This is a genomic window from Proteus sp. G4380, assembly GCF_963885725.1.
In the GTDB taxonomy this organism is placed as follows: domain Bacteria; phylum Pseudomonadota; class Gammaproteobacteria; order Enterobacterales; family Enterobacteriaceae; genus Proteus; species Proteus mirabilis.
In genome coordinates this window covers 1-45,680 of sequence record NZ_CAWPAV010000099.1, presented here as the reverse complement: position 1 = coordinate 45,680, position 45,680 = coordinate 1, and the positions used below count along the sequence as shown (strand labels likewise).

38 protein-coding genes, 1 tRNA gene, 2 rRNA genes and 1 pseudogene are annotated in these 45,680 nt (G+C 39.9%); 20 read left to right on the top strand and 22 right to left on the bottom strand.

What is annotated here, in order from left to right; all coding sequences use genetic code 11:
* The 5 genes from AACU98_RS08960 to AACU98_RS08940 all read left to right on the top strand — a co-directional run.
* A 23S ribosomal RNA gene (locus AACU98_RS08960) occupies nucleotides 1–1,724 on the top strand; the annotation flags it as partial.
* 111 nt (nucleotides 1,725–1,835) lie between these two features.
* Nucleotides 1,836–1,951 (top strand): 5S ribosomal RNA (gene rrf / locus AACU98_RS08955).
* Nucleotides 1,952–2,289: 338 nt separating this feature from the next.
* Nucleotides 2,290–3,027, top strand: coding sequence for a (Fe-S)-binding protein (locus AACU98_RS08950; RefSeq protein ID WP_017628596.1), 738 nt, complete (start codon nucleotides 2,290–2,292; stop codon nucleotides 3,025–3,027).
* Entirely contained in the window at nucleotides 3,018–4,436 is a 1,419-nt protein-coding gene (locus AACU98_RS08945) for a LutB/LldF family L-lactate oxidation iron-sulfur protein (protein ID WP_004246616.1), read from the top strand. The genes AACU98_RS08950 and AACU98_RS08945 overlap by 10 nt, the downstream gene beginning before the upstream one ends.
* 3 nt (nucleotides 4,437–4,439) lie before the next feature.
* Nucleotides 4,440–5,132, top strand: coding sequence for a LutC/YkgG family protein (locus AACU98_RS08940; RefSeq protein WP_004249865.1), 693 nt, complete (start codon nucleotides 4,440–4,442; stop codon nucleotides 5,130–5,132).
* Nucleotides 5,133–5,150: 18 nt separating this feature from the next.
* Here AACU98_RS08940 and AACU98_RS08935 read toward each other — a convergent pair whose 3' ends face one another.
* The 4 genes from AACU98_RS08935 to acs all read right to left on the bottom strand — a co-directional run bounded on the left by AACU98_RS08935 (nucleotide 5,151) and on the right by acs (nucleotide 11,191).
* Entirely contained in the window at nucleotides 5,151–6,782 is a 1,632-nt protein-coding gene (locus AACU98_RS08935; protein ID WP_161735844.1) for a phosphoethanolamine transferase, read from the bottom strand.
* Nucleotides 6,783–7,104: 322 nt separating this feature from the next.
* Nucleotides 7,105–8,760 (bottom strand): cation acetate symporter, encoded by a 1,656-nt coding sequence (locus AACU98_RS08930; protein ID WP_004246620.1) that lies wholly within the window; start codon nucleotides 8,758–8,760, stop codon nucleotides 7,105–7,107.
* Entirely contained in the window at nucleotides 8,757–9,068 is a 312-nt protein-coding gene (locus tag AACU98_RS08925) for a DUF485 domain-containing protein (RefSeq protein ID WP_004246621.1), read from the bottom strand. Before AACU98_RS08925 ends, AACU98_RS08930 begins: the two co-directional genes overlap by 4 nt.
* Nucleotides 9,069–9,232: 164 nt before the next feature.
* Nucleotides 9,233–11,191 (bottom strand): acetate--CoA ligase, encoded by a 1,959-nt coding sequence (acs, locus tag AACU98_RS08920; RefSeq protein ID WP_004249862.1) that lies wholly within the window; start codon nucleotides 11,189–11,191, stop codon nucleotides 9,233–9,235.
* Nucleotides 11,192–11,558: 367 nt separating this feature from the next.
* Here acs and sodA point away from each other — a divergent pair, with 367 nt between their 5' ends.
* Nucleotides 11,559–12,182, top strand: a complete 624-nt coding sequence (sodA, locus tag AACU98_RS08915; protein WP_004249861.1) for a superoxide dismutase [Mn] — start codon at nucleotides 11,559–11,561, stop codon at nucleotides 12,180–12,182.
* A 117-nt stretch (nucleotides 12,183–12,299) separates the two neighbouring features.
* Complete coding sequence (gene yiiM, locus AACU98_RS08910) at nucleotides 12,300–12,974, top strand: 6-hydroxyaminopurine reductase (RefSeq protein ID WP_004246625.1); 675 nt, start codon at nucleotides 12,300–12,302, stop codon at nucleotides 12,972–12,974.
* A 40-nt stretch (nucleotides 12,975–13,014) separates the two neighbouring features.
* Here the strand turns inward: yiiM and trpS are convergent, their stop codons facing one another.
* From trpS to AACU98_RS08855, 11 genes are all read right to left on the bottom strand, one after another.
* Nucleotides 13,015–14,043: a tryptophan--tRNA ligase gene (trpS, locus tag AACU98_RS08905; RefSeq protein WP_004246627.1), complete on the bottom strand. Its 1,029-nt coding sequence runs from the start codon at nucleotides 14,041–14,043 to the stop codon at nucleotides 13,015–13,017.
* Nucleotide 14,044: 1 nt separating this feature from the next.
* Nucleotides 14,045–14,755, bottom strand: a complete 711-nt coding sequence (locus AACU98_RS08900; RefSeq protein ID WP_110706858.1) for a phosphoglycolate phosphatase — start codon at nucleotides 14,753–14,755, stop codon at nucleotides 14,045–14,047.
* Nucleotides 14,752–15,426, bottom strand: a complete 675-nt coding sequence (gene rpe, locus AACU98_RS08895; protein ID WP_004246629.1) for a ribulose-phosphate 3-epimerase — start codon at nucleotides 15,424–15,426, stop codon at nucleotides 14,752–14,754. The genes AACU98_RS08900 and rpe overlap by 4 nt, the downstream gene beginning before the upstream one ends.
* Nucleotides 15,427–15,470: 44 nt before the next feature.
* Nucleotides 15,471–16,286, bottom strand: a complete 816-nt coding sequence (gene dam, locus AACU98_RS08890; protein WP_004249858.1) for an adenine-specific DNA-methyltransferase — start codon at nucleotides 16,284–16,286, stop codon at nucleotides 15,471–15,473.
* Between the two features lie 81 nt (nucleotides 16,287–16,367).
* Entirely contained in the window at nucleotides 16,368–17,312 is a 945-nt protein-coding gene (locus AACU98_RS08885) for an SPOR domain-containing protein (protein ID WP_004246636.1), read from the bottom strand.
* A 154-nt stretch (nucleotides 17,313–17,466) separates the two neighbouring features.
* Nucleotides 17,467–18,561, bottom strand: coding sequence for a 3-dehydroquinate synthase (gene aroB / locus AACU98_RS08880; RefSeq protein ID WP_004249857.1), 1,095 nt, complete (start codon nucleotides 18,559–18,561; stop codon nucleotides 17,467–17,469).
* A 52-nt stretch (nucleotides 18,562–18,613) separates the two neighbouring features.
* On the bottom strand, nucleotides 18,614–19,135 hold the full coding sequence (gene aroK / locus AACU98_RS08875) for a shikimate kinase AroK (protein WP_012368596.1): 522 nt from the start codon (nucleotides 19,133–19,135) through the stop codon (nucleotides 18,614–18,616).
* A 580-nt stretch (nucleotides 19,136–19,715) separates the two neighbouring features.
* Nucleotides 19,716–20,831, bottom strand: coding sequence for a secretin N-terminal domain-containing protein (locus tag AACU98_RS08870; protein ID WP_004246639.1), 1,116 nt, complete (start codon nucleotides 20,829–20,831; stop codon nucleotides 19,716–19,718).
* A gap of 6 nt (nucleotides 20,832–20,837) precedes the next feature.
* Nucleotides 20,838–21,371: a hypothetical protein gene (locus AACU98_RS08865; RefSeq protein ID WP_004246640.1), complete on the bottom strand. Its 534-nt coding sequence runs from the start codon at nucleotides 21,369–21,371 to the stop codon at nucleotides 20,838–20,840.
* Nucleotides 21,355–21,954: a PilN domain-containing protein gene (locus tag AACU98_RS08860; RefSeq protein WP_049203841.1), complete on the bottom strand. Its 600-nt coding sequence runs from the start codon at nucleotides 21,952–21,954 to the stop codon at nucleotides 21,355–21,357. Before AACU98_RS08860 ends, AACU98_RS08865 begins: the two co-directional genes overlap by 17 nt.
* The gene (locus AACU98_RS08855; RefSeq protein WP_036970520.1) at nucleotides 21,942–22,766 is read right to left on the bottom strand and encodes a hypothetical protein; all 825 of its coding nucleotides are present in this window, start codon (nucleotides 22,764–22,766) and stop codon (nucleotides 21,942–21,944) included. Before AACU98_RS08855 ends, AACU98_RS08860 begins: the two co-directional genes overlap by 13 nt.
* A 116-nt stretch (nucleotides 22,767–22,882) precedes the next feature.
* Here AACU98_RS08855 and mrcA point away from each other — a divergent pair, with 116 nt between their 5' ends.
* Both mrcA and AACU98_RS08845 read left to right on the top strand, forming a co-directional pair.
* Nucleotides 22,883–25,417: a peptidoglycan glycosyltransferase/peptidoglycan DD-transpeptidase MrcA gene (gene mrcA, locus AACU98_RS08850; protein ID WP_049210494.1), complete on the top strand. Its 2,535-nt coding sequence runs from the start codon at nucleotides 22,883–22,885 to the stop codon at nucleotides 25,415–25,417.
* Nucleotides 25,418–25,750: 333 nt separating this feature from the next.
* Entirely contained in the window at nucleotides 25,751–26,554 is an 804-nt protein-coding gene (locus AACU98_RS08845; RefSeq protein WP_004249852.1) for a MetQ/NlpA family ABC transporter substrate-binding protein, read from the top strand.
* Nucleotides 26,555–26,643: 89 nt separating this feature from the next.
* Here AACU98_RS08845 and nudE read toward each other — a convergent pair whose 3' ends face one another.
* The gene (nudE, locus tag AACU98_RS08840) at nucleotides 26,644–27,201 is read right to left on the bottom strand and encodes an ADP compounds hydrolase NudE (RefSeq protein ID WP_004246647.1); all 558 of its coding nucleotides are present in this window, start codon (nucleotides 27,199–27,201) and stop codon (nucleotides 26,644–26,646) included.
* Between the two features lie 355 nt (nucleotides 27,202–27,556).
* Here nudE and umoB point away from each other — a divergent pair, with 355 nt between their 5' ends.
* The 4 genes from umoB (at nucleotide 27,557) to pckA (ending at nucleotide 32,888) form a co-directional block, all read left to right on the top strand.
* Nucleotides 27,557–29,665 carry a flagellar biogenesis regulator UmoB gene (gene umoB / locus AACU98_RS08835; protein ID WP_161735842.1) on the top strand — a complete coding sequence of 703 codons (2,109 nt, stop codon included), beginning with the start codon at nucleotides 27,557–27,559 and terminating at the stop codon, nucleotides 29,663–29,665.
* Between the two features lie 73 nt (nucleotides 29,666–29,738).
* Nucleotides 29,739–30,152: a ribosome-associated heat shock protein Hsp15 gene (hslR, locus tag AACU98_RS08830; protein WP_004246651.1), complete on the top strand. Its 414-nt coding sequence runs from the start codon at nucleotides 29,739–29,741 to the stop codon at nucleotides 30,150–30,152.
* A gap of 27 nt (nucleotides 30,153–30,179) precedes the next feature.
* On the top strand, nucleotides 30,180–31,064 hold the full coding sequence (gene hslO / locus AACU98_RS08825; protein ID WP_004246652.1) for an Hsp33 family molecular chaperone HslO: 885 nt from the start codon (nucleotides 30,180–30,182) through the stop codon (nucleotides 31,062–31,064).
* A 204-nt stretch (nucleotides 31,065–31,268) separates the two neighbouring features.
* On the top strand, nucleotides 31,269–32,888 hold the full coding sequence (pckA, locus tag AACU98_RS08820; RefSeq protein ID WP_004246655.1) for a phosphoenolpyruvate carboxykinase (ATP): 1,620 nt from the start codon (nucleotides 31,269–31,271) through the stop codon (nucleotides 32,886–32,888).
* Nucleotides 32,889–33,003: 115 nt separating this feature from the next.
* Here the strand turns inward: pckA and AACU98_RS08815 are convergent, their stop codons facing one another.
* Nucleotides 33,004–33,705 carry a pirin family protein gene (locus tag AACU98_RS08815; protein ID WP_004246656.1) on the bottom strand — a complete coding sequence of 234 codons (702 nt, stop codon included), beginning with the start codon at nucleotides 33,703–33,705 and terminating at the stop codon, nucleotides 33,004–33,006.
* A gap of 180 nt (nucleotides 33,706–33,885) precedes the next feature.
* On the opposite strand from AACU98_RS08815, the gene AACU98_RS08810 reads away from it, so the two are divergent.
* Nucleotides 33,886–34,107 (top strand): hypothetical protein, encoded by a 222-nt coding sequence (locus AACU98_RS08810; RefSeq protein WP_004249847.1) that lies wholly within the window; start codon nucleotides 33,886–33,888, stop codon nucleotides 34,105–34,107.
* A gap of 11 nt (nucleotides 34,108–34,118) precedes the next feature.
* Here AACU98_RS08810 and AACU98_RS08805 read toward each other — a convergent pair whose 3' ends face one another.
* The gene (locus AACU98_RS08805) at nucleotides 34,119–35,324 is read right to left on the bottom strand and encodes an aminoacetone oxidase family FAD-binding enzyme (protein WP_161735840.1); all 1,206 of its coding nucleotides are present in this window, start codon (nucleotides 35,322–35,324) and stop codon (nucleotides 34,119–34,121) included.
* Nucleotides 35,325–35,632: 308 nt separating this feature from the next.
* Between AACU98_RS08805 and pitA the strand changes: the two genes are divergently transcribed.
* Complete coding sequence (gene pitA / locus AACU98_RS08800) at nucleotides 35,633–37,132, top strand: inorganic phosphate transporter PitA (protein ID WP_004246659.1); 1,500 nt, start codon at nucleotides 35,633–35,635, stop codon at nucleotides 37,130–37,132.
* 71 nt (nucleotides 37,133–37,203) lie between these two features.
* Here the strand turns inward: pitA and uspB are convergent, their stop codons facing one another.
* Nucleotides 37,204–37,536 carry a universal stress protein UspB gene (uspB, locus tag AACU98_RS08795; RefSeq protein ID WP_004246660.1) on the bottom strand — a complete coding sequence of 111 codons (333 nt, stop codon included), beginning with the start codon at nucleotides 37,534–37,536 and terminating at the stop codon, nucleotides 37,204–37,206.
* A 413-nt stretch (nucleotides 37,537–37,949) separates the two neighbouring features.
* On the opposite strand from uspB, the gene uspA reads away from it, so the two are divergent.
* The 3 genes from uspA (at nucleotide 37,950) to AACU98_RS08780 (ending at nucleotide 40,856) form a co-directional block, all read left to right on the top strand.
* Nucleotides 37,950–38,384 carry a universal stress protein UspA gene (uspA, locus tag AACU98_RS08790; RefSeq protein WP_004246661.1) on the top strand — a complete coding sequence of 145 codons (435 nt, stop codon included), beginning with the start codon at nucleotides 37,950–37,952 and terminating at the stop codon, nucleotides 38,382–38,384.
* A 253-nt stretch (nucleotides 38,385–38,637) separates the two neighbouring features.
* Nucleotides 38,638–39,978 carry an NADP-specific glutamate dehydrogenase gene (gene gdhA, locus AACU98_RS08785; RefSeq protein ID WP_004246662.1) on the top strand — a complete coding sequence of 447 codons (1,341 nt, stop codon included), beginning with the start codon at nucleotides 38,638–38,640 and terminating at the stop codon, nucleotides 39,976–39,978.
* A 128-nt stretch (nucleotides 39,979–40,106) separates the two neighbouring features.
* The gene (locus tag AACU98_RS08780; protein ID WP_012368589.1) at nucleotides 40,107–40,856 is read left to right on the top strand and encodes an SDR family oxidoreductase; all 750 of its coding nucleotides are present in this window, start codon (nucleotides 40,107–40,109) and stop codon (nucleotides 40,854–40,856) included.
* Between the two features lie 70 nt (nucleotides 40,857–40,926).
* Here the strand turns inward: AACU98_RS08780 and rsmJ are convergent, their stop codons facing one another.
* The gene (gene rsmJ, locus AACU98_RS08775) at nucleotides 40,927–41,673 is read right to left on the bottom strand and encodes a 16S rRNA (guanine(1516)-N(2))-methyltransferase RsmJ (protein WP_012368588.1); all 747 of its coding nucleotides are present in this window, start codon (nucleotides 41,671–41,673) and stop codon (nucleotides 40,927–40,929) included.
* Between the two features lie 3 nt (nucleotides 41,674–41,676).
* On the bottom strand, nucleotides 41,677–43,719 hold the full coding sequence (prlC, locus tag AACU98_RS08770; RefSeq protein WP_012368587.1) for an oligopeptidase A: 2,043 nt from the start codon (nucleotides 43,717–43,719) through the stop codon (nucleotides 41,677–41,679).
* Between the two features lie 239 nt (nucleotides 43,720–43,958).
* Here prlC and AACU98_RS08765 point away from each other — a divergent pair.
* Together AACU98_RS08765 and AACU98_RS08755 are read left to right on the top strand one after the other, a co-directional pair.
* Nucleotides 43,959–44,053 (top strand) — tRNA-Sec (locus AACU98_RS08765).
* A 386-nt stretch (nucleotides 44,054–44,439) separates the two neighbouring features.
* Complete coding sequence (locus tag AACU98_RS08755; protein ID WP_004249996.1) at nucleotides 44,440–45,465, top strand: virulence RhuM family protein; 1,026 nt, start codon at nucleotides 44,440–44,442, stop codon at nucleotides 45,463–45,465.
* Between the two features lie 124 nt (nucleotides 45,466–45,589).
* Here the strand turns inward: AACU98_RS08755 and AACU98_RS18440 are convergent.
* Nucleotides 45,590–45,680 (bottom strand): annotated as a pseudogene (locus tag AACU98_RS18440) (IS481 family transposase); the annotation flags it as partial.

Below are 45,680 nucleotides of genomic sequence, written 5' to 3'. Positions count from 1 at the left end.
GTTGGGTAGGGGAGCGTTCTGTAAGCCTGCGAAGGTGTACTGTGAGGTATGCTGGAGGTATCAGAAGTGCGAATGCTGACATAAGTAACGATAATGCGGGTGAAAAACCCGCACGCCGGAAGACCAAGGGTTCCTGTCCAACGTTAATCGGGGCAGGGTGAGTCGACCCCTAAGGCGAGGCTGAAAAGCGTAGTCGATGGGAAACGGGTTAATATTCCCGTACTGGTGGTAACTGCGATGGGGGAACGGAGAAGGCTAGGTTGTCCGGGCGACGGTCGTCCCGGTTCAAGCAGGTAGGCAGAGTGATTAGGCAAATCCGGTCACTTAATGCTGAGATGTGATGACGAACCACCAAGGTGGTGAAGCAATTGATGCCCCGCTTCCAGGAAAAGCCTCTAAGCTTCAGGTTACCAACAATCGTACCCCAAACCGACACAGGTGGTCAGGTAGAGAATACTCAGGCGCTTGAGAGAACTCGGGTGAAGGAACTAGGCAAAATGGTGCCGTAACTTCGGGAGAAGGCACGCTGGCGGTAGGTAAAGTCCCTCGCGGACGGCGCTGAAGCCAGTCGAAGATACCAGCTGGCTGCAACTGTTTATTAAAAACACAGCACTGTGCAAACACGAAAGTGGACGTATACGGTGTGACGCCTGCCCGGTGCTGGAAGGTTAATTGATGGGGTCAGCCGTAAGGCGAAGCTCCTGATCGAAGCCCCAGTAAACGGCGGCCGTAACTATAACGGTCCTAAGGTAGCGAAATTCCTTGTCGGGTAAGTTCCGACCTGCACGAATGGCGTAATGATGGCCAGGCTGTCTCCACCCGAGACTCAGTGAAATTGAACTCGCTGTGAAGATGCAGTGTACCCGCGGCAAGACGGAAAGACCCCGTGAACCTTTACTATAGCTTGACACTGAACATTGAGCCTTGATGTGTAGGATAGGTGGGAGGCTTTGAAGTGTGGACGCCAGTCTGCATGGAGCCAACCTTGAAATACCACCCTTTAACGTTTGATGTTCTAACCTAGGCCCATAAACTGGGTCGGGGACCGTGTCTGGTGGGTAGTTTGACTGGGGCGGTCTCCTCCTAAAGAGTAACGGAGGAGCACGAAGGTTGGCTAAGCATGGTCGGACATCATGCGGTTAGTGCAAAGGCATAAGCCAGCTTGACTGCGAGAGTGACGGCTCGAGCAGGTACGAAAGTAGGTCTTAGTGATCCGGTGGTTCTGAATGGAAGGGCCATCGCTCAACGGATAAAAGGTACTCCGGGGATAACAGGCTGATACCGCCCAAGAGTTCATATCGACGGCGGTGTTTGGCACCTCGATGTCGGCTCATCACATCCTGGGGCTGAAGTAGGTCCCAAGGGTATGGCTGTTCGCCATTTAAAGTGGTACGCGAGCTGGGTTTAGAACGTCGTGAGACAGTTCGGTCCCTATCTGCCGTGGGCGTTGGAAGATTGAGAGGGGTTGCTCCTAGTACGAGAGGACCGGAGTGAACGCACCACTGGTGTTCGGGTTGTCATGCCAATGGCATTGCCCGGTAGCTAAGTGCGGAAGAGATAACCGCTGAAAGCATCTAAGCGGGAAACTTGCCTCGAGATGAGTCTTCCCTGTCGCTTTAAGCGACCTAAAGGAACGTTTAAGACTAAGACGTTGATAGGCTGGGTGTGTAAGCGTAGCGATACGTTGAGCTAACCAGTACTAATGAACCGTGAGGCTTAACCTGACAACACCGAAGGTGTTTTGTCAGAGAGACGAAACAATAAAGTCAGCTTGTTCAAGATTAAATTACTGGTGACTTACCGAAAGGAAAGAAGCGAGTAATAGACAGAATTTGCTTGGCGGCCATAGCGCGGTGGTCCCACCTGATCCCATGCCGAACTCAGAAGTGAAACGCCGTAGCGCCGATGGTAGTGTGGGGTCTCCCCATGTGAGAGTAGGGAACTGCCAAGCATTAAATAAGACGAGAAAGCCAACCCAATGGGTTGGCTTTTTTGCGTTTATTCTATTTCGCTTACGTTAAATTCTTTATTTATCTTAATAAAACTAGACTTAATAAACTCCCTCAATTTGCCACAGTAATAAATTGTTTTTATTAAAAAATAATCATAAATACCCTTTATATTCCCATTTCTTTATTTCTTGAAAACTGTAAATTTATAAAAAAAACACTTATACACATATATTTAACATTATTTTTATGCAACACTATTTGTCATACAAATGAGTTTATAAATGAGTCTCGGCTTATTTACTTACTCTACATAGATAAAAGCAATGGGAGCATAAGTATGGATGTTAATTTTTATGTAACATGCATTGGTGACGCTTTAAAGTCTCAGATGGCAAGAGATAGCGTATTGCTGTTAGAAAAACTAGGCTGTCGAGTTCATTTTCTCGAAAAACAGGGCTGTTGTGGTCAACCTGCTATTAATAGTGGATATATTAAAGATGCCATTCCAGCGATGAAAAACTTGATTAAAACCTTTGAAGTTAATGACTATCCTATTATTTCTCCTGCTGGATCATGTTCTTTTGCTATTAAAAGTTATGCTAAATATCTGGTAAATGAACCTGACTGGGCTATTCGTGCAGAAAAAATAGCTAATCGCATGTTTGATCTCACCTCCTTTATCGTTAATCAATTAAATATTGTTGATGTAGGTGCAAGCCTTAAAGGAAAAGCTGTTTATCACCCGTCTTGCAGCTTATTTCGTAAAATGGGAGTGAAAGAAGAGCCACTCACATTATTACGCCATGTAAAAGGGCTAGAATTATTACCTTTTGACAATATGGAAACCTGTTGTGGTTTTGGGGGGACGTTTTCGGTAAAAATGGCTGAAATTTCAGGTGAAATGGTCAAAGAAAAAGTTCACCACATTATGGATGTTCATCCTGACTATTTAATTGGTGCGGATGTCAGTTGCTTATTAAATATAGGTGGTCGTTTAGAGAGAGAAGGTCGTCCAGTTAAAGTGATGCATATTGCGCAAGTATTGATGAGCAATGAGGAGGAATTATGTCATTAAAAACAAGCTCTCTTCCTTTTAAAACGCTAATTGATCGTCAAGTTCACGATCAAATTATGCAAAAAGCCGTTGCTAATGCGCAAGAAACTATTGGCCGTAATCGTCAAAAAATGGTTGATGAATTAGGACACTGGGAGGATTGGCGGGATAGAGCGGCACAAATTCGTGATCATGTACTTGCTAATTTAGATGCCTATTTATATCAATTATCTGAAAAAATAGAACAACATGGTGGGCATGTTTTCTTTGCTCAAACGAAAGAAGAAGCCTCTCAATATATTCTCAATATTGCAAAAGAGAAAAAAGCCAAAAAAATAGTCAAAGCCAAATCAATGGTGACGGAAGAAATTGGCTTAAACCCTGTATTAGAAAATGCAGGTATTAATGTTATTGAAACCGATTTAGCCGAGTTTATTCTTCAACAAGCAAAAGATGCCCCATCTCATGTAGTGGTCCCTGCTATTCATAAAAATAGAGCTCAGATACGTCAAATATTTCATGACAAACTGGGTTATAACGGCTCAGATACACCAGAAGAAATGACGCGTTTTGTTCGCCAGAACATTAGAGACGATTTTTTTACTGCCGATATCGGTATTACGGGGTGTAATTTTGCGGTAGCAGAAACAGGTTCTGTTTGTTTAGTCACTAATGAAGGTAATGCACGATTAAGTACAACATTACCCAAAACGCATATTGCGGTGATGGGGATGGAACGTATTGCACCTACTTTTAAAGAGGTAGATATCTTAATTACCATGTTGGCCCGTAGTGCAGTAGGGTTACGTTTAACGGGCTATAATACATGGCTTACTGGCCCTAAAGAGAATGACAACGTTGATGGCCCAGAAGATTTCCATCTTGTTATTGTGGACAATGGCCGCTCGAAGATCATTGGTTCTGAATTTAAAGATATTTTACGTTGTATCCGTTGTGGTGCTTGTATGAATACTTGCCCTGCTTATCGCCATATTGGCGGTCAAGGATATGATTCTATCTATCCAGGCCCTGTTGGTGCCGTCTTAACGCCACTACTTGGTGGATATAAAGACTTTAAAAACCTGCCTTATGTCTGCTCATTATGTACTGCTTGTGATAGCGTTTGCCCAGTAAAAATACCTTTATCAAATCTTATAAAGAAACATCGTGAAGTCATGGTAGAGCAAGGTATAACACCGACAACTGAACGTAATATTACTCGGGTATTTAATTATGTGAACCGCCATCCTATGTTATGGAAAGTTGGGATGAATATGGGGGCTCATGCTACAAAATGGTTTATTAAAGAAGGTAAAGCGCCATTAAATATCGGTGCAATAAAAGCATGGACAGAAGCGAGAAATTTACCTGAAGGTGATGGTGAAAGTTTTCGTAGTTGGTTTAAAAAACACCAAAAAGAGGAGAAATAAGAGATGGATAACAATAAAGAACGCTTTTTATCAAATCTTGCTTCTCAATTAGGTAGGCCGTTAAAAACGCAACCTGAAGCTTTACCTGAACCAGTAAATTTATATCCAGAACAACGATTAACGGAGCTTTCTGATGATGAACTTTATCAATATTTTCTCAATACAGCTCAGTTAGCAGGAAGTACTTATGAAACGACAACATTGTCATCTTTACCTAAGCATTTAGAGACTCTTTGTGAACAGTATGGTTTACCAGTGATATTAACGGGTGATCCACGATTACAGGAAAGTGGGGTGATTGATTATTTATCAGAACACTGTCATGCCAATATTTGGGATCATACTGAGGGTAAAAAAAATATTGAACGGGTAAAAGAGGCAAAAGTCGGAATTGTATTTGCTGAATATGGACTTGCAGAATCTGGCGGTGTTGTTTTATTTTCTGGGGCTGACAAAGGAAGAAGTGTTGGATTGATCCCTGAAACCACGATTTTTGTACTAAAACGCAGTACGATTTTACCTCGAGTTGCTCAGTTAGCAGAAAGATTACATCAAATGGCATTAAAAAATATAAGAATGCCTTCTTGTATTAATATTATTAGTGGTCCTAGTTGCACATCAGATATTGAATTAATTAAGGTTGTTGGTGTTCATGGCTCTTTAAATGCGATTTATGTGATTATTGAAGATTGTTAAATTAAGTCACGCGCCTCTTTATTGAGGCGCTTGCTCTTCTGATTCTAATAGTGCGTAGTTTAATAACTTCTTATTACCATCGATGACCATCATTGACGTTTTTGTTTGATAGCATTCGCTTAAAGGTGAGTAACATTTTTTCGCTGAGTTATGTTCAATACCTAGCCATTGGCTTAATAGCCAATAATTATCTGCGGTGGAAAAAGGTTTATTTAAATTTTCTTTATTGATATTTGGTCGCGTTGCAGATGCGCTATACCAAATAAAGAGCGGTATATTATAAGCTTCTTGGCGAGGACTGTTCACGCCATGGTGATAACGTACTTCTCTATTTTTATCTAATCGTTGTAATGCGTGATCTGAAAAATAGAGTATAGATGCGGGTTTATCTTGTATTTTTTCAATAATTTGGCTGATAAGCTTGTCAGTATAAGCGATAGAGCTATCGTAGCAGTTATCATCTTCTTGTTGGGAAAAGGTTTTAAGGTAAGTGCTAGGAAAACGATTACATGCTGGCTCATGACTACCATAAGTATGTAGGACAATGAGCTTTTTATTTGATGAGTTATCATTAAGCGCATTATCTAAAAATGGCAATAATTCTTCATCATAGCCAATAAATTCATTCCATTTTTTATGTTGGGCCATATTGGCAATAACAGAAATCACACTCGTTTTTGGATTTCCTTTACCTTGGTTACTTAACCAATATGTTTTGAAGCTAGCATGATTGGCAAGAGAAATGATATTATCAGCGTAGTGTTTCTTATCATATAACTCTGTTAGGTTGATATTAGAAAGGGATATGGGTACTGATAATATGGTCACAGGCGCAGGAGAATAAGCTTGCTTAAATAATAAAATATTATTTTTTTCTTTCTCTAAATTAGGGGTAGTATCGTACGGATACCCATAAATTCCTAAATGATCACGTCGTACTGATTCACCAATCAAAAGAATATAAATTTCTGTTTTTTGATCCACTTTATCATAGTTAAAATTAACTTTTTCTGATGTGATCTTTTTGATTTGTCTATTTTCGTGGAAAGTCCGCACTAAAGCTGCTGCATTGTAAAAAGGGGTGTTAAGTAGATAATACTCAGCAAGTAATTGGGTTTTACTCTCTGATCTTATTGCTAAGTTTTTGTATAGAGAAATAAGAATTATTAATATAAAAATAGCAATTAAACATCTTTTATTAGTTTTGTTATTTAAATAACGGGCGCTAATATGTATTAAATAGAAAAAACTGGTAAATATAACAATATAAAAGAGTACATAATATTTATTATAAGAGAGCATACCAACAGTTTCACTTCCATTAGTATTAATGAAAGTTTCTGCTATTGATGATGAAAAGGGAATATCATGTTCACGATAAAAAAACAGTGAGATGGAGAGGTTTAAAGACCATAAAGCTGCAACAATAAAAGTAATCACTTTTCCTATAGTAAACCGATAGATACCTGCGCAGAGCAACATCAGGAGCCAACCGATAATCACCATAGAGAACTTTTGTTCAATATGCAGGGTTGAACCCGCTAATAGTGCAGGTACTATAGATAAAATAAATAAAAGAGAAAAGTTTATTACTTGAGACATGCTTTTATCATTATCACCTTTTTCCATATAGAATAAAAAGTTAACCATTTAGCATTTCATAATACAAGTCTTGTTTAGCTAAAACGAGTCTGAAATTGATATTTCAGTACTTATCTTATCTTTTATTGACTTATTATACTGTTACTTATAGTTATATTTACACTTTTAATTATTGTTATAATAATTTTAATTAATTGATCTTGCTTGAAATTTTTCAATAGACTTAAAATTAAACCACATTAGTTAATAGTAATTTAAAATATCGTATAGATATGTATTTTTAAACCGATATTAATTTAATTAAGTAAAGAGTAAAAAAAAGTGCCAACATTGTTGGCACTTTAAGAATAAAAAACTATTTTACAGATGTTTAATGAGGTTTACCTTGCTCTGCACCAATACCTATTTGTGAGCGAATAAACTGAGCTTCAAATTTCATACGCTCTTGAGTTGCCAGAGAAGAATTATCGGTAATGGAGAATAACCATGAAACGATAAAGGCAATGATCATAGAGAAAAGAGCAGGGTACTCGTAAGGATAAATAGGTGTATCATGACCAAGAATACTCACCCAGATCGTGGGACCTAAGATCATTAAGGTAACGGCAACAATTAAGCCAGACCAGCCACCAATGACAGCCCCACGTGTTGTTAATCCCTTCCAATACATAGAGAGTAAGATAATAGGGAAATTACAACTTGCAGCGATAGAGAAAGCTAAACCGACCATAAAGGCAATATTCTGTTTCTCAAATAAAATACCTAAACCAATGGCGACAATGCCGAGAATAACAACCGTTATTTTCGAAACTTTTAGCTCTTGTCGCTCATCTGCTTGGCCATTTTTAATTACATTGGCGTATAAATCATGAGAAACGGCAGATGCACCTGCTAAAGTTAATCCTGCAACAACGGCTAAAATAGTGGCAAAAGCGACTGCAGAAATAAAACCAAGGAAGAAATTACCACCAACAGCATCCGCTAAATGAACAGCGGCCATATTGGTGCCACCAATTAAAGCACCAGCGGCATCTTTGAACAGAGGATTAGGGCTAACGAGTAAGATAGCCCCGAAACCAATAATAAAAGTAAGAATATAGAAATAACCGATAAAACCTGTCGCATAGAAAACACTTTTACGAGCCTCTTTTGCATCGCTAACGGTAAAAAAGCGCATGATAATGTGGGGAAGTCCTGCGGTACCAAACATTAAGGCAAGACCTAAGGATAATGCAGAGATAGGATCAGAAACTAACCCTCCTGGACTCATGATAGAAAAGCCTTTTTGATGGACGTTAACAGCTTCTTTAAACAAGGTATTGAAGTTAAAGTCCGCCGCTTTCATTACCATGACCGCCATAAAAGTTGCACCGGCGAGTAATAAAATGGCTTTGATTATTTGTACCCAAGTGGTGGCTAACATGCCGCCAAAAAGGACATAAAGAACCATTAAAATACCGACTAAGATCACCGCAATATGGTAGTTTAAGCCAAAAAGCAGCTCGATTAATTTACCCGCCCCTACCATTTGAGCAATAAGATAGAGGGCAACAACAACTAATGAACCTATTGCAGAAAGTGTTCTAATGGGCTTTGGACTTAAACGGTAAGAGACAACATCAGCAAAAGTATAGCGTCCTAAATTACGCAAACGTTCAGCGATAATAAATAGAATGATTGGCCAGCCGATTAAAAAGCCAATAGAGTAGATAAGTCCATCATAGCCAGAAGTGTATACTAACGCTGAAATTCCTAAAAAGGAGGCGGCAGACATAAAATCACCAGCGATAGCCATACCATTTTGAAATCCGGTAATTTTGCCACCCGCAGTGTAATAATCAGACCGTGATCGTGTTCGTTTAGAGGCCCAGTAAGTAATATACAGTGTTAAGCCAACAAAGATCAGAAACATGATAATGGCTTGGAAGTTAATTGGCTGTTTTTCACCCCCTTCTGTTATCGCTGCGGCTAATACATTGGGGGATAATAACGTTAATAGTGATATGGCGTAGTGTTTATTTTTCATTTTTCTACCTCACCAAGAATTTCTGCCGTTAATTTGTCAAACTCTGTATTTGCTCTAATAACGTAAATCCCTGTTAGTAGAAAAGAGGCGATAATTAAGCCAATACCGATAGGAATACCTCGTGTAATGTAACTGCCTTCATAGAGCGGTGTACCTAACCATTGTGGATAAAAAGCAATCAGCAATATAAATGAGACATACATAACAAGTGTAATAATCGAAAGTCCCCATGAGAAACGACTACGTTTTTTAACCAGTTCTTTAAAGCGAGGGTTATTTTCTATCTCTTGATAAATATTGGGATTCATCAGAGTTCTCCTCAAAATAATTATTTGGTTTATTACATGATTTAGAGGTGTTTATCCCCGCATGTCATGAATTTGTGATAAGAGAGCCCTGCAAAGGCATAAAATGCCTTTGCATAGTAGTATTCCGGTTTTATTGACTGCTGTATTATTTGAGCACTAGCTCTTTAAATGGTCAGTGATAGAGACTGTTTTTCTTCTAACAGTTTTTCTACAACGCCTGGATCGGCGAGTGTTGAGGTATCTCCAAGGTTAGTTGTGTCGCCAGAGGCAATTTTACGCAAGATACGACGCATAATTTTCCCAGAGCGTGTTTTAGGTAAGGCATCTGTCCAATGAAGGATATCAGGTGTTGCTATTGGGCCTATCTCTTTACGTACCCAATTGCGCACTTCTGTATAAAGCTCTGCCGTAGGCTCTTCACCATGATTTAGCGTGACATAAGCATAAATAGCTTGTCCTTTTATATTATGGGGAATACCAACAACAGCCGCTTCTGCAATTTTAGGATGGGCGACAAGTGCGGATTCAATTTCGGCAGTACCTAAACGGTGACCAGAGATATTTAAAACATCATCAACACGGCCTGTTATCCAATAATCACCGTCCTCATCACGACGGGCACCGTCACCTGAAAAGTACATGCCTTTAAAGGTCGAAAAGTAAGTCTGTTCAAAACGGTCATGATCGCCAAATAATGTTCTTGCTTGGCCCGGCCATGAATCTACGATCACCAAATTACCTTCACAAGCACCGTCTTGTATTTCCCCCATATTGTCAACAATTGCAGGTTGTACACCAAAGAATGGACGAGTCGCTGAGCCTGGTTTTAGATCCATTGCTCCCGGCAATGGGGTTATCATGAAACCTCCTGTTTCTGTTTGCCACCATGTATCAACAATAGGGCATTGGCTACGTCCCATTTTTTGATAAAACCATTCCCAAGCTTCTGGGTTAATAGGCTCTCCTACTGAGCCTAAAATACGTAAAGAGGTTCGTTGCGTACCTTCAATGGCTTTGTCTCCTTCCGCCATTAATGCGCGGATCGCAGTAGGTGCGGTATAGAGAATATTAACTTGGTGTTTATCAACAATCTGAGCCATACGATTGACGGAGGGGTAATTGGGGACGCCCTCAAACATCACTGTTGTGGCACCATTTGATAGCGGGCCATATAACAAGTAGCTATGGCCAGTTACCCAACCGACATCCGCTGTACACCAATAAATCTCACCATCATGATAGTCAAAGGTGTATTTAAAGGTCATTGAGGCATAAACAAGATAACCGCCAGTGGTGTGCAACACGCCTTTGGGTTTCCCCGTAGATCCTGATGTGTAGAGAATAAAGAGTGGATCTTCTGCGTTCATGACTTCCACATCACATTCTGTACTGACGCCTTGAACAATTTCATCCCACCATAAATCGCGTCCTTCAATCCATTGTTCTGTTTGCCCTGTTCGACGTAAGACCACAACATGTTCAATAGGCGGGATATCCACATGAGTGAGGGCATCATCAACATTTTTCTTTAAGGGTATTGCTCTACCAGCACGTAAGCCTTCATCTGCGGTGATCACTAATTTTGCTTTAGAGTCAATAATGCGCCCTGCCACTGCTTCTGGTGAGAAACCACCAAAAATAACAGAATGAATAGCCCCAATACGAGTACAAGCCAACATCGCAACAGCCGCTTCAGGAACCATTGGCATATAAATAGCCACCACATCGCCTTTTTTGATACCCAGTTTTTTTAATACATTGGCGAATTGACAAACATCTTGATGAAGTTGGCGATAGGTAATGCTTTTCGATTCATTAGGGGAATCACCTTCCCAAATAATAGCAACTTGATCCGCGCGTTTTTCTAAATGGCGATCAAGACAGTTTTGGCTAATGTTAAGTTGCCCATCTTCAAACCAGCGAATACGGACATGGCCTGGATCAAAGGAGGTATTTTTCACGATAGTATAGGGGGTTATCCAATCAACAATTTTCCCTTTATCTGCCCAAAAGGCCTCAGGGTTTTCGATGGATAATGCATAATCTTTTTGGTATTGCTCTTTATTAATCAGGGCGTGCTCTGCAATGTTTGCAGGAATGTGATGTTGGTTTATTTTTGTCATAATTGTTCTCCTTACTGTTGTTAATACTATGTCAAAAAGTCGTTAACAAAAGAGGGTAAAGAGACATTGTTTCTTTTTTGCGCATAAGATCACGAAATAATGGAAATGCTTTTCATGGCGTGATCAATTAGTGCTAAAGGTTGTTATGTATAATTTATCTACCTTTTGAGTATTTTATGAAATATTAAACCAATGATAAGCTTTTTATTTAAAATAAAATACTGTGAAAATTGATGTCACTGGGTTGGATAAAAAAACCACAAAAATAATATGGATATGATAATGATTTTCATTAACATTTTTTTCACTATAATAAAGGGATAAATCACATGGCGTGATCGAATATAAAACAGCACTGGAGATTAATATGAGCTATACATTACCTGCACTCCCTTATGCTTATGATGCGCTAGAACCTCATTTTGATGAGCGCACAATGGAAATTCACCATACTAAGCATCATCAAACTTATGTGAACAATACTAATACTGCGTTAGAAAAACTGCCTGAATTAGCGGGTTTAGAAATTGATGAACTCGTTAAGAATTTACATAAAGTACCTGCTGATCAACGTACCTTTGTACGTAACAATGCGGGTGGTCATTCTAACCATACCTTCTTCTGGAAAGGATTAAAGCTAGGCACTCAATTACATGGTTCATTAAAAGATGCCATTGAACGTGATTTTGGTAGTGTTGATGCATTTAAAGAGTTGTTTGAAAAAGCCGCTGCTAGCCGTTTTGGTTCAGGTTGGGCATGGTTAGTATTAAAAGATGATGGAAAATTAGCTGTTGTTTCTACCGCAAACCAAGATAGCCCATTAATGGGTGAAGAGTTAGCAGGTGCATCTGGCTATCCAATTATTGGCTTAGATGTATGGGAACATGCGTATTACTTGAAATATCAAAACCGTCGTCCTGATTATATCAAAGCATTCTGGTCTGTAGTTAACTGGGATGAGGCGCAAAAACGCTATCAGAGCAAAGCATAATATCGCTATCATTCTCTTTTCTCTCTATTTATCAATGCCGACAATTATTGTCGGCATTGTTTATTTAGCCTGCTCTCTTTATTATAAAAGGACTTTTTTTCATTGAGGTAATGAGTTATGCGCTATTTCCCCAGTGTTTTTATTGGCAATATCACGACGACTGCAAATGGATTTACCAGTGCGATCACCAAAAGGCTGGTGGATGGGCATATTAAACTAACATCACTGGGCTTAGCAGGTGATGAGCAAGCAGAAAAAGGGTTTCATGGTGGGCCTGATCGCGCTTTGTGCCATTATCCTCAAGAACATTATCATTACTGGTCTGAGCAATTTCCTCAACTGGCTGACTTATTTAATGCTCCTGCGTTTGGTGAAAATATTTCGACTACCGGTCTGACAGAAGAGAATGTTTTTATTGGTGATATATATCAATGGGGTGACGCTTTAATTCAAGTGACCCAGCCTCGTTCACCTTGTTATAAGTTAAACACGGTGACTGATATCAGCGATTTTTCACAACTGATGCAAGATAGCGGTTTTTGTGGTTGGTTATATCGCGTGATAAGTCCCGGCGAAGTAGGCTGTCATCATCCTTTGGTTCTACGCTCAAGAAATAGCGATATCTCTGTCAAAGAAGCAATTGCTATTGCTTTTCATATGCCATTTGATGAGGAGTCGTATCGTCGCTTATTAGCAGCGGCAGGACTATCTGCTAGTTGGTGTAAAACCATGCAGTTAAGATTGCAAAAACAAACTATTGAAAGTTTTGATAGAAGGCTATTTAAGAAATAGTCAGAAAATAGGCCAGCAGTTATCTGGCCTATAATAACGATTATGGGTGAGCAATAAACCCAATAGCTTCATAAACCTTATCTAAGGTTGTTTGAGCGCGCGCTTTCGCCTTATCGGCACCTTCTTTCATGATTTTATTTAATAGTGCTTCATCATTACGGAAGGTGTTAAAGCGTTCTTGAATATTTGTCAGCATATCTGATACAGCCTCAGCAACCGCGCCTTTTAGATGACCGTACATTTTGCCTTCAAATTCAGCTTCGAGTTCAGGGATAGTTTTACCTGTTACACCCGCTAAAATATCTAATAAGTTAGAAACACCAGCTTTGTTTTCTAGATCATACGCAACGCGAGGTGGCTCTTCTGAGTCTGTAACAGCACGTTTTATTTTTTTCGCCGCCGCTTTGGGATCTTCAAGTAAAGCGATAACATTATTGCGGTTATCATCAGATTTAGACATTTTCTTAGCGGGATCTTGTAATGCCATCACGCGTGCGCCACCTTTTGGAATAAAAGGATCGGGTACGGTGAAAATGTCCCCATAGATGGCATTAAAGCGTTGGGCAATATCACGGCTTAATTCAAGATGTTGTTTTTGGTCAATGCCAACCGGTACTTGGTTGGTTTGATAAAGGAGGATATCGGCTGCCATTAAGACGGGATAATCAAATAATCCTGCATTGATATTTTCAGCATGACGAGCTGATTTATCTTTAAATTGGGTCATACGGCTTAATTCACCAAAGTAGGTGTAGCAGTTTAGCGCCCAGCCTAATTGTGCATGTTGTGGAACATGAGATTGTACAAAAATTGTGCTTTTTTCAGGATCAATGCCACAAGCGAGATAAAGAGCCAGTGTATCTAAGGTTCTTTTTCGCAGTTCGGTAGGATCTTGGCGTACAGTGATGGCATGTTGGTCAACGATACAGTAAATGCAATCGTAGTCATCTTGCATTTGTACCCACTGACGTAGTGCTCCCATATAGTTCCCGATAGTTAACTCACCAGAAGGTTGTGCACCACTGAATACAATAGGCTTTTGAGCCTTTTTTTCTACTGAAGTCGTCATGTTAGTTCTGTTCCACTGTTGTCATTGACGTAATATCAAGGATAGAGAGCAAATCAGCAAAATCGTCGAGTATAAAATCGGGTTTGCTATCTGCAATGGGTTCACCGTAGTTATAACCATAAGTTAACCCCACACAAGGGCACTGTGCTGCTTGTGCGGCGATAATATCGTTACGGGAATCTCCGACAAAAAGAAGCTCTTCTTTTTTAACACCAAACGTGCCCATTGTTAAATATAATGGCGCTGGATGGGGTTTTTTTTGTTTTACATCATCACCACCAAGCACCAATGAGAAGTCGTTGTCTATACCTAATTGCTTTAACAGTGGTTGGATAAAAGGAGTGGGTTTATTCGTCACTATGCCTAAGGAGAGAGAATACGAAGCAAGTTTTTCTAGTGTCTCTTTAACGTGTGGAAATAGATTGCTTCCTGTTTTGACAGAGTTTGCATAGCACTCATCAAAGAGATCACGTACCTCTTTTAATAAAGTATCGGTGACATCTTTAACTCCACAATGTTGTAGGGCGCGCTTTAATAGCATATCAACACCATTACCAACCCAAATGGTGACATGGTGTTTATCCACTGTTGGGAAGCCTTTTGCTTTTAGTGCATAGTTTGTGGCTTCTGTTAGCCCAACAGCGCTGTCAGTTAGTGTACCATCAAGATCAAAAGCGATAGCACGAATACCTTTGAGTTTTTTTTCTGTCATTTCGATACCTTATCTAATTCTCGGCGCATATTGTCGATAACCTGTTTATAATCTGGCTGATTGAAAATAGCAGAGCCAGCAACAAACATATCCGCACCTGCTTGAGCAATTTCGGCAATATTATCAACTTTGACACCGCCATCAATTTCTAAACGAATGTCATAGCCACCATCATCAATCATCTTGCGAACTTGACGTAATTTATCGAGTGTCTTTGGTATAAATGATTGACCACCGAAGCCAGGGTTTACTGACATCAGAAGAATAAGATCTAATTTATCCATTACATAATCGAGATAGTTGAGAGGCGTGGCAGGATTAAGGACTAAACCTGCTTTACAGCCACAATCTTTGATTAATTGAATAGTGCGATCAACATGCTCACTGGCTTCGGCATGAAATGAAATATAGGTTGCTCCTGCTTGTGCAAAATCAGGAATAATACGATCAACCGGTTTTACCATTAAGTGGACATCAATAGGTGCTGTGATCCCGTAGTTGCGTAGCGCTTTACAAATTGGTGCACCGAACGTTAAGTTAGGGACATAGTGATTATCCATTACATCAAAATGAACCACATCAGCACCTGCAGCGAGCACTTTCTCCGTATCTTCACCAAGGCGGGCGAAATCTGCAGATAAAATAGAAGGGGCAATCAGAAAATCTTTCATCGCGTTCTCCTGACAACACTCCCATTGTCGGGAAGTGTTAACGATTATTTATATAAGGCTAGTAATTCGTTCACTTTGCTACGACCTAGTGTGTTGCTACTAATTGTTCTTCTGACTTTCACACTATGTAGCTCTTTCGCGTCTACATACCACTCTTTTGTTAACGCAGTTTCATGATTTGATATTAACACGGGTATCTGTCTCTCGTAAGCCAACATTGAGGCAAGTTGAGCTAGATGCTGTTGTTCTTGGAAACTAAAGCTATTTGTATGGTATGAGGTAAAATTTGCCGTCGGTGATAACGGTGCATAAGGTGGATCACAGTATACAACAGAACCTTTGGTGGCATTTGTCATGGTTGATGAATAGCTTTGGCAGACAAATAAGGCTTTTTGTGCTTTTTCTGAAAACCAAATCAATTCGTCTTCTGGAAAATAAGGTTTTTTGTAGCGACCAAAAGGAACATTATATTCACCTTTGGAGTTGTAACGGCATAATCCATTGTAGCAATGACGGTTTAAGTAGAGAAAAAGCACACTGCGTTGGTATGGATCTGTTGATTGATTAAAGTCTTGTCGTAGTTGATAAAACTCTTCTGCATTATTCATCTGAGGGGTGAATAATAGTTGAGCATCCTTCATAAATTTTTCAGGATACAGTTTTACCGTATTATAGAGATGGATGAGATCGCTATTTATATCGGCAAGAATATATGAATCATATTCTGTATTTAAAAATACAGAGCCAGCACCCATAAAAGGTTCAATTAAACAGTTACCTTGAGGTAGATGACGCTTAATGTCATCTACCAAAGGGTATTTACCACCAGCCCATTTTAGGAATGCGCGTTTTTTTTTCATGCCGTCCAAATTTCTCAATCGTTTCAGAGTCGCCGATTGTACTCTGTTTCAGACAGCATATCAGCGGTGAACATCGTTAACTTATTTTTTTAGATCCTGATGAACATGTTTCATAGGTCTAACCCAAGGTTTTTTAGCTTGCACAGCCGCCGGTAATGAAGCCACGGCCTGTTTTGCTTCGCTTATATTACGATAGTTACCATAGATGAGTACATACCAAGGATTACCATTACGCTGGGTTTTATAAATAGCGTAGTTTCCATTAAGATTTTTTTTAGCGAAAGCTTCTAACGTATCTTGGCGACTCGCACCACTTAGCTGCAAAGTATAATTTGTTGCAGGAATGGCTGCTAGGTTATTTGCTGATAAGGCTCCTGATGCAACGGGTTTTGTGGTTGGTTTTGCCACAGGCTTAGTCTGTGTGGTTGCAGGAGGTGTTACCGGCTTGGTTGGTGTAGGTTTGACCTCTGGTTTTTGTGTTGGTGCCGGTTGTGGTTTGGTCACCGGAGTTTGTGGCGTTGTCGGTTGGTTTTGTGTATTTTGCTGTTGTTGATTAACAGCTTGGTTAACACCTGCTTGTTGTTGATTGAGTGAATCAACAATATCTCCTGGGATCTCAACACGTTGACCTTGAGAGTCAATCATTGGGGGGAGATTTTGAGATGGCTGCGTTGTAGGCTGCTGTATTTGTTGGCCCGTCAGCTCCTGAGGTGTGGATGTTTGATTGTCTGTTGATGTTACCGAAGGCTGAGACAGTTCAATATTCTTTTCTGTTCCTGTTGTTGAGGCCGTTGTTTCTTTATCACTGTCTGGTGATTTCAGCGCAGAGCTTATCGCAATAATTAAAAGAATGAGAACCAGTACCCCAACACCTATCATCATCTGTTGACGGGATACAGAGAAACGAGCATTTTTTAATGGGTTATTACGAGGTCGATTAGTGCGACGTTCGGGTCTATCCGAAGTATCAGGTTTGAGTGAGTTATCGCCACTCTTAATTTCATTTTCAGGTTTGAACTCGTCCATTATGCCCTCCGTCAGAGCGTCAAAAAGCGAAAGTTAGCCATTACCTCTAGTATAAGGATGAAACGCTTTTTCTGAAACGTCACATTTGAGATTATTAACCAGAATTTTCCTTAAATAGACTTTCCAGTTTATCTCTCGTTAGGTGATGGTATGCTTAATTTGCATTAATGCATGATGTTATCGCTTTATACACTTGTTCGCGAGATATATCCGCACGTAGTTCTGATTGACCGATACCTTTTGGTAGTACAAGGTGCAATTTACCCGCGGAAACTTTTTTATCTCGCATCATATGAGGTAAATAGTCTTCAGGTTGCATCTCATCAGGGCCATTGACGGGAAGATTTGCTTTTTTAAGTAATTGGATCACTCGCTGAGTTTCTGCTTGAGTAAATTGACCCAAATCTTGTGCGGTTTTAGCCGCCATAACCATACCCGCAGCGACAGCTTCACCATGTAGCCACACACCATATCCCATATGTGCTTCAATTGCGTGACCATAAGTATGACCTAAATTAAGTAAAGCTCGTAGACCACTCGTCTCTTTTTCGTCTGCTGCGACTACTTGTGCCTTAAGTTCACAGCAACGGCGAATACAGTAAGCCATGGCTTTAGGTTCAAGCGCTATCAGTTTATCAATATTGTTTTCAAGCCAGATAAAGAAGTCTTTATCTAAAATAATGCCATATTTAATCACCTCCGCTAAGCCTGATGACAACTCACGAGGAGGAAGCGTTGCAAGACAATCGAGATCGATAACAACAGATGCCGGCTGATAGAAAGCACCAATCATATTCTTACCCAGTGGATGGTTAACTGCTGTTTTTCCACCGACAGAAGAATCGACCTGTGATAATAACGTAGTAGGGACTTGAATAAAACGTACACCACGTTGATAACTTGCAGCCGCAAAGCCTGTTAAGTCACCAATAACACCACCCCCTAGTGCGAGCAGTGTTGTATCTCGATTGTGATTTTTTTCTAATAATGCAGTAAAGACATCATTCATTACCGTCAGGGATTTATACTGTTCCCCATCAGGTAAAATCACGCTATCAACCAAAACACCTTGTTGTTCTAAGGTGTTTGTTACCTTGTCTAGATAGAGCGGCGCAAGTGTCACATTTGTGACAATCATCACTTGTTGCCCTTTTTTTAAAGGTAAAAAGGTTTCAGGCTGGTGAAAAAGGCCAGAAGCAATGGTAATGGGATAGCTTCTTTCACCTAAAGTCACAGTGATTTTTTCCATAGCAACGGCCTTCTTCAAGTAGTCTTTACTTTCATCTCATCTAAAGAATTTATTAGTTTTTCTCTAATAATTCAATAATTTGATTTGCAACGATTTTTGCACTCTGATCATCAGTATGAATGGTGATATCAGCAATCTCTTCGTAAAGAGGATTACGTTCTTCTGCGAGGGTTTCCAGTACATCACGTACGGGTTCAACACCTTGCAATAAAGGACGTTTTTTATCTCGCTGAGTACGAGCAAGTTGTTTTTCAATGTTGGTTTCTAAATAAACAACAACACCGCGTGCTGATAGTCGGTTACGGGTTTCTCTTGATTTCACCGAACCACCACCTGTTGCTAGTACAATGCCTTGCTTTTCAGTAAGTTCGTTGATTATTTTTTCTTCACGTTGACGGAAGCCTTCTTCGCCTTCTACATCAAATACCCAACCTACATCTGCACCTGTACGTCGCTCAATTTCCTGATCGGAATCATAAAATTCCATACTAAGTTGTTGAGCTAACTGACGACCAATAGTGCTTTTGCCGGCACCCATAGGCCCAACCAGAAAGATATTACGTTTCTCTGCCATGTTTTTGGTATTACTAAGATATTCGTTAATGATAACCCGCCCCGCCAAATTCATTCAGCGACGGGACCTAAACTGAAATTTATGAGTGTTTATTTCATTCACGCCTGATAACGTGTGTATCTACTCTCATATTAAAACTGAGTTTTTTCAGTAGAACGCTATTAAATAACCACGTGTTGTCGCAAGCGACAACACAGGATAAAAATCCCTTTGCCTACAGTACATAACAAGATATGACCTATAAAAATTATATTATCTTTGTTGGCAATGCGGAGATTCTAACACAATTTAGCCGGAAAACCGCATCTGATCACTTTGTCTTTTCTGTCATCAGTTGATCAATATTACATATAAAAAGCCCTACCTCCAAGAAAGAGGAAGTGCATAAAATGTATCCGTATTATCGTTGTGATGTTTCAGGCCCACTCAATTAGCTAACCCTTGTAAGCTAAATCGTCCTCAGCGTCAAATCTATAAATAGAGATTATAAGAAAAAACAATGAATAACTTACAGTTTTACCTTGGCAGAAATAAGGTAATTGTTTGTATTATAATAAAAAAATAAATCACACTAAGAAAATTAGATTAATTTGGGTGTAATAAAAATAACCAATTCATGACGACTATGTTGGTCACGCTTATGGCTAAAAAGTATCCCTAGTAATGGCAGTGAAGATAAAAAAGGAATTTTTGCTGCATGCTGTTGCTGCTTTTGTTGAAATATTCCTCCTAACATCAGAGTCTCACCATCATGAATAGTAACTTCTGTCATTATTTCTTGTTTATCTATTGAAAGGTGTTCACTACCTCCTTGTACTAAGGCAATACCTGGTGTGTTTTGACTAATTTTTAATAGCAATCTAATTTTATTGCTTCTTTGAATGATCGGCGTTACCTCCATCCCCAAAACAGCCTCTTTAAATTCAACTCGGATGGTATCGTTATCTCTGCTGACATAGGGAATTTCGGTTCCTTGCTTGATAGATGCCGTTTTTTCATGTGCAGCCGTTAATCGAGGACTGGCAATGATGGCGAGTTGTTTCTCTTGTTCTAAGGCGCTTAGTTCTAATTCTAAAAGGCGACTATTAATTCTGGCGATATTAAAGGCTATGTAATGTAAGGGGTTTTTTGTTTTTTGATGCAGTGCCAATGCGGCAAGAGAAGGTGCTGTGAGCGGTGCTGATGCTATGTTATGGGGTGTTGTAGTATTGTTTGATGTACCTTCTAAATTTGCCGATTTCATATTGAGTAATCCCCACTGCGTTCCTAACTCATTTAACGCATCCTGACTGCTACTGATGATATGTGCGGTAATATGCACCTGTTGCTGTGGTGTTTCTTTAATTTTTAACCAATCAGAAATTTCAGTATGTGCTTTTTCTGTATCAATAATGGATAAGCTATTTGAATCTTTATCTATGGCTATTCGTCCATGATCACTGAGTAATGAAATTCCATAGTTCGTTAACTGCTGTGCCACGGTGGTTACATCAGCATACTGTAGTGGGTAGATACGATGGTGTAATGTGCTGTTTTGGTGTTGAAGAGTTTCACTATTATCTGTTTTATCAATGAAATGGTGAGTGTTATTACTATCAATAGGTTGTTCTGGATAAAAAGGATCTCTGGATTGAGCAAAACCAGCAAAGCACAAGATAGATAGTAGTAACAGCAAATAAAAAAAGACGCTTTTCATAATATTTCACTCTGACTTCAAAGGCGCTAGAACATTTGGTGTCGTTATGTCGACTAAATTCAATTCAACTGAGAGTAAATCAGGGGGGATAGGCGAAATGAGCAGTGCAGAAAGAGCGCAACCTGCTTGATGTAGATGCGCTAATAACGTTAGTAATTGTGAGTAAGAGAGTGAAAAACGTAGCTTAAAACTATTATCGACACTATGTTGCCAACTATGAGGTATCAAGTGATGGTTATCGATTATCTGTTGTAAACGCTGATAGGCTGAGCCTGTTTGTGGTGGAAGTTTATAGTCATGTTGTAACGCTTTTAATAAGGCTATAGCAGGAGACGAATGCAATATCGACTGCAGTTGTTGTATCTGCGTTTGGTGTTGGCTAATAAGCTGTTGTTGCGCGGTTATGTCCTGCTGATAGCCCGAAAAGCTGAATAAATAACATAACAAACTCACTATTATAGAAGGGGCTAAACTTAAGAGTGCCTTTTGCCAAAAAGGTAAAAGGGCGAAATAAATTACCCAATTAGTCTTTATTTTCATTGTTATCGACATCCTGTTCGCTATGTCTATGTTGAGATACTTGATATTGCCAACTCTGCCACTTACCAGAAAACCTTATTTCGCTGTAACGGGGATCTTGTTTGCTCTGTTGAAAAGAGGAGAGTGTTAATGATGTCAGGTTGGGGTGTTGGTTAACTTTAGATATAAAAGTAAGTGCCTGCTCACAAGGAAGCCGCACCTGAAGCGAAAATGTTGCATCATTTTCAGAAAACTGCGCGATATAACCTTCCATAGGGAGCAGTGTTTCTAGTGCTTGAAAGAAAGCGAGGTAACTTAAATAGTGAAGCCAATGTTGATAATAATGCCAATAACGCTGTTGATATAAGCGGGTGATTTTCTGTTCATGTTGGTCATTGTGATATTGCTTTTGTAGTGAGTACTCACGTTTTTGATATTGTGATTGTAAAAGTGAGAGTGTTTTTACTTGTTGTACTAAATAATAAGCGTAGTAACCGCAAGCACTGAATGTAATAACAACGAGTATCATGCTCCAATAAAGCCACCGTTGTGCTTGATGTCGATATAAGGCTTGACGCCAAGGAAGAAAATTTATTTGATACATGCTGTCTCCCAAGGACGCAAAGCTAAACCAATGGCAATTAGAGGTAGCGTCTTTTTGGGCGGTATAGACATAAATAGCCGCTCTTTTTGGGTTGGCCAAATAGGCATTTGTTGGCGAAAGTATTCTGCATTGTCACCTGAGAAATAACATTGCTCCTGTGGCCAATGATGCTTGATGAGTAATTGCTGTAATTGTTTTTCTTGCTCTTGGTGGTCTTGATAAGAAAGAGTACCGTAATGGGGCATCTCTTTATCTGCACAAACCCAAAGCATTTGATTATTTTGACAAAAAATTAATATGCTGTGAGGCGATATGTTGAGATGTGTGGCAACATAACGCAACGCACAAGCTGGAATATCAATCGCAGTGATGGTTAAGTTTATTTTGGCGAATAAGGCAATATAAGTCTCTATCAGTGTCTTGTTATGTAAATGGATGGCGAGATGTTGGTTATGTTGCCGATAATCGAATTGTACCGCTTGTTTGGTGACTTGTTGATGAGATGTGGCTCGGAGTTGTGCTAATCGATAATAGGCTGCTGGTGTCAGGGAAATCAGGTTAGATAAGGCAATGGTATGATAACTTGCCACTGTATCGGGTAATGCCAATGCAATACGGTTGATTGGCGGTAGAGATTGTTGCCATCGTTTTAAGATAGTTCTTAAATTTATATCATCTATATTATCATTAAGAGGTAAAGGGAATTGCCAAAATGCATTGATCTTCCATTGCTTATTCTGCTGAAATACTAAAACAGCATTGATATGATTGATATTAATTTCAATACCAATCTGATAATTATCTGTTTTCATAAATGATATCCATATCTATTGAATGTGTAATAGCCTATTTTCCAAGAGGCGTTACCTTTATACTACGCACTGTTTGTTTATAAACTGCCCAATTCACATTACATGGGAAATTTAAGGTGAAGTTCTTAAAATATTTTTTCATCTTCGTTTTTGCTTGCATAATTTTGGGAGCAGCCTCGATATATGGCATGTATAAATATGTCGAGCCTCAACTACCCGATGTCGCGACATTAAAAGATGTTCGTTTACAAACTCCTATGCAGGTCTTTAGCGCAGACGGAGAGTTAATGGCGCAATATGGCGAAAAACGTCGTTTGCCTCTTACCTTGCAGGAGATGCCTCCGCAATTAATTAATGCCTTTATTGCCACTGAAGATACGCGTTTTCGTGAACATCATGGTATTGACCCTATTGGCATCTCTCGTGCTGTTGTTGTTGCGTTAACATCGGGGCAAGCATCGCAAGGTGCCAGTACCATCACGCAACAATTAGCGCGTAATTTCTTCTTAACACCTGAGAAGAAATTAATGCGTAAAATCAAAGAAGCCTTTTTGGCTATCCGTATTGAGAAAGAGCTTACAAAAGATGAGATCTTGGCACTTTATCTCAATAAAATTTATCTAGGAAATCGCGCTTATGGTGTGGGTGCTGCTGCATATGTTTACTTTGGTAAAAGTGTGCATGATCTTAGCTTAAGTGAGATGGCTGTTATTGCAGGTTTACCTAAAGCCCCTTCGACACTAAACCCACTTTATTCGTATGATCGTGCCTTAAAACGCCGTAATTTAGTGTTACAACGCATGTTGGAAGAGAACTACATTACCCGCGAAGAGTATGACAGTGCTAAAGCTGAGCCCATTGTGGCTAAATATCACGCCCCACAAATTGATTTTTCAGCGCCTTATTTGACTGAAATGGTCAGAATGGAGATGTATCAGCGCTATGGCGAAAATGCCTATACGGATGGTTATAAAATTTACACTACAGTTATCCGCAAAGATCAATTAGCCGCTGAACAAGCGTTACGTAATAATGTTATTGATTATGATATGCGCCATGGCTATCGCGGTGCTCAAGAGGTGCTGTGGCATGCAGGGCAAGCTCCTTGGGATGATAAAGCCATTAACGATAAGCTAAAGGGTATACAGACTTATGGCCCATTAATCCCCGCTGTGGTGTTATCCGCTGATGCTAAAGAAGCTCAGGTGGTATTAAAAAATGGCGATAAAATAACACTCGATTTAAAAGCGGTTCGTTGGGCGCGTAAATTTATTTCTGATACGGCTCAAGGGGCCACGCCGAGCAAAGTTGATGCTGTTGTACATGCTGGTGAGCAAATTTGGGTACGACAAAATAGTGAAAACGATTGGTTATTAGCACAGCTTCCTGAGGTTAATGCAGCTTTTGTCGCATTAGATCCACTTAATGGCGGTATTATTGCGCTGGTGGGAGGTTTTGATTTTGAATTGAGTAAGTTTAATCGCGTATCTCAATCGTTACGTCAAGTTGGTTCAAATATCAAACCTTTCTTATATGCGGCAGCATTAGATAAAGGGTTAACATTATCGACATTACTAAATGACTTACCTATTAGTCGTTGGGATGCAGGAGCTGGAACTGATTGGCGCCCTAAAAACTCACCACCTACTTATGCAGGGCCTATTCGTTTACGTCAAGGTTTAGGTCAATCTAAAAACGTAGTTATGGTGCGCGCTATGCGGGCGATGGGGGTTGATTACGCTGCAGATTATCTATTGCGTTTTGGTTTTCCTAATCAAAATATAGATAGAACAGAGTCATTAGCTTTAGGCTCACCTTCATTTACACCAATGCAAATGGCTCGAGGTTTTGCGGTAATGGCAAATGGTGGGTATCTCATTGAGCCATATTTTATTCAGCGTATTGAAAATGCTGATGGTGAAGTGATCTTTACTGCTGAGCCGAAAGTCGCTTGTCCTGAATGTACCGATATCCCCGTGATTTATGGTGATACTACGCGCTCTATTGCATTATCTGATGATTATATGGAAAACGTCGCACAATCTCAGCAAGCGCAACCGGCAGAAACGGCGCCTGATATTGAGTTAGAGCAAGCTCCTCTTGCTGAAACAGTCAAAGAAAGCCCATATGCTCCTCATGTGATAAGTACGCCACTGGCGTTTCTAATGCATGATGCGTTAAGAACCAATCTCGTTGGTGAGCCGGGATGGTCTGGTACAGGATGGCGTGCATTGCGAGATTTAAAACGTCAAGATATCGGTGGTAAGACAGGAACGACCAATAGTTCTAAAGATGCTTGGTTCTCTGGATATGGTGCTAATATTGTGGCGACTGCATGGATTGGTTTTGATGATAGTAGTCGCAATTTAGGGCGAACTGCCGCAACGGGTGGTGAAGCGGGTGCCAAAACGGCACAACCTATTTGGAATGACTTTATGAAAGTTGCTTTAGAAGGTGTTCCGGTACAAATGATGCCAATGCCAAAAGGCGTTGTTGCCGTTCAAATAGATCGCAATACCGGTAAGTTGGCGGGAGATGGCCCATCAATGAAAGAGTATTTTATTGAAGGCACTCAGCCAACAGAAAAAGCAAAAAGTGAAGTGGGTACACGGATCTTTGAGGATAATGGCGAATCTAACGAGCTATTTTGATTAATATAATAAACAAAAAGTTAGATTAAATAGCGATCTAACGAATAACTAAAGCGGGATAATAGATTGTTTTTCCCGCTTTTTGTTATCTAATAAATAGATATAGATACATCTCATCTTCCAACATGAAAATATTTCATGTTTTGTGTGTAAATCTATTTTGATCTCTCCACTCTTTCCCGTTATAAATAACTATCTAAACGTCTAGATGTCTAAATGCATGTTGGCATATAGTATAAGTAGTCCCCTTGATAGCATAATAAAAACATTAAACTTAATAATAACAATAAGTTATAAATAATAAGAGTGATATGGTCGATTATTGGAGAGAAGATGAGAAAATTATTATTAGTGGTGCTTTTGGCCTGTACTTCATTGGTTTTAACCGCTTGCTCACCAGATGAAGGTGACAAACCGTTAAAAGTGGCAATAAATACAGGGCCAGATCAGCAAATTTGGGATGAAGTTGTTAAGCTGGCAAAAGAAAAGCAGGGATTAGATATTAAGGTGATCACCTTTAATGACTACGTGTTACCTAATGAAGCTTTGCGTAATAATGATGTTGATGTGAATGCGTTCCAAACCGTACCTTACTACGAAGCTCAAAGCAAAGAGCGTGGTTATCAATTTGAAATCATAGGTAAAACCTTTATTTTTCCTATTGCAGCTTATTCAAATAAAATTAAAACCATAGAGGCGCTTCCTGATGGTGCTACCGTCGCCATTTCTAATGAAGCAACCACCCTAGGTCGTAGTTTATTATTACTGCAGGCTCAAGGATTAATTAAATTAAAAGATGGGGTGGGGTATTTACCAACGACACTTGATATTATTGAAAACCCTAAGAAACTTAAATTTGCAGAAATTGATACACCACAACTGACGCGTACGTTAAGTGATCCTAATATTTACCTTTCCATCATCAATAATAACTTCTCTTCACAAGTGGGGCTATTAGCCAAACGAGATGGTTTATTTATGGAAAATACCGATTCTCCTTATGTTAATTTGATTGTTGCCAGAGCCATAGACAAAGATAACGAACGATTAAAAAAACTCGTCGCGGTTTTCCAAAGTGATGAAATTTTGCAAAAAGCGCAAGAAGTTTATAAAGGTGATGCGGTGAAAGCGTGGTAACGCGCTATTTTCTAATAAAAAGAGACGATAGATATCAAGGCCTCCCTATTTGGTGGCCTTAATTTTATCTGGATATCGCGAGCCAATTGTTATTTTGGACAAACTTGTTGCAAATAACGTTGTGCTAAAAAGAGTGCACTGACATTACGAGCTTCGGTAAAGTCGGGATGATCTAATAAGTCCATCATCTTGGCGATAGGCCAACGTATTTGAACTAACGGCTCAGGCTCATCGCCTTCTAATTGTTCAGGGTAGAGATCTTGAGCAATAACAATGTTCATTTTGCTGGAAAAATAGGAGGGTGCCATAGACAGTTTAGCTATCTCGGTTAAAGAGCCGGCACCATAGCCAATTTCTTCTTTTAATTCACGATTGGCCGCTTGTAATGGGGTTTCACCCGCATCAATAGCCCCTTTGGGAAAGCCAAAGTCATAATTTTCGATGCCAACAGCATATTCACGAATAAGGATCAGGTCATCATTGATGATAGGGACTATCATTACCGCTTCCCGGTTAGCGGGTTTCATTCGTTCATAAATACGTTTTTCGCCGTTGCTAAATTCCAGATTAACGGATTGGATCTGAAATAACCGAGAACGGGCAATGTTATCAATATTGAGTATATTCGGTTTTTTTAGTTCTTTCATAACAGCCCCTGATAGGAATAGAGATTAACCTGAATTTAACACATTAATGATAAAATAAATCCAACAATTAGATTTAGCTTTTTAGTGAAAATTGAGTACACTCCGCTACTAAACCCAGTTATTGATTGATTTTTTGGGAGTATTATTATTTATTGATGCGCTATTTTATCTGAAAATGGCATGGTTGGCGGATATAAAATTGATAATATATATAAATTATAACGCAACAACACAAATATAATTCATTGTATTTTAATAAAAAAATAGAACTAAAGAATAGGAATTGCCTTATGTTAGGTGGCATTTCAAATTTGTTATTGTTACTAAGCAACACCAGCATGAGTATGGGGAAAAAATGAGATTATCAGTCATTATATTGGCTATCTTCATGATTAGCCTATTTATAATGGCCGCCTTTCTATTCTTTAAAAGAAGGCGGCTTGATGGCTCATATCATCTTCCATCCCTCGCCAAACCGACTTACCGTAAACTAACACAAGATGATTATGGGGTAATTAGTGACTATTTGTCCTATTTTGGCACCTCTAAGTTTTCTTCTGGGTATTCGTTACAAAACTTTCCTGAAATACCCACTAAAGGTGAAGTCGTTACGACACTGCGTAATATTGTTAATCGGTTTGCGGGATCATCAGAGGGGCTCAATCATTGGCGCTATTACATTGATGCGGTAGAGATCCATATTCCTCCATTACTGGTGCCTTATCTGCAACAAGAAAATGTCCTCGATGTCGTTTGTACTCCTTCTATCCCCATTGTCATTGGTGTGAATGGCCATTTTCTTAAAGATGAAAAATCACATTTTTCTGCGTTAAGTTTAAAACAACTTTCTGAACCCATACTGTCAAATGGCACTTCCACTATCCAGAAAAATGAAGGTGATGCGGCGCATTTATTACATATTCGCCAAGAAACCAACGAAGAGTATCGGTTACATCATTCTTCAGGTTTTTGGAATGGCTCGTTAATTTGCTTAGGGTTAATCTTATGGTTAACGGCATTAATGATGCCACAAGTCTTTCTCCCTTGGATAATGGCTGCGGGAGGGACTTTTCTTGTTTTAGGCTTGTTTCTTATTTATCGACCCATCATCAAATCACGAAAACAAGAAGTACACTGTTTTAAAGGGCGTTTAAAACGCTGGGGACTGTTTGGTAATTTTGATCATGGGCAGGTAAAAAATATTTCGTTGGGGGGAATTGATTTAGTTTATCCTCCACATTGGGAACCTTATATTCAAAATGATATTGATAAGGTGACCTATTTAGAAATGTATCCTAATCATCATGTTATCAAGCAAGGGCCTTATTTATCATTGCATGATGAAGAAAAAAACTATCCGTATAAGCGTTACATTAAAAATATTATCTTTGTTGTTTGTAGCCTATTTATTATAGGTATGCTGTATCTCTATCAACCGTTATCATTATCAATGAAGTTAACTTTTTCATGGATAAAAGAGAGTGAACCTCATTTAGTGACTAACTTTACGGAGTTAGAAACGGCCAAGCTGCATGTAGGGGATATTATTCAGGCCAAAGGTGTCGGAATGTGTTATATGCCTCCAAACCTTTCCAGTAAGAATAATAAAACAATATTTGCACCTTTTGATTGTTCGGGGATTTATTGGAACAACAGCAACCCAATGCCAATGCCTGAGTCTAGTACGATTGAAAAAGCGGCAGCATTATTATATTTGGTTGAAGAGCAGCTACACCCCGTTTCTAACAACCGTGTAAACCCAAGCTTAGGTCAAGCTATTACTAAATCTGGCATGAATCTTTTGGATAATTTTGATGGCATTATCTTGAAAACACAAGATTTATGCCCGAGAGAAAATGAATGTATTCGGCTTAAAATGGCCTTGGTAAACCTAAGTAATGTCAATGATTGGCCATCATTAGTTCAACGTGCAGAAAGTGGCAAATTAACAGGAACCAATGTTTTATTACGTGCTGTTAGCGCTGAGGCCTTGGAAAAGCTCGTTGACACCACCACATCATCTTTTATCTACCGAGAAATAGATAAGGCCGCAATACTGTTAAATAGTCCACCACCGGGTGGTGTGCTTTTAATCAGTGATGAAAGAAAACAGCTCGTTGATTATGCTTCAAATACCAATTCTGTATTTGAACCTACACCATTAGAGCAATGGCGAGAATTACAGCGATTATCTGATATTTTATTACACACACCTTTTAATACTGGAGGTGTAATAACGGGGATGGTAATTGATGCGAATGGTACGTTACAAATCTTTTTGCATAGCATGCCTGACTCAATGACCCTGTTATATTATATCGGTAATACGTTATTATTATTCTTCGCTATTGGATTTTTGATCCTGAATGTATTTTTTATCATCCGGCGCCGGCGACAAAATAATCAACGCATGCATAAAATCAGTCAATATTACGAGCACTGTTTTTATCGCCCTCCTCAGTAAGTTCCTTGTTGTGGAAGGCAATGTGTTTACTCTATCGCCTTCATGAAGAAGTTGAAGTTAAGGAGAGAAAGGGATGAGTCAACCATCGCAAGAAAGCGCTGTCCGTTTAGATAAATGGCTTTGGGCTGCACGTTTTTATAAAACGCGTGCCATTGCTCGCACTATGATTGAAGGAGGTAAAGTCCATTACAATGGTGTGCGAGGCAAGCCAAGTAAAAATGTTGAAGTTGGGGCTGAAATACGCTTACGACAAGGTAATGATGAACGGACAGTTACAGTCTTAATGGTGAGTGCACAGCGCCTAGGGGCGGCCCAAGCACAATTGCTCTATTGTGAAACACCAGAGAGTATTGCCAAGAGAGAAAAAATCGCTCTAGCAAGAAAAATGAATGCGTTAACGATGCCTCATCCCGAACGTCGACCTGATAAAAAGGAAAGACGCACCTTACTTCGCTTGAAACAGACAAATTTACCAGGATCGGATTAAACCGCTCCCCAGCAATGAGAGAAGATTATGTCTAAAAAAGACGCTTTATCACGCTTTTTATTTGAAAAAAGCGCGGTACGTGGTGAATTAGTTACCGTAACGGAAACCTATCAATCAATACTTGAAAATCATCATTATCCTGAGCCAGTTCAACACCTGTTAGGTGATTTATTGGTCGCGACAAGTTTGTTAACAGCTACGCTGAAATTTGATGGTGATATTACCGTTCAATTACAAGGTGATGGCCCAGTACGATTAGTGGTTATTAACGGCAATAATGAACAACAGATGCGCGGTGTTGCACGTTTTAGTGATGATGTTAAAGCCGGTAGCAGCTTAAAAGAGATGATGGGCAATGGCTTTATGGTTATTACCATCACACCTAAAAAAGGTGAGCGTTACCAAGGTATTGTAGCGTTGGATGGTGAAACGATAGAAGCTTGTATTGATAACTACTTTAATCAATCAGAGCAGTTACCTACCCGTGTCTTTATCCGCACAGGTCTGCAAGATGGAAAAGCGGCGGGTGCAGGTATGTTATTACAAGCCTTACCTGCGAGTGCAGAACATAGTGCTGATGAGACAGCAGAACACTTTGAGCTATTAACACAACTTACGCACACCATTAAAGCTCAAGAGCTGTTTACACTTGATACTAAAGAGATTTTACATCGCTTATATCATGAAGAAGATGTGACACTATATGATCCACAACCGATAGCATTCCATTGCACGTGCTCTCGTAAACGTTGTGAAGATACATTAGTAACATTATCTAAAGAAGATGTAGCTCATCTGTTACAAGAACAAGGTAAAATTGATATGGAGTGTGAATATTGCGGTGCTCATTATATCTTCACTGAAGAAGATATTAATAATATCAATAAATTATCTAGCTCTAATTTGCACTGATTCGATTTAGCAACGTAAATCACCCTAAAGGACGCTATTTTGCGTCCTTTTTTATTCAACAATTTTTCTGTAGATTTGTGCATTAGTTCTCGTTATTAACATAAAAAAAATATAAATTTTCAAAATATTGATAACAATCGCTGTTAATTAGTTGTAACACCTTAATAATGCTCATAGAAAAGCCTATTTATCAGGAGCAAAACTATGAACGTTAAAGGTCTTACCCCTAAGGATCTCGAGCAGTACGGTATTCATGACATTAGTGAAGTCATTTATAACCCTAGCTATGACTTATTATTTGAAGAAGAAACTAAGCCAGGATTAACAGGTTATGAGAAAGGCACATTAACCTCGTTAGGCGCTATTGCTGTTGATACGGGGATTTTTACTGGACGTTCTCCGAAAGATAAATACATTGTTCGTGATGATGTTACTCGTGATACTGTGTGGTGGGCTGATCAGGGCAAAGGTAAAAATGATAATAAACCACTCTCACCGCAAGTATGGGCTGATTTAAAATCATTAGTTACTGAGCAGCTATCAGGCAAACGTTTGTTTGTCGTTGATGCCTTTTGTGGTGCTAATGCAGATACGCGATTAAAAGTGCGTTTTATCACCGAAGTGGCTTGGCAGGCGCATTTTGTTAAGAATATGTTTATTCGCCCTACGCAAGAAGAGTTAGAAAATTTTACACCTGACTTTATTGTGATGAACGGTGCTAAATGTACCAATCCAAATTGGAAAGCGCAGGGATTAAACTCTGAAAATTTCGTTGCTTTCAACTTAACTGAACGCATTCAGTTAATTGGTGGTACTTGGTATGGCGGAGAGATGAAAAAAGGTATGTTCTCTATGATGAACTACTTCCTGCCATTAAAGGGTATTGCTTCTATGCACTGTTCGGCAAACGTTGGCGAAAGTGGTGATGTAGCCATTTTCTTTGGTTTGTCAGGGACAGGTAAAACGACATTATCAACAGATCCTAAGCGTAAACTGATTGGTGATGATGAACATGGCTGGGATGATGATGGTGTATTCAACTTTGAAGGAGGTTGTTACGCTAAAACTATCCATCTATCAAAAGAAGCTGAGCCAGATATTTACGGTGCCATTAAACGTGATGCCTTATTAGAAAATGTCGTGGTATTAGCAGATGGTAGTGTTGATTTTGATGACGGCTCAAAAACAGAAAATACCCGTGTATCTTATCCAATCTATCATATTGATAATATTGTCAAACCGGTATCGAAAGCGGGTCATGCTAAAAAAGTCATTTTCTTAACCGCTGATGCCTTTGGGGTGTTACCTCCGGTTGCTCGTTTAACACCCGAGCAAACTCAATATCACTTCTTATCAGGCTTTACTGCGAAACTTGCTGGAACAGAGCGTGGTGTGACAGAGCCAACACCGACGTTCTCTGCGTGTTTTGGGGCAGCATTTTTATCACTCCATCCAACACAATATGCTCAAGTGTTAGTAAAACGTATGCAGGCTTGTGGAGCACAAGCTTACTTAGTGAATACGGGCTGGAATGGTACGGGCAAACGTATTTCAATTAAAGATACTCGAGCGATAATTGATGCCATTTTAAATGGTGATATTGATAAAGCGGAGACTCAAACTCTGCCTGTATTTAATTTGGCGATCCCAACAGCGCTTCCTGGCGTTAATAGCGAAATTTTAGATCCTCGAGACACCTATGCGGATAAAGCACAATGGGATGTTAAAGCGGACGATCTTGCTGATCGCTTTGTGAAAAACTTTGATAAATATACTGATACGCCAGTAGGACAAGCGTTAACAAAAGTGGGCCCTAAACGCTAGTTACTGGTTTTATTGATAAAAAATTCCCTGAGATGAAAGACATCTCAGGGAGTTAACAAGAAAACAAAGTGAAATAAATTGTTTGAGAAAAAGTGGCTTTAGGTTGGTAGCCCAACTATGCTGTTACAGGAGGTAAGTCAAACAGCAAGACTTCACTGTCTTCATCACCAACGAAATAGATAATATCTTCATTCGCGATGGCGATGCCATCACTGGTGGTCGCAATAATGTCATTAATTGCTATCTTTCCTTTAACGACTTGCAACCAAACATTTCTTCCTGCTTCTGGCTGATATTGTGCCTCTTCTCCTTTTTTTAGGTTCCAACGCCACAGCGTCATATCTTGGAACACTTTTAACGAGCCATCACGTGCATCTGGTGACAAAATAAGCTGTTTACTCTCTGTGGTATTAAAACGACGTTGATCGTAACGTGGTGTAATACCGGTGGTATCAGGCATGATCCAAATTTGATAAAAATGCAGGCCTTTATCACTATTTGGGTTGTACTCGGAATGAGTGATACCTGTACCTGCGCTCATTATTTGAAATTCACCGGCGGGTACATTTTCTTTATTACCCATACTATCTTTATGCTCAATATTACCTTCAAGCACATAGGTTAAAATTTCCATATCTTTATGAGGATGGGTACCAAAACCCTCACCGGGCATCACTCTATCTTCATTAATGACGCGTAAGGCGGAAAATCCCATAAAGTTAGCATCGTAATAGCTTGCGAAAGAGAAGGTATGCCAGCTATCTAGCCAACCATGATTAGCGTGGCCTCTTTCATTTGCTTTGCGTAAATAAATCATAATGTGTTTCCTTCTCTGAAGTTGTTGAACACAGTTTACGCAATTAAGCTAAGTAAAAAAGCGGAGGAATTTAATCTGAGGATCCAAATAATTTGAATAAGAAAAAATAAAACAATCGAACAAACGCTAGAAAAGAAAAAGCCAGCACCCGGCTGGCTAAAGTAAAACACTGGAAGCAATGTGAGCAATGTCGTTCTTTCATATGACCCTGAAGGTGGTGCATCTGAAAGTGATTTAATGATAATAGTTCTCACTATCATTTGTAAAGTGTTTTTTTTAATCAAAACAGAAAAAAATAATGCCAATTTTGTTAACTCACTGATTAACGAGTTATTTTATTTTGTTTTTAAAAAAATCATTATAACCAATAAGTTAGCCTATACTTTGTGTGGTTATTTATAAAAATAACGCGCCTACTTAGTCATGTGTCGAGAGATCAATGCTTGGGCACAGGCATAAGCAGAGCTCCATGCCCATTGGAAGTTATATCCTCCTAACCAACCTGTGACATCAACCACTTCACCAATAAAATAGAGACCTGTTATCTTTGTTGCTTCCATCGTTTTAGAGGAGAGATTACGGGTATCAACACCACCTAGGGTGACTTCTGCAGTGCGATAACCTTCTGTGCCATTAGGTAAAACAAGCCATGCTTGTAGCAACGTCGTTATTTGTGTAATACGTTCATTGCTAAGTTGAGCCAGTGAGGTATCAGGCAGTTGATTATTTTCAATCATTATCTCTATAAAACGCTTCGGTAGTAGGCGAGAAAGTGTATTTTTTAATAATTGATTCGGCTGTGCTTGTCGTTTTTCTTGTAAATAGCCTTCCAAATCCGTGTCAGGAAGTAAGTTAATGCTCACATTCTCTCCCGGATGCCAATAACTAGAGATTTGTAAAATAGCAGGACCGGAAAGCCCACGATGAGTAAAAAGAATATTCTCTTTAAATTGGGTGCCATTTTCAGCGGTGACAATAGCAGGGATCGCCACACCAGAGAGCGGGCTGAGTTGTTCAAGTTGTGGCTTGTGTAATGTAAAAGGGACTAAGCCTGCACGAGTGGGCAATACATTAAGGCCAAATTGTTGCGCAATTTTATAGCCAAAAGGGGTGGCACCTAAACCGGGCATTGAAAGTCCTCCGCTGGCAATCACTACAGAGGAGGCGGTTATTGTTTTCCCTCCTACCAAAAGAGTAAAGCCTTCGGCGGTTTTCTCTATTTGAGTCACCTCACTACGTAAGCGAATACTTACTTTTCCTTCATGGCATTCTGCGAGTAATAAATCAACAATTTGCTGGGCAGAATCATCACAAAATAATTGCCCTAATGTCTTTTCGTGGTAAGCAATATGGTGCTTTTGTACTAACTCGATAAAATCCCATTGTGTATAGCGAGCAAGTGCTGACTTACAAAAATGAGGATTATCGGATAAGTAAGCTGATGGCTCGATATACATATTGGTAAAATTGCAACGTCCACCACCAGACATTAAAATTTTTCTGCCGGCTTTTTTGCCATTATCTAAAACTAAAACAGATAATCCCGCTTGTCCTACTAAAGAGGCACAAAAAAGTCCAGCGGCCCCTGCACCTATAATAACTGTATCGAATGATCCCACAATGATGTCTCGTTCTTGGTTGTCTCTGACTACTTAATCAGTGATCTTCGTGTAAAATCAGAGTATTTTGTAAAATTATATGGAGAAATCTGTATTTTTCACCTAAATTCGTATTTGCAAGCAAAAAATTTATCAGAAATTTACTTTTTTTTTATGTTTATTAATTAAATGATATATAAGGAATTATCTTAAAAACCCGTCATTTTCCTTGGTTATCAAATCAAAAAAAGGTTAAATTTCGCTTCCACCGTTCGCATTTGTCGCTGATAATGCGCCGCGTTCATGTCCAACTAACTGGCTTAACGTCTATGCTACATTTGTTTACTGACCTGGAATTTCATACAGGTTTAATGTTGGTTTTAGCACTGATTTTCGTGCTATTTTATGAAGCCATTAATGGCTTTCATGATACCGCAAATGCGGTAGCAACTGTTATTTATACTCGTGCTATGCGTGCGCAATTTGCGGTCGTGATGGCGGGTGTATTTAACTTCCTTGGAGTTTTGCTCGGTGGATTGAGCGTGGCTTACGCTATTGTTCACTTATTACCGACAGATCTTCTGCTAAATGTGAGCTCGGCTCATGGCCTTGCCATGGTTTTTTCGTTGCTGTTAGCTGCCATTATCTGGAACTTAGGTACATGGTATTTCGGTATTCCAGCATCCAGTTCACATACGCTGATAGGTGCTATCATTGGTATTGGTTTAACAAATGCTATCGTGACAGACTCGTCAATCGTTGATGCATTAAACATACCTAAAATGATCAGTATCTTCCTTTCTCTTATCCTTTCCCCAATTATTGGCTTGGTGATTGCTGGCGCGATGATTTTCTTGTTACGTCGCTATTGGAGTGGCACGAAAAAACGTCGTCGTATCCACCTAACCCCTGCCGAACGTGAGAAAAAAGATGGTAAACGCAAACCACCATTTTGGACTCGTACCGCGCTGATTTTATCTGCGGTAGGGGTGAGTTTCTCACATGGTGCGAATGATGGTCAGAAAGGTATTGGTCTTATCATGTTAGTTTTAATTGGTGTCGCCCCAGCAGGGTTTGTCGTCAATATGAATGCTAGCGGATACGATATCACTAAAACTCATGATGCCGTTGTACACTTACAACAGTATTATGAGAAGCATCAACCAGCTCTACAACATGCGATTGAAAATACCCCGGTAGTATCAGCACAAGCTGATCCTAACGACACGGATTTTCATTGTAATAGCGCAAGAACGCCAATTGTTCTCAATCAAACAGAACAAATGTTGTCTGGTATTAGCTCTTATGATGAGCTGAGTGCAGACCAGCGTGCTCAAATGCGTCGCTTACTGATGTGTATTGCTGATACAGCTACGGAAGTTGCTAAACTACCAGAAACTAGCGCCCAAGATGCACGGTTCTTAAAAACATTGAGTCGTGACCTGCTAAATACAGTGGAATATGCACCAATTTGGATCATTATCTCTGTGGCTTTAGCGCTCTCTATCGGGACAATGGTAGGTTGGAAACGCGTTGCGGTCACTATCGGTGAGAAGATTGGTAAAAAAGGTATGACTTATGCACAAGGTGTTTCTGCTCAGGTGACTGCGGCAGTTTCTATCGGTGTAGCAAGTTATACAGGTATGCCAGTATCAACAACACAAGTGTTATCATCTGCGGTTGCAGGTACGATGATTGTTGATGGTGGTGGGGTGCAGACCAAAACCGTGAAAAATATTGCGCTGGCCTGGATCTTAACATTACCAGTGAGTATTGCTTTATCCGGTGTGCTTTATTGGATTTCACTTTCACTGCTGGTGAATAGCTGATAATAATAAGCATCCTAATAGTATTGAGAAACGGTGACTAACTCGTCACCGTTTTTTTATCCCTATAAAACCTACCAAATAATCATGGCGATCAAGCTTGCTACAGCAAGAATACAAAAGCGACTTACTAGGTAGAATTGTCGATAAATCCGTTCACAACGCATAATCACTTCAGGATCATGGTGGTTAGTATATTGGCGTTGATTTATATATCGAATAAGTCTTAACTGTTTTGAAAATTGACCATGCATAGTGAAAAATCCATTCCCATCGACAGATTGGTAAAGTAATGGATCAGATTGGCGCAATATGGTGAGTAATACCCGAATTGATGAGAAATAACGCATCATATTAATCAGGCAAAGAATACACAACGCCCAAAAGATAACAATGACACTAAACATAATCCCCTCCCTAGAATAGCTGATTCTGAGATGAGAAAACCTTTTGCATTTACATGGAAAGGTTAATTTTTCTCTTATTTAAGTCTAGGTGATATTAAGCAAGAAATAAAAGCGAGTTGTTCAAGTTGTTCGCTTTTTCAAAAAAATGATTAAAAAATAACTCTAATAGGGTGTTTTTATTGTGCCTTGTGCATTATTCACATTAATATGTGGATATTGTCGAAGAACGACTCCTCACTTATTTAAAATGGTGTATATTGTTGTTACCGATAGATGCTTTCTTTGATGGTATTTGCACTAAGTTGTGATCAAGGCAACATCTAACTTTCATCATAAAACGTTATATTTAATGTAAAGGATATAGGCGTAATAGCCTTTCCGACCGATTAATCAGCTTATGGAAGGAGTTTACGATGGCTTATAAGCATATTCTAGTTGCAGTTGATTTATCCCCTGAGAGCAACGTCTTGGTGCAGAAAGCTGTATCTATGGCAAAACCCTATAATGCCAAAGTTTCCTTAATTCACGTTGATGTTAACTACTCTGATCTGTATACCGGTTTAATTGATGTTAACCTTGGTGATATGCAACAACGCATCACTGATGAAACACGTAATGCACTAAAAGATCTCTCTGATAACTCAGGTTATGAGATCCAAGAAACACTCAGTGGTAGCGGGGATTTAGGCCAAGTTCTTGTTGATGCGATTAAAAAATACGATATGGACTTAGTGGTTTGTGGTCATCACCAAGATTTCTGGAGCAAATTGATGTCATCAGCACGTCAACTAATTAATACCGTTCATGTTGATATGTTAATTGTTCCTCTGAAAGATGATGAAGAGTAATCAACTGATTATTTAAGCAAAAAAAATGCCTGCTTATGCAGGTATTTTTTTGTCCAAAAATCCTGATTTTATTAGCCTTTAGTGAGGTCAAGCTTTTTTTTTTGTCTAATTGTAAAAAAAATGTCTTGAAGTAGGAATACATTTTAATGATATATTCAATAGGCAAAACAATATCAACCTCACATAAATCCCAAAAATATTCCGAATAAATGAGGTTATGCCAACATCACATTACATAAAAAGGAATAGCTGAATGAATAGATCTGGCTCATTATCTTCGTTTTTAGAAGAGGTAGAAAAATATAACGCTCATCAACCTGAATACCATCAGGCGGTACGTGAAGTTTTTACCACTCTGTGGCCTTTTTTAGAGAAAAATCCACAATATCGTGAACAATCATTACTTGAGCGCTTAGTTGAGCCTGAACGTATTATTCAGTTTCGCGTCTGTTGGTTAGATGATAAAGGACAAGTTCAAGTTAATCGCGCATGGCGAGTACAATTTAACTCTGCTATTGGTCCCTACAAAGGTGGAATGCGTTTTCATCCATCGGTAAACCTCTCTATTTTAAAATTTTTAGGTTTTGAACAGACCTTTAAAAATGCACTGACAACACTGCCGATGGGAGGCGCTAAAGGGGGATCTGATTTTAATCCCAAGGGGAGAAGCCACGCAGAGGTAATGCGTTTTTGTCAGGCGTTAATGACTGAGCTCTATCGTCATTTAGGGGCTGATACTGATGTCCCCGCGGGAGATATTGGTGTGGGGGCAAGGGAAGTTGGCTTTATGGCCGGAATGATGAAAAAGCTCTCGAATAGCAATGAATGTGTCTTTACGGGTAAAGGTTTATCATTTGGTGGCAGTTTGATCCGCCCAGAAGCCACAGGGTACGGTTTAGTCTATTTTACTAACGCAATGCTTAAACGTCACGGTATGTCCCTTGAGGGAATGCGTGTAGCCGTTTCTGGTGCTGGCAATGTGGCACAATTTACCATTGAAAAATGCCTTGAACTGGGTGCGAAAGTGGTCACGGCTTCAGATTCTGGCGGAACCGTGGTGGATGAAGCTGGATTTACAACCGAAAAACTGGCTCGCTTAACTGAAATTAAAAATAATTATGGTCGTATTGAAGAGTACGCCAAAGAGTTTGGTTTAACTTATCTTGAAGGGCAACAGCCTTGGGCTGTCGCTGTTGATATTGCACTACCTTGTGCTACACAAAATGAATTAGATTTAGACGCCGCAAAAGTGTTAATTAAAAACGGTGTTAAAGCTGTTGCCGAAGGCGCAAATATGCCAACGACCATTGCGGCAACTGATGCTTTTATTGAGGCGGGAGTCTTGTTTGCACCGGGTAAAGCCGCTAACGCTGGAGGGGTAGCAACTTCGGGGTTAGAAATGGCGCAAAATGCAGCACGCTTGAGTTGGAAAGCTGAGAAAGTTGATGCTCGCTTACATCATATTATGCTGGATATTCATCACGCTTGTGTAAACTATGGCGGTGAAGGTAAACAAACTAATTATATTCAAGGGGCTAATATTGCAGGTTTTGTTAAAGTTGCTGATGCAATGTTAGCGCAAGGCGTGCTGTAATTTTTTAAGTTAGTGCGAGTGCATAGCGCTCGCTCTGACCGTTTCAATCATTTTCTCTTCCCCCTTAGGCCTAATTTTCATCTGCTATGCTTAAAAGAGTGACTATTTATTTTTAAGCTGGAGGTTATATGGCTACGCAAATTGATTTTACTCTCTCGAATAAAGTGGCTGTTATTACTGGTGGTGCGGCTGGAATTGGCTTATCTATCGCACAGATGTTTATCGAAAAAGGGGCTAAAGTCGCTTTGTTGGATAGATCAGAGCAGGTTGAGCAAGTGGCGCATCGTTTAAATAGTGCGGTGGGGATCTGGTGTGATGTTTCAAGTGAAGAGTCCGTAAAACAAGCGGTACATTCAGTCATTGAAGAGTTCGATCGCATTGATATTCTTGTTAATTGTGCAGGTATTGTCGCTTTAGCTCCCGCCGAATCGTTATCTCTTGAAGATTGGAATAAAACCTTATCAGTTAATTTAACGGGGACTTTTTTACTGTGTCAGCAAGTGGGGCAGCATATGCTACAACGCGGGCAAGGTAAGATAATTAACCTCGCCTCTCAAGCAGGTATTATCGCTTTACCAGAACATATTGCCTATTGTGCAAGTAAAGCCGCTATTATCAATATGACAAAGGTGATGGCGCTAGAGTGGGGACCCAAAGGCCTACAAATCAATGCGATATCCCCTACTATTGTGATGACCGATTTAGGTAAAAAGGCTTGGGAAGGTGAAAAAGGTGAACAGATGAAAGCGCAAATACCGGCAAGGCGATTTGCTGAGCCAGAAGAGATTGCTGCCGCGGCTGTATTTTTAGCAAGCGCTGCAGCGGATATGATCAATGGCCATAATCTGGTGATTGATGGTGGATATACTATTCAATAGATAGCGATATTATAATTAAAAAGTTACGGGAAAAGAGGGGGAGACACGCCCCTCTATGGGTTATCTATGGCTAGATACAAGGATAGATATCAAAACGGTGATTTTTGGTGGTGACACTTGCATGTGCGGGTTGATTATTTAACGGCTCAGCATAATCAGGACGCTTAACAACCACTCGTTTTTTAGCCAGTGCCATGGCTGGTGCTAATAATGCATCAGCATCTTCATCCGCACCGACAAGAGATTGGAATACCCGCATCTCTTTTTTCACTAATGCGCTTTTGGTTTTATGGGGATACATAGGATCAAGATAGACTACATCAGGTGTAGGGCTAATTTGCGTGAGTGCCTGTGCAGATGAAGCATAAATGAGCTTCATACGCTGTTGCATCCACTCACCAATATCTGCATCGAGATAAGCGCGTTTCAAGCCATCTTCAAGTAATGCAGCCACCACAGGATGACGTTCAACCATTCTTACGTTACAACCAATAGAGGCTAATACAAAGGCATCACGGCCTAATCCTGCTGTTGCATCAACCACATCGGGTAGATAATCCTTTTTAATACCTACTGCTTTTGCTACCGCTTCACCACGACCACCGCCAAATTTACGACGATGAGCCATAGTACCCGCGACAAAATCCACGTAGATCCCACCAAGTTTAGGCTCATCTTGTTTACGCAATTCAAGGTGAGTGGGCGTTAAGACTAACGCCATAGTTTGTGTGGCGTCGTGAATTAATCCCCAACGTTGCGCTAAAGCAGATAAGGCGCTGTTATCAGCGCCTTCTTCACAAAGTAAACAGATATTCACATATCATCCTTTAATGCCGTAGCCTTTGAGCATAGCATCAAGTTTCGGCTCACGACCACGGAAGCGTTTGAACAGCTCCATTGGCTCTTCTGAACCACCACGGGTTAAAATATTATCAAGGAATGATTGACCTGTTTGGCGATTAAAAATGCCCTCTTCAGAGAAGCGAGAGAAGGCATCAGCAGCCAGTACATCAGCCCATAAATAGCTGTAATAACCTGCTGCATAACCACCGGCAAAAATATGGCTAAAGGCATGAGGGAATCGCGCCCAAGGTGTTGCAGGTACTACCGAGACTTTCTCTTTTACGCTATTTAGTATTTCCATGATACGAGCACCTTTAGCCGGATCATATTCAGCGTGTAGGCGGAAATCAAACAGACCAAATTCTAGTTGGCGTAATACAAACATCGCAGACTGATAATTTTTTGCTTTGAGCATATTATCAAGCATAGCCTGCGGTAATGGCTCGCCAGTTTCATAATGACCAGAAATAAAGGCTAACGCTTCTGGCTCCCAGCACCAGTTTTCCATAAATTGGCTTGGTAACTCAACCGCATCCCATGGTACGCCATTAATACCTGATACATCAGCGGTATCAATTTGCGTTAGCATGTGGTGTAGACCATGACCAAACTCATGGAATAGCGTGGTTACTTCGTTATGGGTGAAGAGTGCGGGTTTATCACCTACTGGTTTATTAAAGTTGCAGGTAAGATAGGCGACAGGATTTTGTAGTGTGCCATCAGCATGACGCATTCTACCAATGCAATCATCCATCCAAGCACCACCGCGTTTATGTTCACGAGCGTATAAATCAAGATAGAAGCTACCGCGCAATGTGTTGCTTTCATCATATAATTCAAAGAAACGTACATCATCGTGCCAAGTGTCGATATCATGACGCTCTTTAGCCGTTAAACCATAGATACGGTGAACCACTTCGAATAAGCCACTTAATGCACGGTGCTCTGGGAAGTAAGGGCGTAGCTGTTCGTCATCAATGGAGAATAGATGTTGTTTTTGTTTTTCGCTGTAGTAAGCCAGATCCCAAGGCTCTAGTTTCTCCACACCATAATGCGTTTTGGCAAAGTGCGTTAATTCAGCTAGCTCTTTTTCACCTTGAGGATGAGCTCGAGAGGCTAAATCAGTTAAGAAATTAAGTACTTGTTCTGGTGATTCTGCCATTTTAGTGGCAAGTGATTTTTCGGCATAATTTTTAAAGCCGAGCAACTGAGCTAACTCATGGCGTAATGCTAAAATTTCCGCCATCACTTCACTATTATCCCATTGACCTGCATTAGGGCCTTGATCAGAGGCTCGAGTGCTATAAGCAATACTCATCTCTTTTCTAAGCTCACGATTATCAGCATAGGTCATAACAGGTAGATAGCTTGGCATATCGAGCGTTAATAGATAACCTTGTTGCTCTTTTGCTTGTGCCATTGCTTTGGCTGCATCAATGGCGCTTTGTGGCATACCAGCAAGTTCACTTTCATCGGTGATAAGTTTAGACCACCCCATGGTCGCATCTAACACATTATTACCAAATTTGGCGCTCAGTTCTGATAGGCGTGCACTGATTTCACCAAAACGCTGTTGTTTCTCTTTTGGTAAACCGATACCGGATAATTCAAAGTCACGTAATGCATTCTCAACGGCTTTTTTTTGTGGTTGAGTCAGTAAGGCAAAATCAGCGCTTTCTTTGATAGATTTATAGGCTTGATATAATCCTTCGTGCTGACCCATCCAAGTACTGAACTCAGACAGTAAAGGTAAGCTCTGCTCGTAAGCTTCGCGTAATTCAGCACTATTTTTAACGGAGTTTAAATGGCTAACAGGAGACCAAACACGAGAAAGTTTATCACCCGCTTCGGCTAACGGTTGGCAAAGATTATCCCAACTAAAAGCGGTGTTGTCAGCGAGAAGTTTTTCTACGGTTGCACGATAATTAGCTAAAACTTCTTTAATGGCAGGTACAACGTGTTTTGGTTCTATCTGGGAAAATGCAGGTAATCCCGTTGTGCTAAGTAATGGATTTGACATAAAAAACATCCTGTATCTGGGTTTACAGTGACATGGCATACATCACTGAGTTTATTCGTCATAGGTAATAAGATGAGGATGAAAGTGCATAAGTTCAATAGTATCGCGTTAATTATCAGTTTTTTTACTCAAAAGCGGGATTATTTTCTTTGAAAGAGGTTTTATTGATTTATTGCACTTGGGAATGATTTTATTTCAGCGTATAATCATCATGTTATTTCATACAAATAATCCTATATGGAAGATCATCGTCCCCGGTGGGGCGGCTGGACTTCAAATCCAGATGGGGCCGCCAGCGGTCCTTGGCAGGTTCGACTCCTGTGATCTTCCGCCACTTAAGTTCATTACACCTCCCAAAACTCAATCAATCCCTTAATGATCAGTTATTAAGCTATTTTTAGTTCAACAAATGTTAAAACGTTTGCAAGAGAATTGACTCACAGGAGTGCTATTAGGCAGAAATGTGAAAAGTAAGCATACTCGTACATGTTCGGTGAATGGTATTGATAGTGATAGTAAATTGAATAAGGCGCTATGGGTGATGACTGAAAAATGTACGAATATTATTCAGAAAGATGGATAGTATAGGGGATCGTATTACATTGTTTTTTCATAAAATAATGTGCTTGCTATCTATTTGCTGGTGGCCTTATTTTTTTGTTAAATATGCTATATTGTTGTTCACAGTTTATGCATAACGTATAGAGCGGAGGCCATGTAATGAGTGATAATCTTCCTGAAGCACCACAGGGTGAATTTATTTTGTTCCGCAGTGAAGATGGTCAAACTCGTGTCGAATGCCGCTTTGAGTCTGATACGTTGTGGTTATCTCAATCCTCGATTTGTGAGCTTTACGGTAAAGCTAAGTCCACGATTAGTGAGCATATTCGCAATATTTTTACTGAGGGTGAGTTAGTCGAAGATTCAGTTGTTCGGTTTTACCGAACAACTGCGGATGATGCTAAGCAGTACAATGTAAAATACTTCAATCTCTCAATGATCCTTGCCATTGGCTACCGTGTCCGCTCTGTCCGTGGTACTCAGTTTCGTCAGTGGGCAACGCAAACGCTGGAACAGTATCTGATTAAAGGGTTTGTGATGGACGATGAACGGCTGAAAAATCCGCCTATCGGTCAGTCAGTCGTACCGGATTACTTTGATGAGATGCTCGAACGCATCCGTGATATTCGTGCCAGTGAGCGGCGGGTATATTTACGGGTGAAAGAGATCTTCACCATGGCAGCGGATTACGAACCATCCAATAAAGAAACAACTCGTTTCTTCCAAACCATCCAAAACAAACTGCATTTTGCTTGTACTGGCATGACTGCTGCGGAGCTTATAGCTAGTCGCGCAGATGCCAGTCAGCCGGATATGGGCTTAACCAGCTATAAATTTGATGAGGTGCGTAAAACCGATGTCACGATTGCGAAGAATTATCTACGCGAAAATGAGCTGAAAGAATTAAACCGTATCGTCAATATGTGGCTGGATTTTGCTGAAGACCAAGCGCTGCGCCGTAAGCAAGTTTTTTTACAAGATTGGGATACTAAGCTAGATCAGTTTTTAAGTTTCAATGACCGTGATGTATTACAAGGCGCAGGTGGAATTAGTAAGAAAGCCGCTGATGAAAAAGCCAAAGAGATATTTGATATTTATGCTCAAAAACGTCGTCGGTTAAAAGAAACCGAAGGGGAAAGGGCAAATATTGCGGCATTGAAAGATTTGCTAAAAAAAGGTAAGTAAGATAATAAGATAAGTAGTGTATTTACCATCCTCTAAAAATAAGTGAAATTACCACTACGGGTAGAATGTTCTTAGATAAAAATCTCTACGCTGTGTCACTCAGAACCTCGGATGACGTTTAGTCTTAAAGACCAAGCTTATTTTTTAACACTTCATACGGTGTTTTACCAGCATGCGCTGAGTGAGGGCGATGACAATTATAAAAAGCCTCCCAT

What these genes read in the sequence shown, in the direction of transcription:
- uspB (WP_004246660.1), bottom strand. Translation starts at nt 37,536, where the DNA reads ATGTTTAGTGTCATTGTTATCTTTTGGGCGTTGTGTATTCTTTGCCTG.
- acs (WP_004249862.1), bottom strand. Translation starts at nt 11,191, where the DNA reads ATGACAAAAATAAACCAACATCACATTCCTGCAAACATTGCAGAGCAC.
- AACU98_RS08815 (WP_004246656.1), bottom strand. Translation starts at nt 33,705, where the DNA reads ATGATTTATTTACGCAAAGCAAATGAAAGAGGCCACGCTAATCATGGT.
- AACU98_RS08865 (WP_004246640.1), bottom strand. Translation starts at nt 21,371, where the DNA reads ATGAAAATAAAGACTAATTGGGTAATTTATTTCGCCCTTTTACCTTTT.
- AACU98_RS08860 (WP_049203841.1), bottom strand. Translation starts at nt 21,954, where the DNA reads ATGTATCAAATAAATTTTCTTCCTTGGCGTCAAGCCTTATATCGACAT.
- gdhA (WP_004246662.1), top strand. Translation starts at nt 38,638, where the DNA reads ATGAATAGATCTGGCTCATTATCTTCGTTTTTAGAAGAGGTAGAAAAA.
- aroB (WP_004249857.1), bottom strand. Translation starts at nt 18,561, where the DNA reads ATGGAAAAAATCACTGTGACTTTAGGTGAAAGAAGCTATCCCATTACC.
- pitA (WP_004246659.1), top strand. Translation starts at nt 35,633, where the DNA reads ATGCTACATTTGTTTACTGACCTGGAATTTCATACAGGTTTAATGTTG.
- AACU98_RS08945 (WP_004246616.1), top strand. Translation starts at nt 3,018, where the DNA reads ATGTCATTAAAAACAAGCTCTCTTCCTTTTAAAACGCTAATTGATCGT.
- AACU98_RS08900 (WP_110706858.1), bottom strand. Translation starts at nt 14,755, where the DNA reads ATGACAGAAAAAAAACTCAAAGGTATTCGTGCTATCGCTTTTGATCTT.
- AACU98_RS08925 (WP_004246621.1), bottom strand. Translation starts at nt 9,068, where the DNA reads ATGAATCCCAATATTTATCAAGAGATAGAAAATAACCCTCGCTTTAAA.
- AACU98_RS08780 (WP_012368589.1), top strand. Translation starts at nt 40,107, where the DNA reads ATGGCTACGCAAATTGATTTTACTCTCTCGAATAAAGTGGCTGTTATT.
- AACU98_RS08950 (WP_017628596.1), top strand. Translation starts at nt 2,290, where the DNA reads ATGGATGTTAATTTTTATGTAACATGCATTGGTGACGCTTTAAAGTCT.
- AACU98_RS08930 (WP_004246620.1), bottom strand. Translation starts at nt 8,760, where the DNA reads ATGAAAAATAAACACTACGCCATATCACTATTAACGTTATTATCCCCC.
- AACU98_RS08885 (WP_004246636.1), bottom strand. Translation starts at nt 17,312, where the DNA reads ATGGACGAGTTCAAACCTGAAAATGAAATTAAGAGTGGCGATAACTCA.
- AACU98_RS08845 (WP_004249852.1), top strand. Translation starts at nt 25,751, where the DNA reads ATGAGAAAATTATTATTAGTGGTGCTTTTGGCCTGTACTTCATTGGTT.
- sodA (WP_004249861.1), top strand. Translation starts at nt 11,559, where the DNA reads ATGAGCTATACATTACCTGCACTCCCTTATGCTTATGATGCGCTAGAA.
- hslO (WP_004246652.1), top strand. Translation starts at nt 30,180, where the DNA reads ATGTCTAAAAAAGACGCTTTATCACGCTTTTTATTTGAAAAAAGCGCG.
- umoB (WP_161735842.1), top strand. Translation starts at nt 27,557, where the DNA reads ATGAGATTATCAGTCATTATATTGGCTATCTTCATGATTAGCCTATTT.
- AACU98_RS08855 (WP_036970520.1), bottom strand. Translation starts at nt 22,766, where the DNA reads ATGAAAACAGATAATTATCAGATTGGTATTGAAATTAATATCAATCAT.
- yiiM (WP_004246625.1), top strand. Translation starts at nt 12,300, where the DNA reads ATGCGCTATTTCCCCAGTGTTTTTATTGGCAATATCACGACGACTGCA.
- pckA (WP_004246655.1), top strand. Translation starts at nt 31,269, where the DNA reads ATGAACGTTAAAGGTCTTACCCCTAAGGATCTCGAGCAGTACGGTATT.
- trpS (WP_004246627.1), bottom strand. Translation starts at nt 14,043, where the DNA reads ATGACGACTTCAGTAGAAAAAAAGGCTCAAAAGCCTATTGTATTCAGT.
- AACU98_RS08870 (WP_004246639.1), bottom strand. Translation starts at nt 20,831, where the DNA reads ATGAAAAGCGTCTTTTTTTATTTGCTGTTACTACTATCTATCTTGTGC.
- rpe (WP_004246629.1), bottom strand. Translation starts at nt 15,426, where the DNA reads ATGAAAGATTTTCTGATTGCCCCTTCTATTTTATCTGCAGATTTCGCC.
- AACU98_RS08935 (WP_161735844.1), bottom strand. Translation starts at nt 6,782, where the DNA reads ATGGTTAACTTTTTATTCTATATGGAAAAAGGTGATAATGATAAAAGC.
- dam (WP_004249858.1), bottom strand. Translation starts at nt 16,286, where the DNA reads ATGAAAAAAAAACGCGCATTCCTAAAATGGGCTGGTGGTAAATACCCT.
- aroK (WP_012368596.1), bottom strand. Translation starts at nt 19,135, where the DNA reads ATGGCAGAGAAACGTAATATCTTTCTGGTTGGGCCTATGGGTGCCGGC.
- hslR (WP_004246651.1), top strand. Translation starts at nt 29,739, where the DNA reads ATGAGTCAACCATCGCAAGAAAGCGCTGTCCGTTTAGATAAATGGCTT.
- prlC (WP_012368587.1), bottom strand. Translation starts at nt 43,719, where the DNA reads ATGTCAAATCCATTACTTAGCACAACGGGATTACCTGCATTTTCCCAG.
- AACU98_RS08755 (WP_004249996.1), top strand. Translation starts at nt 44,440, where the DNA reads ATGAGTGATAATCTTCCTGAAGCACCACAGGGTGAATTTATTTTGTTC.
- AACU98_RS08940 (WP_004249865.1), top strand. Translation starts at nt 4,440, where the DNA reads ATGGATAACAATAAAGAACGCTTTTTATCAAATCTTGCTTCTCAATTA.
- nudE (WP_004246647.1), bottom strand. Translation starts at nt 27,201, where the DNA reads ATGAAAGAACTAAAAAAACCGAATATACTCAATATTGATAACATTGCC.
- uspA (WP_004246661.1), top strand. Translation starts at nt 37,950, where the DNA reads ATGGCTTATAAGCATATTCTAGTTGCAGTTGATTTATCCCCTGAGAGC.